The sequence below is a fragment of the Marinobacter sp. 3-2 genome (assembly GCF_003751355.1).
GTDB classification, from domain to species: Bacteria; Pseudomonadota; Gammaproteobacteria; order Pseudomonadales; family Oleiphilaceae; genus Marinobacter; species Marinobacter adhaerens.
Map to the genome: position 1 here is coordinate 1 of NZ_RJUQ01000016.1, position 56,595 is coordinate 56,595.

The window sequence follows — 56,595 nt, forward strand, 5'->3', positions numbered from 1 at the left end:
GGCCTGAGTGACATATCAACCAAGGAATCCGATGAAGTGGGGAGTTGTTACCTCCCCATGATACCCAGAGATCAACCAGATATTCCGGATACCCGGTTTTCCGGGAACAAGCCGGGCACCCGCGTAAGCAACAGCAAAACGGCGTAGGTAAGAGCGGCTCCAACCGCCCCCAGGAAGATGCTGGGCCACAGGCCTGGCCCAACATGCAGCACCGGAATTCCGAATAGCAGTATCGCCACTAATCCGATAACGCCAATGGCGCCCTGGAATAACAGAGCGGCATTGGAGGACATACCCGAGTTTCGTCGTTTACCCAACGCCATTTACTGGTCGAACAAGGGCTTCACTGGAAACAGCGCATCGTATTTTGGCGCCTGCTTCTGGGCTTTGGCCTGGAACGATTTCATCATGTCCGTCGGGCGGAACATGCCGGCCTGCCAGGTGGCCATATACTTGAGGCTGTCTTCCACACTGTGGTCGCGACTGTAATTGAGCATTTCCTTGCAGCCAGTGACGGCCAGAGGAGAGTTCGCCGCAATCTGGCCGGCAATGGCCATAACGCCCGCCAGCATGGATTCCTGGTCGGCGTAAACGGCGTTCACGAAGCCCAGATTCTGCGCTTCAGTGGCGGAGAATTTTCGGCCGGTGTAGGCCAGTTCACGAACCACGCCCTCGGGCATCAGTTTGGGCAGGCGCTGGAGCGTGCCGACGTCGGCGGTCATGCCCAGCTCGGTTTCCTTGATGGTGAAGTAGGCATCTTCCGTGCAATAACGGCTATCGGCGGCACACACCAGATCCAGAGCGCCACCGATACAGCCACCGTGGATGGCTGCCAGCACGGGAAGCCGGATTTTTTCCAGAGAGGTGAGAGTATCCTGCAACTGCAGCACAACCCTGCGAAGGTTTTCCGCCATGCGCCCGGGGTCACCGTTCATGGGCACGGCTTTGGGATCGCTGAATACACCCAGATCCATGCCCGCAGAGAAGTGTTTGCCGGTGGAGGAAATGACGATAACGCGGGCATCGGTGTTGGCCTCAATATCCTGCATGCACCGGGGCAACTCGAGCCAGAACGCCTTGTTCATGGTGTTCAGGGCCTCCGGACGACTGAACTGAACGTGGGCGATGTGGTCTTTAACCTCAATCGAAAAACTCTCGTAACTGGACAACTCAGACAAGACAGCACTCCTTATATAAATGTCGCTAACCGGCTCATTAGCGGTCGCCCCGGCTAATGTATCGTCAATTCTGCTACCTTCGTATTATGGCGAACAGAGACACGACACGTTAACCCGAAAAGGCCTGGTATGGAATTCACCTTCCTCGGCACGTCAGCCGGAACGCCGACAAAATCGCGCAACGTAACCGGTCTGGCGCTGAGCCACGGCGGACCAAAACACTGGTACCTGATTGACTGCGGTGAAGGCACCCAGCACCAGTTGCTGAGAACCCATCATTCCGTGATGCAGCTGCAGGCAATATTTATCACCCACATCCATGGCGACCATACGTTCGGGCTGCCGGGACTGCTGACCAGCGCCTCCATGCTCGGCCGCACTGCTCCTTTGTACCTGGTTGCGCCAAGACCGGTAAAAACCTTCATAGAGGCCGCCATCGGTAATAGTGACTCCAGCCTGAGTTTTGAATTGAGATTTGTCGATTCCGAAGCAGAGAACTTCCACTGGGAAGACGACTCCCTGTCGGTAACTGCAGTCCCCCTGTCCCATCGTGTCTCCTGTAGGGCCTTTGTGTTCACGGAAAAGAATCTGGAACGCCAGCTGGTCCGGGACAGGCTCGAAGCGGATGGTATTGAGGCCGGTCCCGCCTGGGGCCGCCTGCAACAGGGCGACGACGTGGTACTGGAAGATGGGCGCCTCGCCCGTTGTGATGATTACACCCGAATTGCCAGAAAACCTCGCAAGGTTATCGTAGCCGGCGACAACGACCAGCCCGACCTGCTTCTGGCAGCGTGCACGGGTGTTCAGGTGGTCATCCACGAAGCGACCTACACCCAGGAGGTCTCTGACCGGGTCGGACCCTGGCCGCAACACAGCTCCGCTGCCCAGGTAGCCCGCTTCGCCGAGGCCGCAGGCGTTCCCAATCTCGTCCTTACCCACTTCAGTTCCCGTTACCAGTTCAATCCGGATGCTTATCCGCACATTGGTGAGATCGAATCCGAAGCCAAAGGTATTTATCGGGGAAACCTTTATCTGGCAAAGGATTTTGCCTGTTATGAGCTCAACAGGGATCTGATGCTGAAGCCCATCGAGCGTCTATAATACAGGCGTGGATTAAACGAGCCGCCCAGGCTTATATGTGTCGCTTTTATAGATTCACTTTGCGTTTGCTAAAGTTCAAATTAAACTGAACCTACAATAAATTGAACAACGATTCATTTTTCACTGCTCAGGAAGGCGGTCAATGACCCGGCTCAACGCAAAACACTCCAGGCTCAGCAAGGATGCGGTTGTCGTCGCGCCCGGCCTCATTCCCTGTGGCTGTGTCATTGACAGCGTGACTCTGGGTAAAGAAGGGCTGCGCCTCACCCTGAAGCACTTTTCGTCGCCCGCGGTACTCGACCAGCTGTCATCGTCTGCCGCTGCACAGACCGATCTTCATGTTTTCCTCGATAATGACCGTGAAAAACAGCATATCCATTACCGAGGCACGGTTCAGGTTGGCCGCAGTAGCGGCATTTCGCTGGACATAGCGGGGAACACCGAGGAACTCAGCAACGACATTGAGCGTTTGTTACAGCACACTGGAACGAATCGGCCCGAAGCCGCGACTCCGGATCCTTCACTGAAACAGCTCTACCACCAGCATTGCCGTCGGCTTCTGGAACAGTTGCTTCCGGAATTTATGGAAGGCACCTTCGAGGGCATTGAAGCCGACCTGGAAGAGGCTGCAGAGCTGCGTGAGATTACCCGGCTCAAGGACATGCGCTTCATTTTCCAGAGTCGCCAGCAACGAATGCTCCAGGATTTCCAGGCCCAGTTCCAGGCCAATCAGGCAACCCTTGAGCCCGCCGCCGAGTCCCGGGCCGGCAACAAGGAGTTGCACCTGCTGCAACAGCACGAGTTCGAGGACTGGCTGGACCTGCAGGCCATCGCCACCCGCGTAAACAAAGCAAATACCGGGGCCAACTTCCTGCTCAACCAGTTCCTCAACCAGATTTTCCGACAGGACGTCAACGATGACAACAATCCTCTGACGCCTCGGGCCCTGTGCGTCTGCCTGCAGTATATGGTCGATCATCTGGGCATTGCGCGGGAGCACCGCCTGACCATCTATCGCGCCTGGGAAAATGCTCTGGTCCGGGTCTGGCCCGCGGCCATCCGGTCCCTGATCAATGACTGCCGACGAGCTGGTCTTGAGGCCATAGATATCACCGAGCTGCCCGCAAACTGGTCACTCCGCGACCGGGAGCACGCAACGGACGACTCGGGTTCAGCGACGGCAGCCACAGAAGACTCATCCGAAGAAACTCCGGAAACCAATCACGCCAGGCACGAGGCGTCCGGGTCGCCTTCGGTCGGTCGCTCCCTGTTTCAATTGATGGCACTGGAGTCAAACCCCTCGTCTGGAGTTGCAGACTGGGAGGAGCCCAATCCAAGGCTTTCGGAAAACCTCCGCTCCCGGCGCCGTGAGCTGCTGGACCGGTTGCACGGCGACGAGCCCGATATGGCCGGACTGCTTCGGGAACTGGCCAACTCGGACTCCGACCTGGCCAGCTCCCTGGATCACACGGCCGTTGAGAAGGCCAACCTGGTGGACCGACTGTTCGAGCCTCTGAAAACCCACGATGAACTCTCGGGCTCGCTTCGCCACCAACTGCAAAAGCTTCGACTACCCGTATTCGAGACGCTGGTTGAAACATCGGATTTTCTGAATGCCGGCGACCACCCGGCCCGGGATATCATCAATAACCTGATGCACATCTGTCTTGCAGAGAGAGCCTCAAGCAAGAAGCTGGAAGCAACGGTTGCCGATATCGTTGAGGAGCTGACAGAGATCGAGGTATCGGATCCGGACCTGATGGGAAGCCTGGGCGAACGCCTGAAACAGCTTGTCGAGCGTCAGGACCAATCGTTTCTCCGCAACTCGGAACGGCTGGCAAAAACCCTGGAGGGCAAGGAGCGCCTGCGCCTTACCCGCAAGGAGGCAAGGCAGAGGCTGAACTCGCTCTTGAGCAACAGACAGGTTCCGAAGATTCTGATCCGCATTCTTCAGGCGGGCTGGGAGCAGTTGATCGTCCTGACCATGCTGAGAGAAGGTCCGGAAAGCCGGCATTGTGAGGAACTGCTTGATGTGGTTGCACAGCTCCAGGCCTGGCTTTCGCCTGCCGACACCTCCGAAGAGCTGGCATTTGAACGGGAGCTGGAGAGCAGCGTCATGCTGCAGTTCATCGAGCGGGAACTGAAAACCGCCGGGGAAGTCTCGCGCGTAAGGCCGGTTATTGACGAGTTATCCGGAATTCTCGAGGGCAACGGGGAAGCAGAAACCACGTGGGTTGATGAGTACGGTGACGCCGATGAAGCGCCGGCCCCGCTGCCACCGGAGCTTGAAGACAGTCGTTGGGCCTCAAGGGCAAAGGAGATTTCCGTAGGCGACTGGGTTGAGGTTCGTCTGGATACCGGCGAGACCCGCCGGTTGCGGCTGGTGTGGGGCAGCGAGGATTCACTCAGGTTTGTTTTTCTTTCGCCCAAAGGCATGAGCGAGGTCAGTTACGGATTTCCCGAGTTTGTGCAGAAACTCGCTGAAGGCGAAGCCTGGCTGGTTGAGAGCGGAGACGTCCCATTCCTCGACCAAAGCCTGTTCAGCATCGTTGAAGATGTTTACCGGAAGCTCAATTTTCAGGCAACCCACGATGCCCTGACGGGGTGTATGCACCGCCATGACTTCGAGAAACAGGTTTCTCAGCTGATCAGCATCCTGCCGTCATCTGCTGAAGACCATGCCGCCGCCCTTATGGTTCTGGATATAGACGAGTTCAGTGTCATCAACGCCTCCTATGGCGCGGACGCCGGCGACGCCCTGTTGAGGCATGTCGCCGACACACTCCGTAAGCAGAGCGAATCCCGATTCTCGGAGTCCCACGTTGGCCGGATCAGCGGCAATGAGTTTGCGGTGCTCATCAATAACATCAGTACAGAAGACTGCCTGGATTTTGCAGAGTCCCTGCGGCGCAACTTCGAGCAACATGTGTTCCGGCATGGGCAGGCGGAATATCGGGCAACCGTCAGCATCAGTATCCGGCCGGTAACCGGGGCGGGACAGTCACCTGGCGACCTTCTCAATCTTGCGAGCCTCTCGCTTAAAGCAGCCAAGAAGCTGGGCGGGAACCGGATTGAACTGGCCAGGGAAAACCGGGACCAGTCCCGGCTCGGCACCCCCCAATGGGTCACCGAAATAGACCGGACCATCCGTGATGGCAGCCTCTACCTTCGGGCCCAGCCCATCGTTGCCCTCGAACCGGAAGACGGCGAAGGCACGATGTATGAACTCTTGCTCGGCCTGAAAGACAGTGCTGGCAAGGAGATCTCGCCCCAGGGCTATATCGAGGCAGCCGAACAGTTCAAACGCAGCACACGGGTTGATTTGTGGGTCATTTCCGAGGTGCTGACGTGGATGCGCGATAATCCCGCGGCGCTCGCCAGGATTGCCACTCTGAACGTTAACCTGTCAGGCTCGTCGTTGAGCGATGACAGCTTCATGCTCGGCCTGGAATCCAATCTCAGGGCGAATCCGGAGCTGGCCCATAAGCTCTGCTTTGAAGTAACCGAGACCTCTGCCGTCGCCAACCTCCATTTTGCCTCGGATTTCATGCGCGAGATGAAGCGGCTGAACTGCCGGTTCGCACTGGATGATTTCGGCACCGGCCTGTCTTCCTATGCGTACCTCCAGAAACTGCCAGTGGACTTCGTGAAAATTGACGGCATATTTGTAAAGGACATGGCGACCAACCTCACGAACTACGCCATGGTGAGGTCGATCAACGAGCTCTGTCATTTTCTGGATCTTCAGACCATCGCTGAATATGTGGAAGACATGGAAATCATGGACACCCTGAAAGAGATCCAGGTGGACTACGCCCAGGGCTTCGCCATTGCCAAGCCGCGCAGGCTGGACAGCCTTGGAACCGTGAATTCCACTCCCCCGGTTTATGCCTACAAGAAATAGCTTTGCTTTTCCCCGTGGCAGGAGTACAGTGGGCCTCGTTGGAAAGATTTAGCAAAGCATTTCATCAATAAGACCGCTCAGCTGTAATAAGTAGCACGTCCTGTTTTTGATCACGCCAGTTTTTTGTTTCCGCATACCGCCGATCAGCCATCAACAAGATGACGTGACGGCACATTAAATGATTGAAATCAGGAAGAATACTATGTCTACAGTTACCGGCAACGTTAAGTTTTTCAACGAAGCAAAAGGTTTTGGCTTTATCACTCGCGAAAGCGGCCCGGACGTTTTTGTTCACTACAGCGCTATTCAGGGCGGCGGTTTCAAGACTCTGGCTGAAGGCCAGCAGGTCGAGTTCACCGTTACCCAGGGCCAGAAAGGTCCTCAGGCGGAAAACGTTGTCGCTCTGTAAATAACAGACGACACGTTCAGAAAAAGGCAGCTTCGGCTGCCTTTTTTCGTTGTTGCTCCCTGCCGAAACTACAGAATACCTTCCACCGGGATCGTCTCGGTATTTTTTATCTCCCGCAACGCAAAGTTCGAATTCACCTGGGCAATGCCCTGCAGGGTAAAGATTTTTTCGTTCAGGAACCTGTCGTAACTGGCCATATCCGGCACGATTACCCTGAGCACGAAATCGGCATTACCGGTCACCGCAAAGCACTGAAGCACCTCCGGATAACTGCTCACCTGCTGCTCAATCTCCGCCGTGCTGTCGATGTTGTGCCGCTGCAGTGACAGATTGACGAGCACGCACAGCCCCTGACCAATGCGTTCCGGATCCACTCTTGCGCTGTATCCCTGAATCACACCGCTTTCCTCAAGTGTGCGCACCCGGCGCCAGCAAGCAGCCGGTGACAAACCCACCTGTTCGGCCAGTAACTGGTTACTGATGCGCCCATCCTGCTGCAGCACCGATAGGATTTTCCGATCCAGCTTGTCCAGCTCCACCTGTTTCATTTGGTAACACCTGATTTTTATCAAAGGTTCTTTCTCTTTATTGTCTTTTATCAAATATTCTTTCGCAAATCCTGAAAACCTCCTTCCAATAAGCAAGCACCTTTTGCGGACTTCCCTCTAGAATTTTGGTCATAAAATCGACAAAAAGGAGGGCGCCATGTCCGCCGATACCCCACAACTCGACGATTACAAACTCGAAGACCGCTACCTGCGGGAATCCGGTCGGGTGTTCCTGACCGGCACACAGGCCCTGGTCCGAATTCCGTTGATGCAGGCTGCCCTGGATCGCAAGCAAGGCCTGAATACCGCCGGCCTGGTCAGTGGCTACCGTGGTTCCCCCCTCGGTGCGGTCGACCAGGCACTCTGGCAGGCGAAAGACCTGCTGGACGAGAACCGGATCGATTTTGTTCCCGCCATCAACGAGGATCTTGCCGCGACGATCATGCTGGGTACCCAGCAGGTAGAAACCGATGAAGACCGTCAGGTAGAGGGCGTATTCGGCCTCTGGTATGGCAAGGGCCCGGGCGTGGACCGAGCCGGCGACGCCCTGAAACATGGCACCACTTACGGATCCTCCCCCCATGGCGGTGTGCTGGTGGTAGCGGGCGACGACCATGGCTGCGTGTCATCGTCCATGCCTCACCAGTCCGATGTGGCATTCATGAGCTTCTTCATGCCCACCATCAACCCGGCCAACATCGCGGAATACCTGGAATTCGGTCTCTGGGGTTATGCCCTCTCCCGCTACAGTGGCTGCTGGGTCGGCTTCAAGGCCATATCGGAAACCGTGGAAAGTGCGGCTTCTGTGGAAATTCCGCCAGCACCGGATTTTGTCACTCCGGACGATTTCACCGCGCCGGAAAGCGGCCTTCATTACCGCTGGCCGGATCTGCCCGGCCCCCAGCTGGAAACCCGCATCGAACACAAGCTCGCGGCCGTTCAGGCCTTTGCCCGGGCCAACCGCATTGACCGGTGCCTGTTCGACAATAAGGAAGCCCGCTTTGGTATTGTCACCACCGGCAAGGGCCACCTTGACCTGCTGGAAGCCCTCGATCTGCTCGGTATTGACGAAGACAAGGCCCGGGACATGGGTCTGGATATCTACAAGGTGGGCATGGTCTGGCCCCTGGAGCGCCGCGGCATCCTGGACTTCGTGCACGGCAAGGAAGAAGTCCTCGTGATCGAGGAAAAGCGCGGCATTATCGAGAGCCAGATCAAGGAGTACATGTCCGAGCCGGACCGTCCCGGCGAGGTTCTGATTACCGGCAAACAGGATGAGCTGGGCCGCCCGCTGATCCCGTACGTTGGCGAATTGAGCCCCAAACTGGTTGCCGGCTTCCTCGCAGCCCGTCTTGGTCGCTTCTTCGAGGTGGACTTCAGCGAGCGCATGGCTGAAATCAGTGCCATGACCAACGCCCAGGATCCGGGCGGCGTTAAGCGTATGCCCTATTTCTGCTCGGGCTGCCCACACAACACCTCCACCAAGGTCCCGGAGGGGAGCAAGGCCCTGGCCGGCATTGGCTGTCACTTCATGGCGTCCTGGATGGGCCGGAACACCGAATCCCTCATCCAGATGGGTGGCGAAGGCGTCAACTGGATTGGCAAGAGCCGATACACCGGCAACCCCCACGTGTTCCAGAACCTGGGTGAAGGCACGTATTTCCACTCCGGTTCCATGGCTATCCGTCAGGCGGTAGCTGCCGGCATCAATATTACCTATAAGATTCTGTTCAATGACGCCGTCGCCATGACCGGCGGTCAGCCCGTCGACGGGCAGATCACCGTCGACAGGATTGCCCAGCAAATGGCCGCAGAAGGGGTCAATCGGGTTGTTGTTCTCAGCGACGAGCCCGAGAAATACGATGGCCATCATGACCTGTTTCCCAAGGACGTCACCTTCCACGATCGGTCCGAGCTCGACCAGGTGCAGCGGGAATTGCGTGATATCCCCGGCTGTACCGTACTGATCTACGACCAGACCTGTGCCGCCGAGAAACGCCGCCGTCGCAAGCGCAAGCAGTTCCCGGATCCGGCCAAGCGGGCCTTTATCAACCATCACGTGTGTGAAGGCTGTGGCGACTGCTCGGTGCAGTCCAACTGCCTCTCGGTGGTTCCCCGCAAGACGGAGCTGGGACGCAAGCGGAAGATCGACCAGTCATCCTGCAACAAGGACTTTTCCTGCGTTAACGGTTTCTGCCCAAGCTTCGTGACCATCGAAGGCGGCCAGCTGCGCAAATCCCGCGGCGTTGACACCGGCTCCGTACTCACCCGCAAGCTGGCTGATATTCCAGCTCCCAAATTGCCGGAAATGACCGGCTCCTATGATCTGCTGGTGGGCGGCGTTGGCGGTACGGGCGTGGTGACGGTTGGCCAGCTGATCACCATGGCGGCCCACCTGGAGTCGCGCGGCGCCTCGGTACTGGATTTCATGGGCTTCGCCCAGAAAGGCGGCACGGTGCTGAGCTACGTTCGTATGGCACCGTCCCCGGACAAGCTCCATCAGGTTCGGATCAGCAATGGCCAGGCCGATGCGGTCATCGCCTGCGATCTGGTCGTAGCGTCTTCCCAGAAGGCCCTGAGCGTTCTCCGGCCAAACCACACCCGGATCGTTGCCAACGAAGCGGAACTGCCTACTGCCGACTACGTGCTCTTCCGCGACGCCGATATGAAGGCCGACAAGCGCCTTGGGCTACTGAAGAACGCCGTGGGCGAGGATCACTTTGATCAGCTGGACGCCAATGGCATCGCCGAAAAGCTGATGGGCGATACCGTATTCTCCAACGTGATGATGCTCGGTTTTGCCTGGCAGAAAGGCCTGCTGCCCCTGTCCGAAGCGGCTTTGATGAAGGCGATTGAGCTGAACGGCGTCGCCATCGACCGGAACAAGGAAGCCTTCGGCTGGGGACGGCTGGCGGCCGTGGATCCGAGCGCAGTCACGGATCTGCTGGATGACAGTAATGCTCAGGTTGTTGAGGTCAAACCCGAACCAACCCTGGACGACCTCATCAACACCCGTCACAAGCACCTGGTCAACTACCAGAACCAGCGTTGGGCAGACCAATACCGGGACGCAGTTGCAGGGGTCCGGAAGGCTGAGGAGTCCCTCGGTGAAACCAACCTGCTGCTGACTCGTGCAGTAGCCCAGCAGCTATACCGGTTCATGGCCTACAAGGACGAATACGAAGTCGCGCGACTGTTTGCCGAAACCGACTTCATGAAAGAGGTGAATGAAACCTTCGAGGGTGACTTCAAAGTCCACTTCCATCTGGCCCCTCCCCTGCTTAGCGGCGAGACCGATGCCCAGGGTCGCCCGAAAAAACGCCGGTTCGGCCCCTGGATGTTCCGTGCCTTCCGGTTGCTGGCGAAACTTCGCGGCCTGCGCGGAACCGCAATCGATCCGTTCCGCTATTCTGCCGACCGCAAGCTGGATCGGGCCATGCTGAAGGATTATCAGAGCCTGGTAGACCGGATCGGTCGTGAGCTCAACGCCGGCAACTACGAAAGCTTCCTGCAGCTTGCCGAGCTGCCTGCCGATGTCCGCGGGTACGGCCCTGTGCGGGAGCAAGCGGCGGAGAGCATTCGCGAAAAGCAGACTCAGCTGATCAAGGCGCTGGATACCGGTCGCCCGACGTTGATTCGCACCCAACAGGCTAACGAGGAGGCCAATCATGTTTGAAGCACTCCAGCCCCTTCCCCAGGATCCGATCCTGCAGTTGATGCAGACCTTCCGTGAAGACGATCGACCGGACAAAGTGGATCTGGGCATCGGTGTCTATAAGGATGACGCCGGCAATACGCCTATCATGGCCGCCGTGCACGAAGCCGAGCGTCGCCTTCTTGAGGGCGAAACCACCAAGAGCTACGTGGGCCCTGCCGGTTCCACCGGCTTCAACAGCGCCATGGCGGAGCTGATCCTGGGCAGCAACAGCCCACTGGTCCGCGATGGTCGCGTATCGGTCATCCAGACACCGGGCGGCTGCGGCGCCCTGCGTATGGCGGCTGAGTTTCTGCGTCTGTGCAAGGCCGATACAAAAGTCTGGGTCAGCACGCCCACCTGGGCCAACCACTTGCCGCTGCTCGGTGGCGCCGGCCTGACTATTCGCGAATATCCGTACCTCAATCCAGAGACCCTGCAGGTAGACTTCGGCGCCATGCTGGAAACCCTGGAACGGGCGGATGCGGGCGACGTGGTGTTGCTACACGGGTGCTGCCACAACCCTTCGGGCGCGGACCTGAGCCTGGCCCAGTGGCAGGAAGTGACCAGCCTGATCCAGCGCAAAGGCCTGCTGCCCTTCGTGGACATGGCCTATCAGGGCCTTGGCGAAGGCCTGGACGCGGATGCAGCTGGCCTGAGGCACCTGGCCAGTGCGGTACCTGAAATGCTGATCGCAGCCTCGTGCTCCAAGAACTTTGGCCTCTACCGGGAGCGCACCGGCGCCCTCGCCCTGGTTTCGGAAACCGCAACCGTGAATGCCGCCGCCACCAGCCAGCTGCTGAGCGTCATCCGGTCGCATTACTCAATGCCACCGGCCCACGGCGCCTCAATAGTGGAGACCATCCTTGGCGATGACGACCTGCGAGCCCAGTGGCAACAGGAGCTAAACGGTATGTGTGAGCGCATCCTGCATCTGCGTCACGCTTTTGCCGGCGCGCTTTCACCGGTCGGCGACTTCGAATTCATCGCCCGTCAGCGAGGCATGTTCTCGTTCCTCGGAATCAGTCCAGAGCAGGTGGGCCGGTTACGGAAGGAACACGGCATCTACATGCTGGAAAGCAGCCGCGTAAACGTTGCCGGTTTGAACGACCACGTCTTGCCACAAGTCGCTTCCGCCCTGCGCGAGGTGCTCGGCAAGTAAATACTTTTTCGACAACAACCAATCAATCCGACAAAAACAATTAGCCGGAGAGAAGAATGAGTGAGAGTACCCAACCACACCAGCAGGCCAATAACCTCTGGTCCTCACGGATGGCCTTTATCCTGGCTGCGGCTGGTTCAGCCGTTGGCCTCGGGAACATCTGGAAGTTTCCGTACATTACTGGCGAGAACGGCGGCGGCGCCTTCGTTCTGATCTACCTGGCCTGTATCTTCCTGATCGGCGTGCCGGTACTGATTGCCGAAACCATGATTGGTCGGCGCGGCGGTCAGAGCCCTGTGGCCACCATGCGCACCCTGACCAAAAGTGAAGGCACAGCCAGGGGCTGGAGAGCCATCGGCTGGAACGGGGTAATTGCATCCTTCCTGGTGCTTTCTTTCTACGCCGTGATTGGCGGCTGGGCCCTGGTCTATATCGGCAAGGCCGCAACCGGGCTGTTTACCGGAGCAGATGCCGAAGCCATCGGCGGCCAGTTCGGCGGGCTCCTTGCCAACCCCTGGGAACTGCTCATGTGGCACTCGGTGTTCATGGTAATTGTGGTGTTCATCGTTGGCAGGGGCATTCGCTCGGGGCTTGAGAAAGCTGTGAATATGCTGATGCCTCTGTTGTTCGTGCTGTTGGTTGCCATGGTGATCTATGCCATGAACAGCGGCAGCTTTGGCCGGGCCGTGAGTTTCATGTTCTCGCCGGATTTCAGCAAACTGACAACGGCGGGGGTTCTGACTGCCCTGGGGCACGCCGCCTTTACGCTCAGTATCGGTATTGGTGTTCTGATGGCCTATGGCTCCTACCTGCCAAAAACCGTAAACATTGCGCGGACCGCCATGACCATTGCCGTCGTGGACACCAGCGTTGCGCTTCTCGCGGGGCTGGCCATCTTTCCCCTGGTATTTGCCAATGGCCTTGAGCCAGGGGCAGGGCCCGGCCTGATCTTTGTGACCCTGCCATTGGCCTTTGGCCAGATGAGTGGTGGTGCGCTGTTCGGCACCATTTTCTTCGCTTTGCTACTGGTAGCAGCCATCACCTCGGCCATTTCCATGCTGGAACCGGTGGTCGAATGGCTGGAAGAACACAAAGGCGTGAGTCGAGCGAAAAGCGCCATTGGTGGCGGGCTCGCCATCTGGTTTATCGGTATCGGTACCGTGTTGTCCTTCAACGTCTGGGAAAGTGTGCACCCGCTTGGCTTTATTCCGTTCTTCGAGGGCAAGACGGTCTTCGACCTGCTCGACTTCCTCGTCTCCAACCTGATGATGCCTCTCGGCGGACTCGCCATTGCGCTGTTTGCCGGATGGGCGATGAAACGTGAGAGTCTGCCGGCCGATATTGGTCTGCAAGGAAGCAGCTATAAGGCATTCATGTTCGTACTCCGGTATCTGACGCCTGCCGGTATCGCCGTGGTTTTCCTGTACAACCTGTTGTAAGGGCATCCCGGCTTCTCCAACCGCAAAAGCCCGGTGAACTTCACCGGGCTTTTTTTGACATACCCAACAGGGCACTGCCAATCTGAATTCAGGACAACAGACCCAAGTCTGTATCGCATGCGGAAAAGGAGAACTCTTATGTACAGCAAGATCCTCGTTCCGGTCGACCTCGCCCATACCGATAAAATGGTGAAGGCGCTCAATACCTCCATTGATATTGCCAAGCATTACAACGCCACCCTGTGCTACGTCACCGTCACCAACAGCACCCCGGGAGCGGCCGCGCACAACCCGAAAGAACTCGCAGAGAAACTGAGGGTGTTTGCGGAGGAGCAGGGAAAATCCCACGGGATCAATACCGAAAGCATGGTGATTGAATCTGCTGATACCGCCGTGGAGCTTGAAGACAAGTTGCTTGAGGCGATCAAAACAACCGGGACAGATCTGGTAGTGATGGCTTCACATCCGCCGGGGATTGGCGACCGGCTACACATTCTCCATTCGAACGGCGCCAATATCGTTAAACACAGCGATATTTCGGTTTTCGTCGTTCGGTAAAGATAACAGGGCATCCGAGACACTATTCCGGATGCCCGGTTGCGTCATGCTTTGGAAATTCAATTCCCGTTACCCTGGCAATGAAAAAGGGAAAGTAATCCTCCGTGGCAAAGAAGTTCCCCGCTTCCACGTGGGTTGGCAATACAAAGCCTTCGAACTCCCGAAACTCTGACAGGTAGCCGCCAAAGGGCTGCAAGCGATGGACTTTTTCCGCATTCGCATCGGTCCACCGGTCAAAACTCACCTGGAGCGGCCGGCCGTCGCCGGCAACGACAACATCCACTGCCTGTTCCATGCCCTCATGACGAACAACCACCCTGGCCGTGTTTATATCGACCAGCTTCCAGGAAACGCCGGGCCCCGGCAGCAGGGCGGCCGGCGTCCAGAAAACCGCCTCTGCCACATAACGGCCGAATGCCGAACGGGCATGATCCGCATCACCACCAGCCCGGGCAACAGGGAATAGGCCCATCAGCCAGAACCGCGTCCACTGGTCAGTGTCCGAGCCGGAAATCCCGAGCAGGCCTCTGTGGGCGCTCATTTTCCAGATAAACCCTTCCGGCATGGCCAGCACCTGGGTGGCCTGCATGTGCACGTAGTCGGGCGACTCCCGATTGCCCATACCGAATTTTCCGTTCATAGAGATACGGGCCACGGTATAGAGTGGGGTACCAGGCTGAATGGTGTAACGGAAATACCGCTGGGCTGGCTCCGGCAAACCCTCAAGAAGAGCAAGATCAAAGCGCTCCGGGGCAGCCGGCTGCAGCGTTGCCAATCCGGTAATGACAGCCCGGTCTGCGGTGTGGTCAGACTGACGCCAAAACCAGAGGGCGACGGTGACTGCAACCACCAGAATCAACAGGATCAGGAAAAAGATTTTCATGTAAGCTATGCTCCGTAGCAGTCATTGTCCCTGCCCTGCCCGAATCCGGCCTTGTTCCAGATCAACGAACGTGGCTGCCCGACTCACTGTCAGCCTGAAAGGTTTTATGAAAGTACCAAAAAGATTACAACCACTTGTCGATGACGGCATGGTGGACGAAGTGCTCTACCAGCTCATGAGCGGCAAGGAAGCCCAGGTTTATGTTGTGCGCTGCGGAGACCGGACGCGCTGTGCCAAGGTCTTCAAGGAAGCGACAAAGCGGAGTTTCAAGCAGGCGGTGGAATACCAGGAAGGGCGAAAGGTCCGGAACAGCCGTCGAGCCCGGGCAATGAGCAAGAAGACAAAGTACGGCCAGAAGGAACAGGAAGATGCCTGGCTCAATGCCGAGGTGGATGCCCTCTACCGGCTTGCCGCCGCCGGTGTCCGGGTTCCCGAACCTCTGGGCTTCGTGGACGGTGTACTGCTGATGGAGCTGGTGGCGGATGAAGATGGCAAGGCCGCGCCCAGGCTGGATGATGTCACCCTGTCCCCGGAACAGGCCCGCGACTTCCATGGCCAGGTCATCCGAGAGGTTGTCCGTATGTTGAGCGCCGGTCTGATCCATGGGGATCTGTCGGAATTCAACGTGCTGGTCGATGCCCGCGGTCCTGTCATTATTGATCTTCCCCAGGCCGTCAATGCGTCCGGCAATAACAACGCGGGACGCATGTTGGAGCGCGACGTCGACAATATGCGCCGCTATTTCGGACGCTTCGCGCCGGAACTGCTGAACACCGATTATGGCAAGGAGATCTGGGCGCTCTACGAGTCCGGCGACCTGCACCCGGACAGCAAGCTCACGGGCTGCTTCCAACATGATGACACCGCTGCCAACGTCGACGAACTGATGGAAATCATCGATGCGGCAAAAGAGGAAGAGTGGGAACGACAGGAACGGATGAGGGACGCTGAGGAGGACTGACGCCTTAGCCGGTGCTGGTCAGCCGGCAAACGTGGTTCTCTCTTCGCTGATCATTGCTGACATCAACTGCTGTTCCTTCGGCCCGGGTAGAACACCCGTTAGCGTGGCTTCGATAACCGGCTCACCATGCTGATTCGAGAGCACCGCTTCGGCCCGGGCCCGATTCCTTGCATCCACTTCGGTGATGGTGAATACACAGGTGACGGTATCGCCGAAATACACTGGCCGGCGGAAGCGAAAATTCATCCCGGACGCCAGCCAGCCAATCTGCCCACCCACTTCCGTGATCATCCCGCCAACCAGCAAGCCATGGCAGATCTTTCCCTGCAGGTTCTTGGCCTGGGCAAACTCATCGCTGTAGTGAACCGGATTCTGATCGCGGCTGATTTCGCCAAAGGACAGAGTCTCATCCTCGGTGAACGTACGCACCAGGGTAAACGAATCGCCGGCTTTCAGGCCTGCAATGGCTCTCTTTCGAATATCAGACATGGTATCGGTCCCCGATCGCTCAGCCTTACAGGTACCGACCGCCAGACCCTATGGCGACCACAATCAGGCCGAGAATCAGATTGATACCGACCAGACGGCGAATCTTTCCCACCTGAACACCACCAGCTTGCGGATCCTTGTCTGCAACCGCCTGCTTGAGCCGTCGGAAAGGCGCAAAATACACGTGAAAATAGAGCAGCATCATCACCAGCCCGAGCGTCTGCATGGCATGAATGTGCCAGCCAGCACCCGCCATACCGCCAAACACACTGAAAATCATCCAGTAGCCGGTAACCAGGAGCAGCACAACCGCGAGCCAGACCCAGCGGAAGAACCGTTCAAGCGTCTTCGACCAAAGATGGCCACGCTGGGAGGCCTCTACCACTTCAACCACGGCCGGACGCATCGCCATGTAGGCGAAGAACATACCGCCAACCCAGATAACCGCGGACAGAACATGCAGTGCAATTGCCAGACTCATAAACCTACCCCTTGCTTTGGCCTTCAGATGGTTTCCAGTTCTACCCGGTTACGGCCGCCCGTTTTACCGCGGTAAAGCGCTTCATCAGCCCTGCTGACCGCGGCACTCAGGTCTTCGCCAGTTCGCAGCTCACTTACCCCGATGCTGATCGTAACATCGATATCACCACCGATAACTGCGCGCCAGTCCCTTGCCAAAAACGCCTTTCGTATCCGCTCCGCGCTTGCTTGCGCTTTATCAGCATTCGTATCCGGAAGAATGACCAGAAACTCCTCACCACCCCATCGACCTATCAGATCCTGAGCCCTTAATTCTTCCCGGATCACATCGGCAACACAGCCGAGTACCCTGTCACCGGCTTCATGTCCGAAGGCGTCATTGATCGACTTGAAATGATCGACATCCAGCAGGAGGAAACCGACCGGGTGTCCGCTGCGCCGGAACCTCGATACCTCTTTTTCAGCCAGGTAGGTCATATGACGGCGATTGAAAAGCCCGGTTAATGAGTCCGTTGTTGCCATTTCGCGAAGCTTGCGCTGTGCCGAAACAACCATGCTGAGGTAATAGGAAGCCAGGTAACTGAACATTGCAAAGACCACGCTCAGATTGAACAGATGGACTATGTTCAGGGCTGTCTGCGGGATTGGCTGCAACGGTTCGATGTACCACATCAAGGCATCGAGCGCGACGTAGTATCCCCAGAGAGTGAGTAGCGCATAAACCGCCCATCTTCGGGACGCGGAAACGCAGATCGCCGGTATGAACATCAGAAGGTAATAATGGAAACCGCTCTCCCAGCCGATAAGAACGGTACCGAGGCCGGCGTGCCCGAGCACTTCCGCCCAGATCAGTACGACCGCAATCTTGTTCTTATGGTATTTGAGTGCGTAGTAGGCGCCGGCATACATGGCCACGCTAACCACATTGATCCATGCCAGAACCGGCGAACCCAATGCATGAAAAAGAAAGAAAAAGATGACATCTACAGTCCCGGCGATCTGGGCACATCGCATGGCCAAACGCCAGAACTGGGGCCTGCGTTCCCGCTCAGGCTCATAATTCATTGGAGCACTTGCACTTTTCATCGACAGCAGAATTCCTTTTTTAGGTAACAAGAGTACTCGTTAAAACAGAATCCTGCCTCACTCCAATGCAAACAAATGAAAATGTTTTCAGGATCACCACGGCAGCTCGTCGCCGTTGCTGTGCCAGAACGATCCCGTATTCACCAGGGTCAGGCCATCAATCCGCTCTGCCAGGCCTTTTGCCGATTCTTCCGGAGTAATCAACCCACCAAAATTCACCATTCGGGTCTGAACATAACCCGGGTGCAGCTGGGCCACCGCGATACCCCTCGGTTTCAGATCCATCGCGAGGGACTTGCCAAAGGCATTCAACGCCGCCTTTGAAGCACGGTACCCATAGCGGCCGCCAGAGTCGTTGTCGGCGATAGAGCCCATGCGGCTGGTGATGTTGGCAATTTTTCCTCCGGAGGGGATTTTTTCAAACAGGGCTTCAGCAATTTTCAGTGGAGCGTAGGCGTTGATTTCCATCTGCGTACGAATGGAATCAAAATCGATACCGCCCAGTTTCTCGTCCTGCAGCAGACCGGCATTGTTGATCAGCAGATCAATGGACTGGCCCTCAAGACCGGCCAAGAGCCTTGTCACACCCTCATTGGTCGTCACGTCGACACTGTCGATGATCCTCGCCGCAACCTCTTCCAGCTCCGGCGAGGCCTCCCGGCACACGCCGATCACCGAGCAGCCGCGGCCTGCATAGAGCCGGGCGAGCTCCAGACCAATGCCCCGGTTTGCCCCGGTGATTACAACAGTGGAATTATCGGACATATCAGCCTCCTCAACGATCAATACGGTTCATGCAGCTTCACATCCCCTGCACTGTAGAACAACCAGCAATACGGGCCCTGACTGCGTGCAGATCCAATTTTTCTGTAAGATACAGGTTAATTCAATCAATGGTCGCCGGGAGCAGCATGTCAGCAGCACTTGTTTTCGCAGTCTTCGCAGTGACCCTGATCGCGGCAACCGTATTCTACCTCTTCTTCTACCGCGCCTGGCGGAGGGAACGGGAACTGAGAGCCCCCTTTCCAACATCCTGGCGCGAGCATCTTGCTGCGAACGTGCCGCTTTACCGACGGCTTCCTGAAGCCCTCAAGCAAACCTTGGAGCAACGGGTCCAGCTTTTTCTCTCCGAGAAGGAATTCTATGGCTGTGACGGCTTTGAGGTGGACGACGCGGTGAGAGTGACCATTGCCGGCCACGCTTGTTTGCTGATTCTTGCCCGCCCCTATTCAGATTTTGACGAGGTAAGCAGCATTCTGGTCTATCCCGATGCCTATCACGTCAGAGACATTGAAAGCGATGGCATGATTGTCAGCGAAAGTAATGAAATACGGGCCGGCGAGGCCTCAAGCAGGGGCCAGGTGGTGCTGGCCTGGCGAGAATGTCAGGAGGCCGCCCGGAACCCGCACAGCAGCCATAACGTAATGCTCCATGAGTTTGCACACCAGCTGGACTACCTGGACGGCACCGCAGACGGGGCACCGCCGCTGAGTGGAGAGCAGGCCCGGCACTGGCAAAGTTCCATGACGACGGCCTACGAAGACCTCAGGCATTCCCTCCGGCACCACCATAGATCCTGGCTTGATCCGTACGGCGCTACCGAACCGGCAGAATTTTTCGCAGTGCTGACCGAGGCATTTTTCCAGCAGCCGCGCCATCTCAAGCGAGAACAGCCCGAGGTCTACAAGGCCCTGCAAGGGTATTACCGGCTCGATCCAACGGCTTTCTGGGAGGATGCATGACAGTTGTGGCAAATCAATGCGTGGTCCACTATGTAGGAAAGCGGATCAGTTGGTGGAGGTTTACATGCCAGCCATAGGATGGATATTCATAGTTGTTGCCCTTGCCTTGATCGTGGGCAGCCTGATGATACTGCGTGACAATGCCCACAGCATGAAAATCTCCGATGAAAAGATGAAGAAAATCCAGGCCCGGAAGGCGGAGATCGAAGCCGAGGAGAGCGCCGAAGACAGAGAGTGGTAGGTTTGGGGGCAGCCGCAAAGACTGCCCCGGGCAGGTTCGATCAGTGTCCGCTGTGGTCCATACTTTTGCCCGAGTGATCCATGCTCTCGCTTTTCATCATCTCGCCATCCAGCGACTCGACATTCAGCTCAACCTGCATTTCGTCGGCACCCTCAAAAGTCAGGGTCAATGGAATGCTCTCACCCTCGCGCAACGGACTTTTCAGTTTCTCCAGCATCAGGTGAAAGCTGTGGGGCTTCAACTCCACGGTGGTACCTGCCGGTATGGCGAGCCCGCCCTTGACCGGTGCCATTCGCATTACACCATCGTGCATGCTGGTCTCATGGATCGATACGTTACCTGCCCTCGGGGTTGCGGCCCCAACCAGGGTGATATCACTGCTGCCGCTGTTGGAGATACTCATGTAACCCACGCCCATGGGCGTGCCAGGCGGTGTAGGCCGACTCCAGGGATGATCGACCGTGACCGGGCCATGGCTGTAATCATGGGCAAATGCTGTCGGGGCAACCAGGGCCAGTGCCAGCACAAACACGCTCAGGCAATACTTCATGTCCAGTGTTCCTTGTCGATGGTTCAATACCAAAGGATAGAAAGGGTAGGTCCCGGATCCAAGCTTTTCAGTGCGACGAATGGTCGCAGACCGGGTCAATGCCCGATGGCGAGAGCCGGGTTCGCTTTCAGTCTGTCCAGGGTCTCCGGACGACTGAAGTAATAACCCTGAAAACGTCGACAGCCCATCTCGACCAGGGCGCTGGCCTGGGCCTCCTCTTCAACACCCTCGGCAACCAGCTCCATATTATGGCTCCGGGCAATGGCAATAATACTCCGGATCATGTTCGCGGCTTTTTCGTCTTCCAGAATGGTGTCAACGAAGCTCTTGTCGATTTTCAACTCGTCAAGCGGCAGCTTACGCAAAAGACTGAGCGAGGAGTAACCCGTTCCGAAATCGTCCATCGAGATCCGTATCCCTTTCTCTCGCAATCGTTCGATCGTTTTCAGCACTCTCTCAAAGTCACTCATGAACAGGCTCTCGGTGATCTCAAGAACCAGCTCTCCAGGCGACACACGGTGCATTGCCAGAACCTCAAGCACTGTTTCAACAAAGTCTGGCTGGCGAAACTGGATAACAGAGATGTTGATAGACAGGTCCACGGAACCACCGACCTCGTTACGAAACAGGCTGTATTCCCGGATACTGGTTTCAAGCACAAAGCGCCCGAGTGGAACCATCAGCCCGCTTTTTTCAGCGACCTCGACAAATTCCGCGGGCGAAATAAAGCCGAGTTCCTCATCCTGCCAGCGAACAAGCGCTTCCAGCCCGACCGCTTTTCCGGTCTGATCTACCTGAGGCTGGTAGACCATGTACAGTGAGCCCGATGCCAGGCCATACCTGAGACGCTGCTCGACCGACAGCCTGCGAAGATAGGCCATTTCCATCTCGCTGCGGTAAATGCAGACGTCGTTCCGGCTCTGTTTGGCCTCGTACAGCGCAAGATGGGCACTTCGAATCAGCTTGCTGAGGGAATCTCCGTCATTCGGAAAACAGGCCACACCAATACTCGCCGTTACCTGCAACCTCAGTCGGCCCACCTCGAAGGTGCGGGACAGGTTGCCGGCCAGCGACACACAGGCTTTTTCAACATCGTCGAGATTGGTGTTCGGGGTCACAATGGCGTACTCGTCGCCACCAAGCCGGGCAAGATCGTCCCGGCTTTCAACCAGTTCGGCGAGCCGACGACCGAATTCCAGAAGGGTTTCATCGCCGGTCTCCAGCCCAAACCGGTCATTGATGCCTTTAAAGTTATCAATGTTGATCACAATGAGGCAGAACGGTTTTCTATCCGGAACCAGGTTATCGAGGCGGTCCAGCAGCCCATTGCGATTCAACAGCCCGGTCAAATCATCGTGCCGTGAGAGGTAAGAAAGCTCCAGACGCCGCTTCTTCTCGGCGTTGTCGATAATCCGGAACCCCTCGTAGAAAACAATCCCGAAAACCAGGAAAGTCAGCAGATACTGCAACAGGGATTGGAGAAATTCCCGGTAAAGCGGAGCGAACCGGGTTTCCGAGATGGACCACAACTGGTAACGGGCGTTGAAGACAGCAGCCGTCAGATAATCCTCACCCTGGCGTCGGGTTCGGATAACCACCGAATCACTGCCCTGCATGACCTCCTCTACGCTCTTGCCGAGCTCCTTTTCAAACGCTGCCCGATTTATCTCCCTCTGGTCCATCGGCACCCGGATTTGCGAATACTGTTGCGGGCCAATGCCGTCAGCCGACATGAACTGAACATAGCCATCGGTTTCCCGGAACAACATTACGGTGTCAGAGTCGCCGTCATGCAGTGTCTTGCCGAAAACCGAACCACGGCCATCAAGCCGCATGCCGGCTGTCATGACGGCAACGACTTCCCCACTCGGGGACCGTATCGCTTTCCGGATCGGTATAACCCACGCGCCCAGGGCGTCTACGAAATAGGTCCGGCCCACGACCATTGCATCGGAAGACAGTGCTCCCAGGAAACTGTCACGGGTCTCGGGATCGGTTCTCAGATTTGGAAGAGTCGACAGATCGAGGTTGGTGCTGACACGAACCAGCGTGCCGTCCGGCCTGGCCAATCCAAAGCCCACGAGCATGGGGTTGGCGGCGAGGATGCTGTCGAGCAAGGGGATCTGTCGACTGCCTGACAGGAGGTTGTCCTGATTGAGCAACTCGCGGCCAATTACATCGAGAACCAGCTCCTGGGTTCGCAGGATACTGTCTACAGACTGAGCAACCAGCTCGACACGGGCGGTCTGGTAAAGCTTCTCGTCCGAAATAAGGCCCTGCCAACGAAAGAACAGAACGGCACTGAGGAGCAACACACCACCGAGGAGGATAAGAGCGAAGAGTGTCCAAAGATTGCGTTTGAGAATTGCCAAAAGCAGTTCCAGAAATTCGGGAGGTTGAACGACGGCTTTGCGTCAGTATACGGGAGAGCCTGAAAAGCGCATTACTATTTACCGCTAATTTGTAGGCTGTTAATTCCCATGGAACTAAATGCGTCGATTCGTGACAACAGAGTAATTCCGCGTCCATCACCGATCAGGGTATCGGGTGTACTATTCTGAAAAGCTGAACGGCAGTCGATCTTACAGGAGTGTGTTTATGAACGTGATGTCTGTACTGAACCAGGTAATGAAGCAGGCTCAGGGTGGCCAGTCCCAGGGTAGTGGCATGGACGTCAACAAAATGATGAACAGCCTTGGCAGTCAACTCAAGGGCAGCCAGGGATCCGGTTCGGGCATCGACGTAAAGAGCCTGCTGGGCGGCGGAGCCCTCGGCATGATGCTGGGTTCCAAGCGCGGCCGAAAGATGGGCGGCAAAGCCCTCAAATACGGTGCCCTGGCAGGCGTGGGTGTCCTGGCCTGGAAAGCCTATCAGAACTATCAGACCAACAGTCAGAGCCCGGCGCAACCGGCATTGGCACAGCAGGGCCAGCCACTGGAGCAACTGCAGGGCCAGGCGCAGGAACAACGGGGACTTGAAATACTCCAGGCCATGATCATGGCAGCCCGCGCTGACGGCCACATAGACGCCAACGAACGCGCGCTGCTTACCCAGGAGATTGAAAAACTGGGGCCAGATGACGAACTTCACGCCTGGATTCAGCAGCAGTTCGACGCCCCTCTGGACGCCACTGCCCTGGCACGCAATGCCGACTCACCCCAGGCCAGCCGGGAAATCTACATCGTCAGTGCGGTCATGATCGACGAACAGAACCCCATGGAGCGGGCCTGGCTGGATCAACTCGCCAGCGCCCTCCAGCTCGACCCGGGTCTTGCCAGGGAACTGGAACAACAGATCCGGAGCGCAACAGCGGGGTAGTCGTCAGGCTTTCTTGACGAACTCCGATTTCAGTTTCATGGCACCAATACCGTCGATCTTGCAGTCGATATCATGATCGCCGTCTACCAGGCGGATATTCTTCACCTTGGTGCCAACTTTAACCACGGAACTGGAGCCCTTAACCTTCAGATCCTTGATGACCGTAACCGTATCACCATCCTGAAGCTCATTGCCGTTGGCGTCGCGAATCATCTTCGCGGCGTCAACCGCCGCAGCCTCCGCCTCAGACCACTCATGCCCGCATTCGGGACAAACCAGTTGAACGCCGTCCTCATAGGTGTACTCGGAACTGCACTGCGGGCATGGCGGAAGCTGCGACATTATCATTTCCTGTTAATTGAATGGGCGCAGGATTATACCATCAACGCCCGGGCGAGACCCTCGCCAGCACCGTCGGATCTTCCGAAAGAGGCAGGGCGATAATCGCGCCCTCGTTCGACGAAGGGAAAATCCCGGTCAGGCCCGTAATGTTCACCTGATGCGACACCATGATCACCGGTGCCCCGTCCTCCAACTCATTCACCAGAGCAATTGTTTGCCGCGTCTGCGCCGGACCATCGCCACGGTTGCGAAAGAAAGAATTCAGCGACGGCCACTCCGTTACCTTCCCCATGTCCATCCCGGTTGCGGTATCCATGCAACGGCACCACTGACTGCTGAACACCCGCGCCTCCGTAATACCATGGTCCGCCAGAAACGGCTTCCACGCCCGAGCCTGCTCACGACCGACGTCGTTCAGATTCCGCTGGGTGCTGCAATCGTTGATATCAAAGTTGCCCGGATCACCGGTTCCAGGCGCCAATGCGTGACGCAGCATCAAAACCGCCCGTCCCTCTCGCAGGGCATCCCAGGCTTCTTCGTTGTTATCGGCAGCAACGGCCGGTAACGAAACCAGAAGGGCTAACAGGCCTGAAAACAGAATTCGGCAAATCATCTCCAACACCTCTCTTGAAGGTTGCTGCGACCGCGGATAAACCACGGATGTCTGAGAGAGGCATTGGGGCCGTCGTTCCAAAAATGTAGAGGGCCAGGGATGGCCCGAAACAAGCGCACATGGATGTGCTCGTAGCGGTTTTTGGAACGACGGCCTCAATGCCTCAACCACTGAAGTCGAACCACACTCCTAAATACGCGGATACCAACTATCAGGCTCATATCAACAAAAGGTAAACTCCCAACAGAACCAAGCCGAAAGAAGGAACCATCATGCCAATCTGGGTCGACGCCGACGCCTGCCCCGTTCCAATCCGGGAGATCCTCTGCCGCGCCGCCACCCGCTGGCAAATCGACACCACCTTCATCGCCAACCACGCCATCACCCTGCCACCGAGCCCTTACATCAAGCGCCGACAGGTCCCCCAGGGCTTTGATGTGGCCGACAACGAAATCATGGACCAGATGCACGAAGGCGATCTCGTGATCACGCAGGACATTCCCCTGGCCGCCGAAGCCATTGAAAAAGGCGCCGACGTATTCAATCCCCGCGGCCAGGCCTTCACCAAAGAGAATATTCGCCAGCGCCTGGCCATGCGCAACTTTATGGAAGAAATGCGCAATGCCGGCCAGGTCACCGGAGGCCCCGCCCCTTTCAGCCAGACCGACCGCAAGGAATTTGCCGACAAGCTTGACCGCTGGCTGCAAAGAAACAAACGCAGTTGATAATGATTCTATTTTAAAACCCGGGCAGATCCGCTACCCTTCCCGCCTTATTATTTTCAGGCTCAACGCGGGCCTGCCTGATTCAAGGGAGAGAAGCGGAGTATGTCCTCACACAGCCACCAAACCACCAGCAGCTTTGCTGCCCTGGCCCGCCTGCTGAGATACGCCCGGGGATATCGCCGACAGATCATCGCTGCCACCACCTGCTCGATCATCAACAAACTCTTTGATATTGCCCCGGAAATCCTGATCGGTGTCGCCATTGATGTGGTCGTCAACCAGGAAGAGAGCTTTGTGGCTGGCCTCGGTTTTGAAACCGCCCAGGAACAGATCACCATTCTGGCCGTACTCACCTTTTTTATCTGGGCCGGCGAATCCCTGTTCGAATACCTGTTCCAGATCCTGTGGCGCAACCTAGCCCAGCGTTTGCAGTCGGACCTCCGACAGGATGCCTACGAACATGCCCAGCGCCTCGACATGAGTTTCTTCGAGGCTCGCAGCTCCGGCCAGCTGGTGGCCACCATGAACGACGACGTCAACCAGCTCGAGCGCTTCCTCGACGGCGGCGCCAACGCCATGATTCAGGTGCTGGTGACCGTGGTTGCCGTCGGCGCCGTATTCTTCGTGCTCTCGCCGCTCATTGCCCTGCTCGCATTCACCCCCATTCCCCTGATTATCTGGGGCGCCTTCTACTTCCAGCGCAAAGCGGGGCCGCTCTACGCCGACGTTCGTGAAAAAGTTGGTGACCTATCTAGCCGGCTGGCCAACAATCTGGGCGGCATCGCCACCATCAAGAGCTTTACTGCTGAACAGCGAGAGGCAAAGCGTCTGAAAGAAAGCAGCGAAGCCTACGTGGAGGCCAACCGCCGGGCCATCCGCATCAGCTCTGCGTTTATTCCGGTGATCCGGATGGCCATTCTGGCCGGCTTCCTGGCCACCTTCACGGTGGGGGGCATGATGGCCCTTGAAGGAAACCTGAACGTGGGTGCCTATGGCGTTCTGGTCTTTCTTACCCAGCGCTTGCTGTGGCCCCTGACCGGGCTTGCCGAAGTGATTGATTTGTTCGAACGGGCCATGGCCAGCACCCGTCGGATTCTGGACCTTCTGGCCGAGCCCGTGCACGTGCGTGACGAGGGTGGCAAGGCACTGGCAGAGCCGGTGAAAGGCGATGTTGAGCTGGACAAAGTAAGCTTTCACTATCCCTCCAGCGGCGCAGGAATCCGGGATATCAGCCTGACCGTGCCAGCTGGCAATACCCTTGCGCTGGTCGGCGCAACCGGTTCCGGCAAATCCACTCTCATCAAGTTGTTGCTGCGGTTCTACGATCCGAGCAACGGCCAAATCCGAATCGATGGACAACCCATTCGGGATCTCAGCCTGCAATCCCTGCGCGGCGCAATTGGGCTGGTGAGTCAGGATGTTTATCTGTTCGAGGGCACCATTCGGGAAAACCTTGCCTATGGAAATCCGGCGGCCTCCGATACCGAGATCATTGATGCAGCGAAAACCGCGGAAGCCTGGTCGTTTATTGAAGCGTTGCCCGAGGGCCTGAACACACCGGTGGGTGAACGGGGCGTTCGTCTGTCCGGGGGACAGCGCCAGCGACTGTCCCTCGCCCGTGCACTGCTGAAAAATCCGCCGATACTGGTGCTTGATGAAGCCACCAGCGCGGTGGACAACGAAACAGAAGCCGCCATCCAGCGGTCACTGAAGCGTATCGGCCATAACCGGACCGTGATCATGATTGCCCATCGGCTCTCCACCATCGTTGATGCCGACTCCATCGCGGTCATCGAAGGCGGCAAAGTGCTGGAACAGGGAACTCACCGGGAGCTGTTGGACCAGGACGGCGCTTACGCCAACCAATGGCGGGTGCAGACCGGGCAAATACAGGCAGCCATTTAACGCAATATATATTGATAGTGATTCGCATTTAAATTATTCTGCAGGCCCTCAGCATTTCGGGAGCCTGCATGCCTGTTTTCTTCGACGTTTCCAATCTTGATGTCCGCATTGGCGACACCACCATACTTCAGAACCTGAACCTCGGTTTCGTTGAGGGTGAGGTAACAGCCCTGCTCGGGCATAACGGCTCCGGCAAGTCCACCCTGCTCAAGGTGCTTGCCCGCCAGCTTGCACCCTCAACCGGCAATGTCCGGCTTCTGAGCAAATCCTTCCGGAGCACGGGTGCACGGGAATTTGCCCGCAATGTGGGCTACCTGCCCCAGCATCCGCCGGGAACCGACGGTTTGACGGTTCGCGAGCTGGTTGCCCTGGGGCGCTACCCCTGGCGCGGACCGCTGGGACGCTATAACGAGGAAGACCACCGGCTGATCACCCGGGCCATTGAGGACACCGGACTCGGCCAGTTCCAGCATCGCTCTGTGGACACGCTCTCCGGTGGTGAACGCCAGCGCGCGTGGATTGCCATGCTGCTGGCCCAGCAAACACGATGCCTGCTGCTGGATGAGCCCATATCCGCCCTCGATGTGAAACATCAGGTGGAAACCCTGCGTCTGGTGCATCGTCTCGCCGAGCAGCGGGATCTTACGGTTGTCGTGGTGCTGCACGACGTGGATCTGGCGGCCCGGTTCTGCGACCGTTTGGTCGCTCTAAAGTCCGGGCAACTGGTTGCCGATGGCAGCCCCCGGGACATCATGGATTCCGGCATCCTGGAATCCATATATGGCGTGCCCATGGGCGTGATGGAGCGCGCGCCCGGACAGTGGGTCTCCTATGTTCATTAGGTCTGAACGCTGCTGGCGATACGGCGCGGCGCTGCTGCTGAGTCTGCTGCCGGTCTTTGCCGGCGCTGCAAGCTGGCACCACGAACAGGGCACCCTGACCCTGAACAAGACTCCGGAACGCGTGATCGCTCTCAACTGGGCCGCCACCGAGGCGCTTTTGTTACTCGGTGTTACGCCCATCGGCGTTGCCGATCGGGATGGCTATAACGTCTGGGTCAGGGAACCGGAACTGCCAGAGGGAGTCGCCAACATCGGCACCCGCGTCGCGCCAAGTCTGGAAGCCATTGCCGAGCTCAAACCGGATTTGATCGTCACCAGCTCCGAGATGGCGCCCGCATCCAACCTGTTAGAGCGTATTGCGCCCACCTATGTTGTCAGCGTTTACAAGCAGGGCTCCCGACCGTTCGAAAAGGCCAGCGGTATGCTTACAACTCTCGGTGAGATGCTGAACCGGGAGGAACGCGCAAAGGCAGTTCTTAACGACATTGACCAGACACTTCAGACCCAACGCCGTCGTCTTGAAAATGCCGGCCTCACCGAACGACCGGTAGCACTCGTAAACTTTCTGGACGACCGCCACGTTCGCGTATACGCACCCAACGGCCTTTTCCAGAGCGCCCTGGACGCCCTTGGCCTTGAGAACGCCTGGCCGCATACCGGGAATTACTGGGGGTTCTCGGTCGTCGGGCTTGAAGCAATTGCGCCCTATCAGGACAGCCGGATTGTGGTGATTTCTCCGACCCTGCCCGGGTTGTCTGATACCCTGGCCGACAGCCCTTTCTGGACTTATCTGCCACCGGTTCAACGCAATCAGGTGTACCAGATTGATCCGGTCTGGCCGTTTGGCGGGGTATTCCCGGTCAAGCGACTGGCGACACTACTCGCCGAAGGCCTGCTGGCAGGAGGATCAGACAATGTACGCTGAAACCGCCAACAACCCGGTCGCAGAACCTTCCTTGCCAGCAAGGCTACCAGCGGCGGCAGCACTGATCTGGTGTGGCGCATTTCTCGCGAGCGCGGCACCCTGGCTTGGTCAGCTCAACCCGAGCGCTCTCATCGCCGCCTTCTGGACGTTTGAGGGCAGCGATTACGCTTCGGTACTGGCACATTACAGCTGGGCCCCCCGGGTCGCCATTGCGGTGCTCATTGGCTTTGGTCTTGGTCTCGCCGGCGCGGTTACCCAACAGATCCTTGGTAACCCTCTCGCCTCCCCCACAACCCTGGGCGTGGAGGCAGGCGGCCAGTTCGGTATAACGGTGGCGACCATGTTCTTTCCCGGCCTGCTCGCCTTCAGTCCAGACCTTGTGGCGGTTTCCGGCGGGCTACTGGCCATCGGGCTGGTCATCGCGCTCACCTGGCGCCTGGGCTTTTCACCGGTCACCGTGATACTGGCCGGGCTTGTTGTCACCTTTTTCCTGGGCGCCGTAAACATGGCGTTCCTGTTACTCAAAGGCGAATGGCTGGGAAACCTGTTTATCTGGGGCGCGGGTTCGCTGGTCCAGAATAACTGGCAACCGTTTATGGAACTCTGGCCCCGGGTGCTGGTGCTGGGCGTATTCATGGTCCTGTTGATGCGCCCGCTGCAGGTCATGCAACTGGGGCAAACCTCTGCCCGGTCCCTCGGTGCCAAGGTCGGTCTGATTCGGGTGCTGGCGCTATTTCTGGTGGTCCTGATGAGTGCTACCGTCGTCAGCCGGGTCGGTGTCGTGGCCTTTATCGGTCTTGCGGCACCGGTGCTGGCAAGGCTGCTGGGCGCTCGCACCCTCTCTGAACGGCTGATCTGGAGCAGTCTCCTGGGCGCGGGTCTGCTGTTGCTGGCAGATACCCTCGCCCATTGGGCATCCACCTGGGGCGATGGATCGCTGGTGCCAACCGGCACGACCACCGCCCTGATCGGCGGGCCGATTATTCTGCTGGCCCTGCAGGGTTTGAAGAACACTCATCATATGCCAGGGCAGGATGACAGCCCCGCCGGTTTCCTGCCAAAGAGGCGCTCTATTTTCCTCACTGCTGGGGTCATAGCGGCCCTTCTGCTGGCCACCATCGTAATCTCCATGGGATGGTCTCCGGGACTGGACGAATGGAGCTGGACTCCGACCGCCCAGTGGCACGAGGCGTGGGTCTGGCGCGGCCCCAGATTACTGGCCGCCATTCTTGCCGGCGTGGCCCTCGGCCTTGCGGGCACACTGATCCAGCGTATGACCGGCAATCCCATGGCCAGCCCGGAAATGCTCGGCATCAGCGGCGGCGCGGCGGTGGTCATGGTCTTGATCGTTCTGTTCGGTGCCGATATTGGCCGCGCAGGACAGCTGGGCGCAGCTACCCTGGGCGCTGCGGCTGCCCTGGGTTTGCTGATCATGCTTGCCCGCAAGCACCGGTTTGCCGGCAACCAGCTCCTGCTTGGCGGGCTCGCCTTATACGTGTTCATGGACGCGGGCCTTCGCCTGGTCATGGCTTCCGGTGGCACGGTCGCCTCGCAGCTTCTCAACTGGATGTACGGTTCCACCTGGCTGGTTTCAGAAGTCGAGGCCCTGGGGCTTTTGGCACTCATTGTGCTGATTTCGGCCGGCCTCCTGGTGATTATCCGGCCCCTGAGCATTCTTCCCCTGGGCGAAACATCGGCCAGCTCACTGGGCTTGCCGGTAACGAAAGTCCGCCTGGCATTGCTTCTGTTAGCAGCGTTGCTGACCGCTTCGGCGACGGTCGTGATCGGCCCACTGAGTTTTGTGGGGCTTATTGCACCCCACCTGGCCCGTGTTCTGGGCCAGCAGACGGTTGGGCGGCAGCTCGTTGTTGCTGCCCTTGCCGGCGGTCTTCTGCTCGGCATGGCAGACTACCTGTCCAGGATTGTGGTTTACCCCAATCAGTTGCCAGCGGGACTCCTGGCGGCCCTGGTGGGCGGACTGTATTTCCTCTGGGGTTTGAGTCGTCATGGCAGGGCGTGAGTGTAACCCGGGAGTCGGTCCCCGGGGTCGGGAATACCGCCGTCTGCTGAGTCAGTCAGGGCTGGATGGTGAAACAGTTCTTGGCGAGGCTCTCCAAACGCAAGCTGGTGCGCGAAGCGGCCTCTTTTCTCTGGCCCAGTGCCTGGAGCAACCGTCGCTACTGCTCCGCCAGGTTGGCATCGAATACCCTGAGAACGCCGGGCCCCGGGCCGTGCGCGCGTTTGTTTCTGTGCTTCAGCAGGATCTGGCGCTCAGCGTGATTGCACCTCTGACTCTAAGGCTATTTCGCAACGGCCACGCGCCTTTACCGGATGCCAAACGAATATTCCTGGCTCCGGCCGACCAATCGAAACAACCGGTATCCCGTTGGTTTCAGCTGCCGGGCGGCGAGGGTGTTGATGAAGAAACGTTTGTCAGATCAGCAGGAGCTCTGACAGCTGAGTGGTACCCTGTCTTCCGGCGCCAGCTGGGAGTCAGCCCGGGCGCCTACTGGAGCAGTACAGGTCTTGGACTGGGGGCGCCGTTTTCAGCCGTGTGGAACCGGGTCGAACCGCAAGCGCTTTGCCAATTGGCGCAAGGCTGGCTGGAGCAATTTCAAAACGATGCAAACCAGTTTATTGACTGGATTCCTGCGGTGTTCGGTGAACAGGCAACGGCAATCCCCCAGCGAAAGGGGTGTTGCCTGAAATACCTGCTGCCGGGGGGCGGTTACTGCGGGACATGTGGCGTACATCGCAAGGAACGATTTGCCGCTCTCATGCCCCAAGAGCGGACGACAACACCAGGCCAATGGCAGCCAGGCCAATAAGCGCACCGGCCCCTGCTGCCAGCTTCAATCCTTCGATCATTTCCTGTTCGGGTGCCATTCCTTTTTCTCCCGTTTGAGGTGAACCCAGTGGCCTTTACTCTATTGCGAATCATTATTATTTGCAATAGAGTAAAGGCCACTGATCTGTAATCCAAAGGAAGCCCTATACTCTTGATAATGGGACACGCTTCGGCGAAGCCCGCTTCAACTGCTACTCTCAATGTTCACACGGCACCGGTAGGAACGGAGGCTCCAATGGGTATACTCAAACACCTTGTACTGACAGGCAGTTTAATGCTGGTTGCCGTTACCAGCATGGCAAACCCGACCTTTTCCTCCGACAAAACCGATTTCCGGCTCGAGACCATTGCACAAGGCCTCGAGCATCCCTGGAGCCTGGCGTTCCTGCCGGATGGCTCCATGCTGGTGACGGAGCGGGAAGGACGGCTGCGAATGATCCGTAACGATGCGCTGTTGAGTACCCCTATCAGCGGGCTACCAGAGCTCGTCGTATCTGGCCAGGGTGGGCTGCTGGACGTGATTCTGCACCCGGAATTTGAACAGAATCAGATTCTGTTCCTGAGCTATGCCCATCGAAACCGGGACGGCATGACCACCCGCGTGGCACGCGCCCGACTGGACAGAGAGCGCCTTACCGGCGTTGACGTCATCTTTGAAGCGCTACCCCGCTCGAACACCAGCAGGCACTTTGCAGGTCGGATGGAATTTGATCGGGAAGGCAATCTTTACATCTCCGTTGGAGACCGCGGCGAGATGGACCGGGCCCAGGACAATGGTGATGATGCCGGTGGCGTTCACCGAATTACGACTGACGGCGGTCCCGCGCCCGGCAATCCTTTCCTCGACACCAGCGGCGTTAACGATACCTTCTATACAACCGGTAACCGCAATATCCAGGGCATGACGATCCACCCGGAAACGGGCGAAATATGGAGCCACGAACATGGTCCCCGAGGTGGCGACGAAATCAACATCATCCGGGCAGGAACCGATTACGGATGGCCGACAATTACCTTCGGCATCGACTATTCTGGCCTGCCCATCACTGACGAGACCGAAAAGGAAGGCATGGCCCAGCCACTTCATTACTGGGATCCGTCCATTGCGCCATCTGGCATGGCGTTTTATACCGGTGACCTGTTCCCGGAATGGCAGGGGGATCTGTTCGTGGGAGCACTCAAAATGCGCAAGCTGGTTCGCCTGCGCATTCAGGATGGCAAAGTGACAGAAGAGGAAGATCTGCTGACCGATCTCGGCGAGCGTATTCGTGACGTACGCATGGGCCCTGACGGCGCCCTGTGGTTACTGACAGATTCACCAAGGGGCAAGGTCTATCGGATGGTACCGCTTCAGTGAGGATCGTTGGTTCGTTCAGTCTTTTCGAACTGTGGCAGCTCGTCGGTAATCTCGAACCAGTCGGATTTTGAGCCCACAAACACATGTTGGGCCGGCCCCTTGCCCAGGGGTTCGTTGATACAGCCAACCCGCAGACGCAGTATGCCGGGGATGGCGTCAACACGGCTGTAAAGCTGGCTGCCGCAACGGCTGCAGAAGCCCCGGTACTTGCCGGGACGCGATTCGAACTCGGTAATCCTGTCTTCGCCGGTTACAAACCGGAACCTCACCTTCTGCACCGGCGCGCTGGCCGAGAACGCGCTACCGTGGGCGCGCCGGCACTGGCTGCAGTGGCACAGGGCAACCGGGCCGATAGGGCCATCGTATTCAAAACAGATATCGCCACACAGGCAACGACCGGTGTACATGGTGCGGGCCTCACTGGTTCGGCTCAGAGGTTGATTCAGGGGCGATGATACCCGGCGGCCACTTGAAGAACCAGTCTGCCGGCACCACTTTAAGAACACACCACTCGCTAAGGAGGACATTATGTCATTCAGCGCACTTCCGAAGATCGGCATGGGAACGTTCCGGCTCAAGGGCAACGACGCCCGTGATGCCGTCAAGAGCGCTCTGTCCCTGGGCTACCGCCATATCGATACTGCCCAGATGTATGGAAACGAAGCGGAAGTTGGTGATGGCATTACCTCCAGTGGTATTCCGCGCCGGGAAATTTTCCTGACCACCAAAATCTGGCACGACCAGCTGCACGCGAGTGACCTGATCAACAGCCTCCATGACAGCCTCGCACGGCTCAAAACCGACCATGTGGATCTGGCGCTGATCCACTGGCCATCACCCGGTGACGAAGTGCCCATGAAGGAGTATCTGGGTGCCTTGAGGGATGCCCAGCGCGAGGGTCTGGCAGAGCACATCGGCATTTCGAACTTTACCTGTGCCCAGATGGATGAGGCGAAAGCCATACTGGGCGACACGCCCATCTTCACCAACCAGGTAGAAGTGCATCCGTTCCTGGCCAACCGCAAGGTGGTGGACCATGCCCAGAAGCTCGGCATTACCGTGACCGGCTATATGCCGCTGGCAGTCGGTAAGGTGATGGAGGACGAAACACTGCAGCGCATTGCCGCTGAGAGAAACCTGACGCCGGCCCAGGTGGCTATTGCCTGGGTGGCATCGAGAGGCGTTGTGCCGATCCCCTCCTCAACACGGCCCGGCCACCAGAAGGCTAACCTGGAGGCGCTGGAGGTTGAGTTGAGCGAGGAGGAAATCCGCGCGATTGACGAACTGGACCGTAACGAACGCATCGCTAATCCGGACTTTGCGCCGTCCTGGGACTGAGCCAGAACCCGGCTCCAACCAGCAAGAGCGTAGCCACCGGGGTGACAAGCAACCACCAGGTCTGAAGCACCCATAAGAGGGCGGCACTGAACAGACTCCACAACACCAGCAGCGGCAGGTAGACCCAGCGCCAGGTCCTGGTCACGAGTGCCAGAGCGAGCGCGCCAGCCGCTGCGGTGGTGCCGGGTGCTACGCCAAACAATCCGACGGCCTCCCACTGGCCGGAATCAGCCATTGCCAACCAGGGCAAGACACAGACAGCAAGCAGCCAGAGTACGGCAAGTCTTCCGATCGCTAGCCTGCTGTCATGAACCCCGCCTGAAAACACGGCAGCCGCAAGCAACGCGCCCTGGGCCACGAAGGCCCACCCAAACCACGCCGCCGGCCAGTTAATGGGGCCGAAATAGCCCACCAGAAACCCGTAACCGCTGACAATCCAGGCAAGCGACATTAGGCCGACGGCCAAACGCCGTGCCGCCCTGCTCTGTCTGGAGATCAGCACCGGTATAAAAATGGCCATCACCACCGCCAGCAACTGCCAGGGCCATAGATCCTGGTTGATCCGGACAAACAGCCGCAGAAACACCTGCGGCCCGAACATCACAAAATCCTGTAGCGAGTAGCTCAGCCAGTCAGCCCCACTCACAGCGATCTCACGTAACCCGCCATCCGCTGGCGCTGGCTGGCATCAGGCAATGTACCGTACATAGCCCCCATGTTTTCCTTCATGTGCTCGACCTTACTGGTCGCCGGAATGGCACAGGTCACCGCCGGGTGGGAAATAATGTACTTGAGGAAAAACTCCGCCCAGTTGCCAACACCGGCCTCCCCGGCCCAATCGGGCAGTGGCTCCGACTGGAACCGCCGAAACAGCGAACCACCCTGGAATGGACGATTGACAATCACCCCGATTCCGAGCTCCTGGGCCAATGGCAGCAACCGGTCCTCGACCTCCCGGTCCAGAACGTTGTAGGTCAGTTGCACAAAATCCAGAGGCTCCCGCTCCATAATCTGCGCGAATTCCCGATGCCGACGACCATGGGATGTGGTGATGCCGATATACCGAACCTCACCGTTCGCCTTCATCTGCTTGAGCGTTTCAAGATGCCCCTGCCACCCCAACAGATTGTGCACCTGCAACAAATCGAACCGGTCAACACCCCAACGCCTGCTCGAACGCGCCGCCTCCGCCCGGGTTGCTGATTCATCGCCGGTCCAGATCTTGGTAGCTGCAAAAATCCGGTCGTGGCCGTCCAGAGCGTTCAGCGCCTCACCCATTACATCTGCAGCGCTGCCATACATCGGCGAGCCATCGACCACCGTGCCGCCGAGCTCGAAAAAGGTTTTCAAAACCTCAGTGCGCTGGGTGATTAATTGTTCGTCACCACCAACGTTGAAGGTGATCCAGGTGCCCATACCGATTGCAGGGATGGATTCGTCTGTGCCGGGAATCCGGCGCATGATGGGAGATAATGCAGTGCTTCCCGATGTGTTTGCTAACAGCATCGGGGCTTTGAGAGCAATTCCGGCAAGGCCGGAACTGATCAGGAACTTCCTTCGAGTAATCTGATTCGCCATAGCGCCCCCACTGACAGAAATTTCAGTGCGAATAGCATGATGCTCAAACAGCGCGGGTGGGTCATCCCTTCTCCAGACCGTGAAGGGCCACGGATGGCCCGACCGAGCCTACATGGAAGTATTTACGGCGTGTCTGGAGAAGGGATGACCCACCCGGGCGGCAGCTACATGGCTGACAGTCTTACCAACAACTCAGTTCCCGTAGTGGGCATCAAGATATTTCAGAATACGGGCAGATTCGAACAGGCCTTCCCCGGTGTTGGGGTCTTCAAGATAGGGCACCTGAACCCGCTTGTGCACCTGGAAAAACGCATCCCGCTTGCCACCGGGAATCGGCGTATAAGGCCCCGGCTTGATGCGCTGCTTCGCTGGCCCGATCTCTGTCCAGTGCTCCTTCCCGAGGTTGTGCAAGGTATACGGAATTTCCAGCTCACACAGCCGCTCACGCACTAAACGTGAAAACGGGCTGCCCTCGAAACTCCAGAGGTGCAACGGCTGCTCAGGCCGCTTGCCCTGGCTGACCCTCAGCCCCCGCATGGCGCTGGTTACCGAGGCTACAGAGCCCAGGACCGGCTGCCAGACCCGACCACGATAGTAGGACGGTACCGACCGGCCGGCATATTGCCGGAACAGATACTCGATGATCTCCTCGGACTCGTACATGACCGTGCCCGTGTTCTGGTCCGCCAGCAAAGGAAACTGTTGCCGGCCTCCCAGCGCTTCCGCCTGGGCCCGGAAAACCGACCCGCCCTTCGGGCAGGGCCGGATTTCTACATCCAGGTTAAGGGCAGTCAGGGCTTCACGAACGCGACGGCAGTACGGACAGCCCTCCATGTCATAGAGCACGATCGGCTTTTCCGGCTGGGGAACATTTTTTACCACCAGGCAACCACGCCAGGCGGTGAGCGACGATGTGGCGACCGAGCCCAGCACGTGGACGTTATGAGAAAGCATATTCGACATAAACAAACCTTTTTTTGGAGACCACGCCATTATCACGCAATCTGACGATTTTCCATTGGCTCCCGGGTACCCATGATGTGATCAAACCAGGGTTTGGTCACGCACCAGTTGGCATTGGGGTTGGGTCCCATATGATGATCATAGTGCCAGGGCAGGTTCTTTCTCGCCCATTCCGGGTCCAGATGTGAGCGCTTATGTACCCGGTAGTAATTCCAGGCGCTGTAGTAGAGAGTACCCACAAAAAATGGTGCGAATGGCAGCAGCGGGGTGACTGCTGCAGCCCCCGCAACGAGGGCAGCCACCTCCTTGGTTTGGGCATTCCAGGTCAGGGGCGGTCTGCGATAGTCGTCATCCAGGAAGCCATTCCGGCGTACGTTTCGGTGATGATCGTGCCAGTGAAACGACCAGAAACTTGCCCGGTTCCGGCCCAGCTCATGAAGAACGTGTTTATGGAATACCCATTCCACGCCATTGGCGGTCAAAAGACCCAGTGGAATACCAATCATGGTGTCCTCCTTTTGTTGTTTTCGGAACACTTGGTTACACATTCATCAGGAAACGCCTTTTCGGCCGCGAATTCCATGACTCAAACGCCGGAAAAAGCACCCATAAATCCGATAGCAAAGTCATTGACAACCCGAAGGTTAATTTTTATCCACCTAACTCCATGATTCGCAAGGGCACTTACATCGCGTCACAAAAGTTCAATACAAACAACGACACTACTGCCATTTTTTAACGTCATGTAGAGCTTTTCTGCATAGTACAAACCGGCAGGATGGGCTATTGTTGGACTATAGGAACTCACTGGATAGCGATCATGGTAGCCCCGGGTATGCGGCGTTCTGAAAGTAGAGAAAAAACAGGTTCTGGATTCAGACGGTCTCTTTTGGCATCCCTCACGGCCCTTGCCGTGATTACCACCCCGTCCGTTGTGGTCGCCGAAGACGATAATTCCGGTTTCTCGGGAAATCGCCTCTGGACGAACCAGCTTCAGGATTACGCGCTCAAGTCCCTCCAAAATGAAGATGCCATGAGCATGGCCGCCATTCCGCTGAATGGGCCCGGCATCAATCAGTACATCAATGCCGATGCGCTGATGAGCCCCGGTTCCATCATGAAGCTGGTGACAACCTTTGCGGCGCTGGAGGTTCTCGGGCCCAACCACCATTGGGATACCGATTTCCTGACCGACGGTGTCATGGTCGGCGACACTCTCAAGGGTAATCTCTACGTCCGCTTCGGAGGCGATCCCAAGCTCACTATTGAACGCCTCTGGACCACACTGGGTGAGCTTCGCAGCATGGGAATTACCAGAATCGAGGGAGACCTGATCCTTGATGGTTCCTACTTTCAGGTAGACGGTGGTTTTCCTGCGTTTGAAGACAACGGCGACAACCCCCACGCGCCGTTTCTGGTGGAACCGTCCGCCTATCTGACCAACCTGAACCTGATGCATTTCCAGGTGCGTGCCGATGAGCGTGGCACCCAGGCCTGGAGCACGCCCTCCCTGGGCGAAGTTGTCATAGACAACCGTGTGGTTGCCACTGCAGAAGGCCCGTGCCCATCACGAAGAAACTTTGAATGGGAGCCCATCATTCATGAAGACCACCGGGTGACCGTTCGGGTAACCGGTGAACTTCCCCAGGGCTGCCGAACCACTACCTACCTTTCATTGTTGTCCCATGAGCAGTACAGCGCCTCGTTGATTCGCTCCTTGCTGGCAGACCTTGGCGTCGTGGTGTCTGGTGGAGACCTGAATGGCGTAACGCCAGAGGATGCCCGACTGGTGATGAAAACCACCTCGCCGGACCTGGTTACCATGGTGAGGGACATCAACAAGTGGAGCAGCAATGTGATGGCGCGCCAACTGCTCCTTACCATTGGTGCGGAAAACCGCCAGGAAGATGAAAGCGATGACCGGGTTGCCGGCATACGAGTGATCTACGACTGGCTTGAAAACAAGGGCATCAATACCGCCGGCATGGTGATCGACAACGGCGCTGGACTCACCCGACACGGGCGGATCACCGCGCGCCAGGGCGCTCAAATACTGGAACACGCCTGGAACAGCGCCTACTCGGCAGACCTCATGGCCTCAATGCCTATCATCGCGATGGATGGAACCATGGCACGCCGCCTGCGCAACACCGGCATGGATGGCGAGGGTCGCATCAAGACCGGTTACCTGGAAAATGTGAGATCGATCGCCGGATTCACCCGCGATTCCAATAACACCACCTGGGCTGTGGTCGGGATGGTCAATAACGATCCTGCCTGGAATGGCCAGGCCGTGCTGGACCGCATTCTCTATTCGCTGCATTTCAGGCCGCCGACCGGGACCGCTATTTCACATGCGGCTTCCGGCACTTCTGAGACTAGCATTCAATAAAAAGCCCCGGCCGTGGCCGGGGCTTTTTTAAAGATTTAACAGTGTGCCTTACTGAGGTTGCCCAACGAAATCATCGAACAAGATCAGCCCTAGCGCTTGCAAAGCCGGATCTGCATTAGCTGGATCCGCATCCCGTGCAACTACCGTGTAGACTCCACCTGCATCAAGCTCAACACCTTCGGCGGTGATTGCCGGTGTGCCCGTTCCTGTCGGTGCAATGTAGACGTTATACGTGCCCTCGGCTATCGGAAGATAGTCAGTTACCGCTTTGAAGGGAACGTCGGACAACGCCGGGGCTGAGTTACCGATACCGTTCTGAGTGCCCGGAACCAGATAGATGTCGACATTGCCGGCCGCAGTTGAAGCATGAACGATTCTCAGGGAGGCTTGGGTAGCAATGCTGCGCACCGTATCCTCTGCGACAAGCGCCTCGATGTTCGCCAACTGACCGACCGCAAGAACGCTATAACCCTGGCCGTTGGCAAGGGGCAATGTCTCATCAATGACAACCTGTCCGCCACCTAGGCCGGTTCCAGCAGCCGCTACCCGAACCCGGGTATCCCCGGCCGGCAAAGCAGCATAACCATCAAGGAAGGCAAACGGAGAAACACTGCCGAACGGGATATCGGACAATGCCGCCGGACCTGTTTCACCAACAAAAACATCTACGTTAGGTGCATCAGAAGAGGCATGCACAACGCGTACTCCTGCGTCCTGACCTGCGTCGAAAATCTCCGCAACTTCACTGCCATTCAGTACGACCAGACTGATTGGGCTTGCATCGCCGTTTGCACCCGTGTTGTCAACGGCGCCGACCAGAAGATCAGACCCGGCTGGCAAGCCAATTTGGCCACTGTCGTAAACAACGGTACTGGAACCCGCAGGGGTAACCCGAATCTGGTAATCGTCTGAAGCGGGAAGCTCCAGTGGACCTACACTTTCCTTGAAGGAGAAGCTAAAGGTAGCTTCGGCAGGAAGCGGATCACCGGACGCTGTCACATATACATCCACTGGACCGCCTGCAGCTGTCTGAGCATCAGGCGACAAATGCGCAACCCTCAGGCGCGCACTGTTGGCATCATCACGAGCACCATCATCCGTCAAGATCAGCGGCTCAATGGTCTCGTCACCAACTTTGCCAACTGCGATCACGTCATAGTTGGTATCCGCACGCAGCGATACGCCGTCAGCGGAAATTACAGTCGCGGTAGCACCGCCGGGCAGCAATCCATCAACCGCGATATCGGCAAGACCGGCACCCGGAGTGAGGACGGCAGCCTGCTTATAATCAGCACCTGGAACGACAACATCACCGTTCACCCGTACATTCACCGCAGGTGCATCAGAGGACGCATGCAGGACCCGAACACTGGTTGTTGCTGGATCATCATCGTCATCAAGCCAACACCCGGATAGCACAACGCTACCCGCCAAAACCATCGGTAAAGCATATTTTGTCTTCATTTTTCAAACTCCCCACTTTTGAGGTTGTTTACCAGGATTTGAGTGGTTCGAACCTGCACAATTTCCGTCCATGAATCATGCGTCAATGCATTTACGGGGAGTCAGAAAGAACGGATTTGCATCTTTTGACATTTAAGCTTACAGATGTACGCAATCAATCAAACCTGCGCATGGTGAACTCAGTCATCTTCCCGGCAAGGGGCGCGATGAAGGTCACGAGAGGAAAAGCAACGGCCCAGGCAACGAGAAAAGCCGGCCCCCACCGGTAATGGAATTCGCCGTCGATACCCGTGTTGATGAAGGTGATCACCCCGGACATCAGCAGCGACATAATTCCGGACATGTAAAAGCCAAAGATCAGCTGGCGTAGACGTGAAAGTCTCATTTTGCTCATGACTTCTCCTGAACAATGCTCCAGGGTTCCCCGGAGCAGCATCTGAAAGGCGTGATATGTCGTACACTGATATCACTCAAAAATGAAATGATAGTGAGCTTGCAATCTTTTTTCGATAAGCCTTTTTACCAAGACAGGTGCGCCATGGATACTGCCAAAGACTGGACACCCGGCTTTTTCAAACCGTTTGTTCTCATTCTGGTACTGGTACTTGGACTGGTTGGCTGCAGCTCGACCAAGATGGCTTATCGATACGCGGACTGGGGCATCGTGTGGTGGGTAGAAGACTACGTGACACTGACGGCCGACCAGAAACAGCAGCTCAACAGCGACATTGATCAATTGCGGCAATGGCATTGCAGTGCCGAATTGCCCCGCTACCAGGCCTGGCTGGATGAACTCGAGTCTGATGTTTCCAGCAACCCACCCGACAAGGCCACCGTCGACTACCATCAACAACAGCTTTTCAGTTTCTTCCCGAGTCTTCTGGAAAAGGCAACGCCTGTCGCGGTAAACCTTCTCTCAAGCCTGAGCGATGAACAGGTGCAGGAGTTGGCGAACAACATGGCGCAAAGTCAGCGGGAAATGGAAGACGAATTCCTGGCCGACTCCCCGGAGGCGACAGCCGAAGCACGCGCAGAGAGAACCGCGGAGCGGGTTGAGCGATGGCTGGGGGACCTGAACAGCGAGCAGCGCGACATCGTGCGGCAATGGTCCGCCAATCGGGGCGAGCAGACTGAGATCTGGCTGCAGGGTCGAAGGAACTGGCAACTGGCCTTGCTGGAACTGCTGGGAAACAGAAACGCGCCGACGTTCGAGGCGGAGCTGGAATACCTGATTCTGAATTCCGAAGAGGTGCGTGGTGAGGCCTATAAAGCCATGATGGCAGAAAGTCGGGCTGCCATGTCCTCCCTGATGCACGACCTGATTATGGCAGGTGACAGGGAAACACTGGCCCAGCTCCAGGATCGGACGGTGGAGCTGAACGATGACTTCGAGGCACTGACCTGTTCGCCGGCCTGATAAGCTCGGACGTAGTGAAGGCGGGGTCGGATAAAGCGGTCATCCGACCCCAACGATTACTCAGACTGTCAGGTAGCCACCGTCGGCATTGATGCAGGCGCCCGTGGTGTAGCTGGAAGCATCGGAAACCAGATATAGCACCGTACCCGCCATCTCGCCCGGATCGGCCACCCGCTTCATGGGGATATGGGCCATGGCCTGCTTCTTGATGGCTTCGTTGGTGGTCAGGGCGCTGGCAAACTTGGTATCGGTCAGCCCTGGCAGCAGCGCGTTCACGCGGATTTTCTGCTGACCCAGCTCCATGGCAAAGGACTTGGTCATGGAGATTACGGCGGCCTTGGTGACGGAGTAAATGCCCTGATAGTGCCCCGGATTGACGCCGTTCACGGAAGCCACGTTCACAATGGAGCCGCCACCGGCTTTTTTCATCATCTGGGCGCCGCGGGCGCACATGAAGAAATAACCACGGATGTTCACATCCACGGTCTTGTTGAAGGCGCCCAGATCTGTGTCCTCGACCGGCCCGAAGTAAGGGTTGGCAGCGGCGTTGTTCACCAGAATATCCAGCTTGCCGTGGGTCTGGTCAATGTGCGCCCAGATGCTTTCGATCTGATCCATATCGCCAATGTGACAAGCATAGGCTTCGGCGCTACCGCCGGCATCCCGGATGCTGCTGGCAACCGCTTCGCAACCATCAATCTTGCGGCTGCTGACGATTACGTGGGCGCCATACTCGGCCAGGGTCCGGGCAATGCTCTCGCCGATGCCGCGGCTGGCACCGGTAATCAGGGCAACCTTGCCAGTCAGATCAAACAGGTTCTTGCTGCTCATTCGTTCACCTCGATTCACTATCGGAATGTCACCAGGGCGGGATCATCCGCTTCCAGGTGGCTGTAGTTATTAAAAACGGCCAGGCTTCGCCGGGGGCCGGAATACAGGACCCGCGACACGCTGGTGTTGGCGATCACCTCGTTCAGACCGAGTGCCCGGGCGTCATCAAGACCGAGCAGGTGCTGGGCGATCACGGAAATCGGTCCGCCGGAGGTCGCCACCAGCACATCGCCGCCATCGGCGTAGTCAATCATTTCCTCGAAGGCCGCCAGAACGCGGGCCTTGAAGTCCGGCCAGCTTTCCTCGTACTCGTCGTCAAACTCGCCCGAGGCCCAGCGATGCACCGCGTGCACAAAGGCCTCCTGGAACGCTTTGGCCGGTTTGGGAAACGCCTTGAGGTCCCGCGCCATCACCGCGCGGTCACTCCACTCCGGGCGGTACCGGGCCACCACAGTGGTGTGATCAAACTCGTTGAAGCCGGGAACCACCTGCATATCGGGCAGTTTGGATCCGTACCCGGTGGCGATGGCTTCAACGGTTTCCCGGTGGCGTTCCAGATCGCCTCCGAAAACCGCTGCCGGTTCCACTTTGCCCGCCAGCCAGCGGCCAAGCACCCTACCCTGCTCCCAGCCCGTGGGAGACAATTGATCGTAGTTTTCTTTCCCGAAACTGGCCTGGCCGTGACGAACCAGATAAATCGTCGCCATTACAGGGAGCTCTCCGCAATCAACCGCTGGCAGCGCTTTTCGAGATAATTAGCGGCATGGCCAAAGGCGGCGAAACGCTTGTCCTTGGTCTGGCCATGGTAGAAACGGTAATAGATCTGCTGGATGATCACTGCCAGCCGGAACAGGCCGTAGATCTCATAGAAGTCGAAGTTGTCGACCTTGAAACCGGACTGCTCCATGTAATATGCCACCACTTCCTTGCGGGTAAGCATGCCCGGGCGATGGGTCGGCTGGCGGCGCAGCATCTGGAAAGGGCCTTCGTCGTCCGCCTCAATCCAGTAGGCCAGGCTGTTTCCAAGATCCATCAGCGGATCACCGATGGTGGCCATCTCCCAGTCCAGTACGCCAATGACCTCGAACGGGTTGTCCGGGTTCAGCACCACGTTGTCGAAGCGGAAATCGTTGTGGATCACCACCTGGGCAATGTCTTCTGGCATCTTGTCATTGAGCCAGCTCATTACCTGCTCAAAGTCACCCACATCGTCGGTGCGGGCCTTGCGGAAACGGTCGCTCCAACCGCCAATCTGGCGCTGAACGTACCCCTCGCCCTTGCCCAGCTTGTCCAGGCCTGCTGCCTTGGCATCCACACGGTGAAGATCCACCAGTTTGTCGATCACGTTCAGGCAAAGCTTGCGGGTATCGGCTTCACTGAGCTCGAAATCCTTGGGAAAGTCTTGGCGCAGGATAATGCCCTTCAACCGTTCCATCACGTAGAAATCGCAACCCAGCACGTCGTGATCATCGCAAATGGCAATGATGTTGGGTACGTAGGGATAAACCGAATTGAGCGCCCGCATGACCTTCGCCTCACGCAGCATGTCGTGGGCAGACTTGGCAATCTTGCCAAACGGCGGCCGGCGCAAGACGTAGGACCGGTCGCCGTAATCCACCTGATAGGTCAGGTTTGAGGCGCCACCCGGGTATTGACGAATCTCTGGCTCGCCTTGCAGATCCGGGATCGCCTCTTTCATGAACCGGTCTACGGCGCCAGTGTCCAGTTCCTCGCCTTCCCGGATGTCCACGGCCTCGTCGATCTGGGTCATTCAGGACTCTCCTTTTGAATCTTCAGTTTAAAACAGTAAAAAACCGCGCACTCAGGCCTTGCTGCCACCCATCTTGCTCATCCAGCGCTTGCTTTCCTGATGCATCAGCCAGTCGAAGGCCTTGGGTGCGTGGCGCTTGAGCATCCACATCCGGCGCTCCTTGGCATGGGGCAATACCCAGAAGCTCTTGTTCTCCACCGACCGGAAAATATCCTCGGCCACATCCTCGGCGGTTACCGTGGAGCGCTTCATCAGCTTGTTCACATTCTGCTGAATGCCGGGGATATCTGAACGCATGCTGCTGGTCAGATTGGTCTGGAAAAATGCCGGGCATACACAGCTCACATGAATACCGGCATCCCGAAGCTCCTGGCTCAAGGTTTCAGACAGGGCAATCACCCCGGCCTTGGTCACATTGTAGCTATCCATTAACGGCGCCAGCATCAGCCCGGCCATGGAGGCCACATTCACAAATGCCCCGGAGCCCTGCTGCTTGAACTGCGGCGTGAACGCCTTACAGCCGCGAACCACACCCAGCACATTGATATCGAGAATCCACTCCCAATCCGCCATGGTGGTATCTTCAATGGAACCGGCAGAGGCAACGCCAGCGTTGTTCACCACCACGTCAACGCCACCCCATTTGTTCACGAGATCATCGCGGACCTTTTCGAAATCGGTCAGGCGTCGAACATCGCACTCGACGAAATAACCTTCGCCTCCGGCCGCATTAATCTCTTTCTCGACGCCAACACCCTGCTCCGGGTTAATGTCGCCGATGCAGACTTTGGCGCTTTCTTTGGCATAACGCAGTGCTATGGCGCGGCCAAGTCCGCTGGCGCCTCCGGTTATGAATACTCTCTGAGTCATCAATGCTTCCCCGCTGTTATCTTGCTAAAAACTGAAACCAACTCCGAAGTACGACGGATTTGGCGGAAGGGTGTTTCTGAAACTGTGCGGAGCCATGGATGGCGGAGCCCAAGCGTCACAGGGACGTGCCGCAAGGAGCGTGTTTCAGAAACACCCTTCCGCCGAATCCAGACTCCCGATTCAGATTCTCAATTTTTATATTTACGCAGCTCAAGACGGGCCACCATAGCCCGATGCACCTCATCCGGGCCATCCGCCAGGCGTAAAACACGGGCATAGGCAAACAGCTGTGTCAGCGGGAAATCGTCATCACTGACTCCGGCACCACCGTGAATCTGAATGGCCTGATCCACAATGGTTTGCAGCATGGATGGAATCACCGCCTTGATCATGGAGACCTCTTGAAGCGCCCCCATGATGCCCTTGGTATCCAGTGCCCAGGCGCATTTCAGCGTGAGCAGACGGGCCTGCTCAATGGCCATGCGGGCATTGGCAATGATATCCGGATTGCCGCCCAGCTTGGCGATCGGCCGCCCGAAGGCCTCACGAGTCGTTGCCCTCTTGATCAGAATCTCCAGCGTGCGCTCTGCCGCACCAATCGCCCGCATACAGTGGTGCACTCGGCCCGGCCCAAGACGGCCCTGGGCAATCTCGAATCCCCGACCCGGACCGGCAATGAATGCGCTCTTGGGCAAACGGACGTTGTCAAAAAGCACCTCGCCATGGCCATAGGGCTCATCATATTCACCGAATACCGGCAGCATACGCTCGATCTTGACGCCAGGCGTGTCCAGAGGCACCAGCACCATGGAATGACGGCGATGCTTGTGCGCATCCGGATCGGTAAGTCCCATGAAGATGGCAACCTTACAGTCGGGATGCCCGATACCGGTGCTCCACCACTTGCGACCGTTCAGAACCACTTCGTCGCCTTCAACAACGGCCGTTGCCTCCATATTGGTGGCATCGGAAGAGGCAACCGCCGGCTCAGTCATACAGAAGGCGGAGCGGATCTCGCCGCTCAGCAGACGCGGTAACCACTCGGCTTTTTGCTCTTCAGAGCCATAGTGGATCAATACTTCCATATTGCCGGTGTCTGGCGCGTTGCAGTTGAAAATCTCCGGGGCAATGAAGCTGCGGCCGGTTTCCTCGGCAATCAGGGCGTAGTCGGAGTTCAACAGGCCACAGCCGTATTTTTCGTCCGGGAAAAACATGTTCCAGAGGCCCTGGGCTTTGGCTTTTTCCTTTAGCTCCCGGATGATCGGCAGCACAACCCAGCGGTTATCCAGTGAGGCAAGCTCCTTGTGGTACTGCTCTTCGATGGGAAAAATCTCATCCTTCATGAACTGCTTCACGCGGTTGAGATAATCCTGGCCTTTCTCGGAAATATTGAAATCCATCGCCGTCTCCTCGCTAACGGTTGCACGGTGGCGTGCAAGGAATCATCACGTTGAGACCAGTCTAGGGATGACTTAACTATTACGCGACTGAATTATTCTTATCGTTTATTATTAACCAAACTTATTCAAATTCTCCAGAAACGGATCCCGCTCATGGCCCTCAACCGCCTGGACCTGAACCTGTTGCACGTGTTCGACACCATCTACCGGGAGGGAAGCCTGACCCGTGCGGCCAGGTCATTGCATCTGACACAGCCTGCGGTCAGTCATTCCCTGTCAAGGCTAAGGGACCATTTTGACGACCCCCTGTTTACCCGCCAGGGCAACCAGATGGTGCCAACACCACTGGCCCGGCGGTTCCTTGAGTCCATGCGGCCGGGCCTCACCCAGATCCAGGGCGCGGTAAACCAGTTTCATGCCTTTGATCCGGCCACCCAGCGTAAAACCTATTCGCTCGGGCTACGTGACATTCTGGAATCGACCTTCCTGCCCCGCCTGATGGCGCGCCTGGATGCCTATCCGGAACTGGAAATTGTCAGCCAGAGGATCGCGAGGCGCGACATGGAGACGCAACTGGCGGCCGGCAAACTGGATTTTGCCGTGGATGTGCTGTTGCCCGTCAGTAACCAGACGTCCCACGAACTGCTGAGGCGCGACCGCCTGGTTGTTCTGGCCCGGGAGGGGCACCCGCTGGCAACAGAGTCGCTGGATATGGAAGGGTACCTGTCCGCAAAACACGTGCTGGTATCCTCGCGTACCGAAGGACCCGGGATTGAGGACTTTGAACTATCGCGACTGGGGGTACAACGGAGTATCCGCTTGCGATGTCAGCATTACTATGCCGCCTGCAGAGTGGTGGAAGAGACCGATCTGCTGCTGACCATGCCGGAAGCCTACGCCAGAATTATCGCCGAGCGGGCCAACATCCGGATTATGGATCCGCCGGCGGACCTGCCGTCTATCGACGTGCACCTGTATTGGCACAAGGCTTACGAGCGGGAGCCGGCGCTGATCTGGTTCCGGGAGCAGTTGAAGGCAATCAGTTGAGCCTCAGTAGGCGCCAACCACCATCAGGAAACCGAAGAATCCGATAGCCGTGATCCCCAGGGACGCCATTACGATGCCGAGGCCCCACCAGACGGCGGCACCATCGGATATCTCCACATCGTGGCCCCTCAGGGTTCGGTAGAAAGCCCAGGGGCCCAGGACAAATGCACCAACCACCGCAAATACCAGTCCGACGCTGATACCGGCAAAGGTCCAGGTGGCCAGAACCATGGCCCGGTCTTTGACCTGGTCGGTAACACCGTGGTGCTCAAGAAATTTCTTGCAGAAAAACCAGATCAGGGCGAACAGGATGATGACAAAAACCAGTCCGCCGACAATGGTGATCATTCGGTATAGCAAGGTGTCGTTCCTGTCAGTTTAGAGGCCCGTCAGGCCGGAAACACGGGCTCCGGAAGGCACTCGAACCCCGGTTTGGCGAATAGATAGCCCTGGTAGAGATTGATCCCCTGGGAGCGCAACCAGAAGTATTCTTCCTTGGTTTCGACACCCTCAGCGATGATCTGACCGCCAAGCTGAGTCATCATGGTAATGATGCCTGCAACAACGGCCTGCTTGTTCGGCTGCCGATCAATATCACGGATCAATGCCATATCCAGCTTCAACAGATCGGGCGGGCTGGCCATCATGACATTGTACCGTGAGAAACCGGCCCCGAAATCATCAATGGCGGTGCTGAAACCCATCTCCTGATAAGCCTCGATAATCGACACGAGGTGGTCGACAGATGTGGAGGTCAGCTGTTCGTCCTCAGTAAGCTCGAAAATGATTTTCCGGGTATCGAAATTGTAGGTTTTGGCAGCCGCCAGGGTCGTGCGAATACAGTACTCGGCCCGGTACACCGCGTTGGGCATAAAATTAATGCTGAGCATCGGCTCCATGTTCAGCCTGGCGGCAAGCTTGACCGCCTTGACCCGACAAACCTGATCGAAGGCGTAGCGATTCTGCTCGGTTACCTTCGAGAGGACACTCATCGCCCCCTGACCCTCGGTGCCTCGCACCAGCGCCTCGTAGGCGTAAACAGATTTGTTGAGAACGTCAACAATGGGCTGGAACGCGAAGGTAAAGGAAAAATCCAACCCCTCTCCACAGGCACATTGCTCGCAATGAGACTCGTCAAACAGTACGGCGGGTTGGTTCACTTCAACTCCTGAATTCACTTCTGGCGGTTTTGCTATGTTTATATGGCGTATTTTTCACCCAATATAGCCGCGATCCCCTCCCCGGTAAAACCACTTTCTGGTTAAAGCGTGTCAAACGGTGGCATCCCCTGCCTACATGACTAAACTGGGGTTTGTCGTTTATACGTGTCTGTCCACAAAAGGAGTTTCCCTAATGGCCCAAACTACCCGCATCGCTGTAACCCCGGGCGACGGCATAGGTCCTGAAGTGGTGGCCGAGGCTGTGCGCTGCCTCGAGACCCTGCGCGCCAAACACGGCCTGGACCTTGAGTGGACTCGATTCCCCTGGCCCTCCCATGCCTGGCATGAGGAGCATGGAGAGTCCATGCCGGCGGATGCCCTGGCGCAGTTACAGAAGTACGATGCCATTCTGCTGGGCGCCCTTGGCGATCCTGGCCCTATGGACGATCCGAACCGATACCTGCTCCCGGACAGCATCTCACTGGCGCCATTGCTGGACATGCGCAAAGGGTTCGACCAGTGGGTCTGCGAACGTCCGGCCCGGCTTCTGCCCGGTGCCCGCCAGTACCTGGCCGATGAGCGCGCCAAGGACATCGACATGCTGGTGATTCGGGAAAACTCCGAGGGTGAGTACGTCAGCCAGGGTGGACGTCTGCGCAAGGGCACGCCGGATGAAGTGGCCACCCAGATGGAGGTGTTCACACGCAAGGCAACCGACCGGATCATCCGCTATGGGTTTGAACAGGCCCGAAACCGCGCCGCGGACCGGGTTTCGGAGGGCCGCACACGGACATTCCGGACCCTGGATGGCAGAACCTGTGAAAGCCAGGTGTGCCTGGTCACCAAGCGCAATGCCTTGCGCTACTGGGGCGACATGTACACCGAAGCGTTCGACGAGATAAGCAAGGAATACCCGGACGTCGCCACGCATCATGAGCTGGTGGACGCGGCCTGCATGAAGTTCGTGCAAAGCCCCTGGGCCTTTGACGTGGTCGTCGCGAGCAACCTCCAGGGGGACATTCTGACCGACCTAGCTGCGGTTCTGTCAGGTGGCATGGGCGTGGCACCCTCCTGCAACCTGAACCCGACGGATCCGGATATGCCGTCTATGTTCGAACCTACCCATGGCAGCGCGCCGGATATTGCCGGCCAGGGCCTGGCTGACCCCACCGCCATGCTTTTTACCGCCGCCCGCATGCTCGAGTGGCTGGGCCGCAAGGACCCTGCCATTGCCGCAGCTGGCAAGGAGCTGTTCGATGCAGTGGCTGCAGACCTTGCCGAAAACTCAGGCAGCCGACGAGGCACCCACGAGATCGGCTCTGCGATCTGCGAGCGGCTGTCCCGATAGATCAGGGTTACTGGTCGGCCATGACAAATTCGAGCCGGCCAGGCGCTACCCGCACATCTACCGGCATCATCCCGAACATACGCTGGGCGAAGTCGGTTTCGTCCAGTCGGTACACCGGCATGGTCTCCAGCATCTGGGCAACCAACCGCATGACCGTATCGGTTACAGGCTTCAAATCCCCTTTGAAGAACGGAGAGTCAATACTGCTTTCAAGAAGCTGCAACCGCCGTATGAAGATGGCTTTCTCAGTGCTGTCGTAGACCGGCGCCCCTTCGACCTTCAAGGCAATGTCCACGGGCAGCTTCGCCATCAGAGCATTCAGTGCCACCTGACCTCTCACATCGATCACCGCCACATCGCGACCATCTGGCCCAAGGGTAATGTCGGCGTCGTCGAGACTCAGGCTCAATGGCGAACCACTATTCAGCTGGTTGCGGTCGAAGTCGCGAACCACATCCTGAAGGTGCCGTTCCAGCTCGCCTTCGGAGATGGAATAGGGCGACAGACTGGCGCAACCGCTGGCGAGCACCAGCAGCAGGGCCAGAAGCGCACGGAGGGCGTAAATCGGCGTTCTATTCATTTTCGGCCCGGGCCTCGACATGAGGCGTAAGAGTGTCGTCAAAAACCACGTGTATCAAGATGGGTCTGCAGCAGACCTGGCAATCCTCGACATACTCCTGTTCCGGTACCGACGGGTCGACGCTGACATCCAGCGTCTCCCAGCAGTACGGGCACTGAATCAGTACCGAATCCAGGGCGGACATGGCATCACCTCAGAACTGTTGCTTGGCCATCCAGGGGATGACGCGATCGAACGCCTCTTCCAGCTTCTCGCAGGTCGTGGAGAAACTGATGCGAACGGCGTTGGTGCATCCCTCGCCAAAGGCGTCACCGGGCACCATGCAGACGCCGGTTTCCTTCAGCATTCGCAAGGCCAGATCAGAGCCATCGACATGAGGTGGAAGGTCAGGGAAAGCAAAGAAGGCACCGCCAGGCTTGTAACCGGTCATGTAGGGGGTCTGATCGACCAGCTCGACCACCTTGTCCCGGCGCTCACGGTAGATATCTACCATATCGCGAACGCACTGCTGGTCACCGGTCAGTGCTGCGACGCCGGCAAACTGGGACGGCGTGTTAGCCACGGAGGTGGTGAACATGTGGAAGCGACGCAGAGACTTGATGGCCGCCTGACTGGCAATCACCCAGCCAACCCGCAGACCCGCCATGCTGTAGGTTTTTGAAAAGCTGCTGATGCACATGATGTTGTCCAGATCCATCGAGCAGTTCAGCACGCTGGCGAAGTCTTCGTCATCAAAGATCAGGTGGTCGTAGACTTCATCGGCATACACCTGAATTCCCCGATAGGCACATTCCTCCAGGATGGTCTCCACGGTGCTACGCGGGTAAACCGCCCCGGTCGGGTTGTTGGGGTTGTTCAGGATCAGCGCATAAGTCCTGGGCCCCATGGCCTTGATGACCTCATCCGGATCCAGCTGGTGGTTATTCTCTGCCCGGGTCTGCACAAACTTTACTTCACCACCGTTCATGCGAATCAGGGGCGCATAAAGCAAAAACGACGGATCCGTCACGATAAACTGCCGCCCGGGCGCAGAGGTGGCTGAAATAGCGAGATACATGGCTTCTGTAGCGCCACTGGTGATCAGGATATTGTCCCGGGTCAGTTTCCGGTTGTAGCGCTTGCCGTAGTAGTCGCGCAGGGCAACCAGCAATTCAGGCAGGCCGGCATCCATGGTATAGCCGGTCTGCCCCGCGTTGAGCGCATCGATGTAGGCATCGATGACGTGCTTTGGGGTCGGCAGATCCGGCTGACCGATGGAAAGATGAATAACATCCTTCATGGTGGCCGCCATATTCACCATGCGACGGATACCCGGCACCGGGATCGCCTGCATGGCAGGGTTCCAACTGGCCTTGGTTTTCCGGTACTTCACTCTACGCGGTTTTTCCTGACCAGTTTCTTTGTTGGCGGCTTCTGCCATAAACACCTCCTGCAAACGGGGCAAATAAGATCTACCCCTGCAGGTTAGTCAGTATGGATGGCCTCTACAAGACAAAAAATCATATAGATGATGTACGTGAAAGTACCGCCATCAACGCTGTGAGCGGAAATTCCGGTGCCTCGCAAGTTGACCCGACAGAGCCTGCCGACCAGACTGTTATTACCCCTCGGGGCAACGACCAGTTCAACGAAGTCATTCATCAAAAAGGCGGAGGCTCAATGACTCAGCACAGCAAACCTGTTGTTACCGTTCTCACCGCGCCGGGAGAGCAGGAACCGCCGGGAATGGACGCAGTCAGGGCCCGCGCCGATGTGCGCTTTGCCTGTGACGAGCCAACCCTTCGCGACACCCTGCCGGGCACCGATATCATGATGGTGACGGACTTTCGCACGGAGGCCCTCGCGGCCGCCTGGCACACCGCAGACAAGCTCCAATGGATTCACGCCACAAGTGCCGGCGTCGATGCCCTGATGTTCCCGGATCTGATCAGGGGCGATGTAACCGTCACCAACGCCCGGGGCATTTTCGACCGTACCATTGCCGAATACGTGCTGTGCACCATCCTCATGTTCGCCAAGGATTTCCCGAATTCCATCCGGCTGCAAATGAAGCACCAGTGGAAACATCGGGACACAGAGCGGGCAGAGGGCAAGCAGGTTCTGGTTGTTGGCGCAGGTTCGATCGGCCGGCAGATCGGCCGCCTGGTCGGTGCCGCCGGTTTAAAAGCGCACGGCATCGCCCGCAAGCCCAGGAAGGAAGACCCCGATTTTGTGGCAGTACATGGCAATGACGACCTCTACGAGCAGCTCGGGCATGCGGACTTCGTAGTGATTGCGGCGCCACTAACACCCCAGACCGAAGGCCTGTTTGACGAAAAAGCCTTCAAGGCCATGAAAAACTCTGCCCGTCTGATCAACATTGGACGTGGCCCTATCGTCAAAACCGATGACCTGATCACGGCCCTCGAAAATGGCGAAATTGCCGGCGCAGGACTCGATGTCTTCGAAGAGGAACCGCTGGCAGAAGATCATCCGCTCTGGGACATGGAGAATGTCACCATGACCGCCCATATGGCCGGCGACTTCATCGGCTGGAAACGTGCACTGACGGATCAGTTCCTGGAGAACTTCGACCGCTGGCACAAGGGTGACGAGCTGTTCAATTTGGTCGACAAGGAATTGGGTTACGCTGGCAGCAAATAACCGTGCCCGGCACTCATCCAAAAACAAAACGGGAGCCAAAAGGCTCCCGTTTTATATTCGAACCATCAAAACCAATCAGCTACCAGACAAGGACTGATCCGATGGATCAATCTCCATCTGCTGGATCGCAATCACCGCCTGAGTGCGGTTCCGCACCCCAAGCTTCCGGAACACCGCCGTGATATGGGCCTTGATGGTGGCTTCCGACACATCCAGATCATAGGCGATCTGTTTGTTCAGAAGCCCCTCGGCCAGCATACCCAGCACCCGGAACTGTTGAGGCGTCAGCGATGCCAGCTTCTCGGAAAAGTCGGTGGCATCTGAATGCATTCGCTCGATCTTGTCGGCCACTCCCTGCGGCAACCAGACGTCGCCTTCCAGAACCGCCTGAATCGCCTCGGTAATGGTTGGCAGCGGCGCCGACTTCGGTATGAAACCGGAAGCACCGTAGTCAATCGAGCGACGCATTACCTGCAATTCCTCGGATCCTGACACAACCACCACCGGCAGCCCCGGGTACTGGCCTCGCATGAAGACGAGCCCCGAGAAGCCGTGGGCACCCGGCATATTGAGATCCAGCAGAACCAGATCCGCATCCGGGTGCGACTCTACCGCCGCCTGCAGTGCCTTGATGCTGTCGACTTCCACCGTCTCGGCATCGGGCACCGCCTGACTGACCGCCTGCTTCAATGCTGCGCGAAACAGCGGGTGATCATCAGCGACGATAATTGTTTGTGCCATTCAACAGATTCCTTACGGGTACATGGCCTGGTAACACACAGGCGTTACTGGTTCGCACGACCGCTGATCAGGTCATCGACTACACCCGGATCTGCCAGCGTAGAGGTATCACCCAACTGGTCGTGCTCGTTTGCGGCAATCTTACGCAAAATACGCCGCATAATCTTGCCAGAACGCGTTTTAGGCAGTCCAGGTGCCCACTGGATCACATCTGGAGAGGCGATGGGGCCAATCTCCTTGCGCACCCACTGGACAAGCTCTTTCTTCAGCTCGTCAGAAGGTTCCTGTCCATGTACCAGGGTTACATAGACATAGATGCCCTGACCCTTGATGTCATGCGGATAGCCAACAACGGCAGCTTCTGCGACCTTCTCGTGGGAAACCAGGGCGCTTTCGACTTCAGCGGTACCCAGACGGTGACCTGACACGTTCAGAACATCGTCGACACGACCTGTGATCCAGTAGTAGCCGTCTTCATCGCGACGGGCGCCGTCACCGGTAAAGTACATGCCCTTGTAAGTGCTGAAATAGGTCTGAGCGAAACGCTCGTGATCCCCATAGATCGTCCGCATCTGGCCAGGCCAGCTGTCCAGGATGACGAGGTTACCCTCGGTCTTGCCCTCAAGGATGTTGCCGTCATTGTCTACCAGTGCCGGCTGAACACCGAAGAACGGTACCGTTGCTGAGCCGGGTTTCAGATCAATCGCGCCCGGCAGCGGGGAAATCAGGATGCCACCGGTTTCAGTCTGCCACCAGGTATCCACGATGGGGCACTTGCTGTTGCCGATAACCCGGTGGTACCACTCCCAGGCTTCGGGGTTGATCGGCTCGCCCACGGAGCCCAGCAGCTTCAGGCTTTCACGGGTAGTGCCGTTCATGCAGGACTCGCCTTCCGCCATCAGGGCGCGAATTGCGGTCGGAGCGGTGTACAGGATGTTGACCTTGTGCTTGTCGACAACCTGCCCCATACGAGAGCTGTCCGGATAGTTGGGCACACCCTCGAACAGAACGGTGATGGCACCGTTAGCCAGCGGGCCGTACAGAATATAGCTGTGACCTGTGACCCAGCCGAAATCGGCAGTACACCAGTACACGTCGCCATCATGATAATCGAACACGTACTCGTGGGTCATGGAGGCATAGACCATGTAGCCACCGGTGGTATGCAGAACGCCCTTGGGCGCACCAGTGGAACCCGAGGTATACAGCATGAACAGCGGATCTTCGGCGTTCATCGGCTCTGGCTGGCAGTCGGCAGAGGCGGACTTCATCAGGTCTTCGTAACGCTCGTCGCGGGCGTCATTCCAGGGCACTTCAGAATTGCCGGTCCGGGTAACAACCACCACCTTCTCGACATTGGCGGCATCTTCATTCTTCAGGGCCGCATCCACGTTCTTCTTCAGCGGAATCTTGCGGCCGCCACGAACGCCTTCGTCAGCGGTGACTACGAAGCGGGATTTGCCGTTCACAATCCGGGCACCAAGCGCTTCCGGAGAAAATCCGCCGAACACCACGGAGTGAATCGCGCCGATACGTGCGCAGGCCAGCATGGCGACGGCTGTCTCAACAATCATCGGCATGTAAATGGTAACAACATCGCCCTTCTTCACGCCCAGGCCTTTAAGGACGTTGGCGAACTTGCTGGTTTCCTCGTGCAGTTCGCGGTAGGTCACGTTGCGTGAATCGGCGGGATCATCGCCCTCAAAAATGATGGCTGTCTGGTCGCCGCGCTTTTCCAGATGACGGTCCAGG

Annotated in this window: 55 protein-coding genes (1 of these 55 only partly in view); 24 read left to right on the top strand and 31 right to left on the bottom strand. The window is 57.5% G+C overall.

Translation table 11 applies throughout. From position 1 onward, the window contains the following. Positions 1-71: 71 nt before the first annotated feature. Together EDB94_RS15450 and EDB94_RS15455 are read right to left on the bottom strand one after the other, a co-directional pair. Entirely contained in the window at positions 72-293 is a 222-nt protein-coding gene (locus tag EDB94_RS15450; RefSeq protein WP_260312612.1) for a hypothetical protein, read from the bottom strand. Positions 294-323: 30 nt separating this feature from the next. Beyond that, positions 324-1,169, bottom strand: coding sequence for a crotonase/enoyl-CoA hydratase family protein (locus EDB94_RS15455; RefSeq protein ID WP_227507898.1), 846 nt, complete (start codon positions 1,167-1,169; stop codon positions 324-326). 138 nt (positions 1,170-1,307) lie between these two features. Between EDB94_RS15455 and EDB94_RS15460 the strand changes: the two genes are divergently transcribed. From EDB94_RS15460 to EDB94_RS15470, 3 genes are all read left to right on the top strand, one after another. Further along, positions 1,308-2,279 carry a ribonuclease Z gene (locus tag EDB94_RS15460; protein ID WP_053114684.1) on the top strand — a complete coding sequence of 324 codons (972 nt, stop codon included), beginning with the start codon at positions 1,308-1,310 and terminating at the stop codon, positions 2,277-2,279. Between the two features lie 142 nt (positions 2,280-2,421). Continuing rightward, positions 2,422-6,183: a DUF1631 family protein gene (locus EDB94_RS15465; protein WP_108018846.1), complete on the top strand. Its 3,762-nt coding sequence runs from the start codon at positions 2,422-2,424 to the stop codon at positions 6,181-6,183. Between the two features lie 202 nt (positions 6,184-6,385). Next, on the top strand, positions 6,386-6,592 hold the full coding sequence (locus tag EDB94_RS15470) for a cold-shock protein (protein ID WP_008176018.1): 207 nt from the start codon (positions 6,386-6,388) through the stop codon (positions 6,590-6,592). A 68-nt stretch (positions 6,593-6,660) separates the two neighbouring features. On the opposite strand, the gene EDB94_RS15475 is transcribed toward EDB94_RS15470, so the two are convergent. Next, positions 6,661-7,140, bottom strand: coding sequence for an Lrp/AsnC family transcriptional regulator (locus EDB94_RS15475; protein ID WP_014576349.1), 480 nt, complete (start codon positions 7,138-7,140; stop codon positions 6,661-6,663). A gap of 157 nt (positions 7,141-7,297) precedes the next feature. On the opposite strand from EDB94_RS15475, the gene EDB94_RS15480 reads away from it, so the two are divergent. The 4 genes from EDB94_RS15480 (at position 7,298) to EDB94_RS15495 (ending at position 13,993) form a co-directional block, all read left to right on the top strand. After that, a complete protein-coding gene (locus EDB94_RS15480) occupies positions 7,298-10,816 on the top strand; it encodes an indolepyruvate ferredoxin oxidoreductase family protein (RefSeq protein WP_108018845.1) in 3,519 nt (1,172 codons plus the stop codon). Beyond that, on the top strand, positions 10,809-11,996 hold the full coding sequence (locus EDB94_RS15485) for an amino acid aminotransferase (RefSeq protein WP_108018844.1): 1,188 nt from the start codon (positions 10,809-10,811) through the stop codon (positions 11,994-11,996). Before EDB94_RS15480 ends, EDB94_RS15485 begins: the two co-directional genes overlap by 8 nt. 56 nt (positions 11,997-12,052) lie before the next feature. After that, the gene (locus EDB94_RS15490) at positions 12,053-13,435 is read left to right on the top strand and encodes a sodium-dependent transporter (RefSeq protein WP_108018843.1); all 1,383 of its coding nucleotides are present in this window, start codon (positions 12,053-12,055) and stop codon (positions 13,433-13,435) included. A 138-nt stretch (positions 13,436-13,573) separates the two neighbouring features. Next, a complete protein-coding gene (locus tag EDB94_RS15495; protein ID WP_108018842.1) occupies positions 13,574-13,993 on the top strand; it encodes a universal stress protein in 420 nt (139 codons plus the stop codon). Positions 13,994-14,015: 22 nt separating this feature from the next. Here EDB94_RS15495 and EDB94_RS15500 read toward each other — a convergent pair whose 3' ends face one another. Next, positions 14,016-14,876 carry a DUF6544 family protein gene (locus EDB94_RS15500; RefSeq protein ID WP_108018841.1) on the bottom strand — a complete coding sequence of 287 codons (861 nt, stop codon included), beginning with the start codon at positions 14,874-14,876 and terminating at the stop codon, positions 14,016-14,018. A 106-nt stretch (positions 14,877-14,982) separates the two neighbouring features. Here EDB94_RS15500 and EDB94_RS15505 point away from each other — a divergent pair, with 106 nt between their 5' ends. Further along, a complete protein-coding gene (locus EDB94_RS15505) occupies positions 14,983-15,837 on the top strand; it encodes a PA4780 family RIO1-like protein kinase (RefSeq protein ID WP_108018840.1) in 855 nt (284 codons plus the stop codon). Positions 15,838-15,855: 18 nt separating this feature from the next. Here EDB94_RS15505 and EDB94_RS15510 read toward each other — a convergent pair whose 3' ends face one another. The 4 genes from EDB94_RS15510 to EDB94_RS15525 form a co-directional block, all read right to left on the bottom strand. Beyond that, on the bottom strand, positions 15,856-16,326 hold the full coding sequence (locus EDB94_RS15510; protein WP_108018839.1) for a MaoC family dehydratase: 471 nt from the start codon (positions 16,324-16,326) through the stop codon (positions 15,856-15,858). Between the two features lie 25 nt (positions 16,327-16,351). Next, positions 16,352-16,807, bottom strand: a complete 456-nt coding sequence (locus EDB94_RS15515; protein ID WP_092030220.1) for a CopD family protein — start codon at positions 16,805-16,807, stop codon at positions 16,352-16,354. A 23-nt stretch (positions 16,808-16,830) separates the two neighbouring features. Then, the gene (locus EDB94_RS15520) at positions 16,831-17,892 is read right to left on the bottom strand and encodes a diguanylate cyclase (RefSeq protein ID WP_041645020.1); all 1,062 of its coding nucleotides are present in this window, start codon (positions 17,890-17,892) and stop codon (positions 16,831-16,833) included. 93 nt (positions 17,893-17,985) lie between these two features. Next, complete coding sequence (locus EDB94_RS15525) at positions 17,986-18,657, bottom strand: SDR family oxidoreductase (RefSeq protein WP_108018838.1); 672 nt, start codon at positions 18,655-18,657, stop codon at positions 17,986-17,988. Between the two features lie 146 nt (positions 18,658-18,803). On the opposite strand from EDB94_RS15525, the gene EDB94_RS15530 reads away from it, so the two are divergent. Further along, the gene (locus tag EDB94_RS15530; protein WP_108018837.1) at positions 18,804-19,634 is read left to right on the top strand and encodes a zinc-dependent peptidase; all 831 of its coding nucleotides are present in this window, start codon (positions 18,804-18,806) and stop codon (positions 19,632-19,634) included. 64 nt (positions 19,635-19,698) lie between these two features. Next, positions 19,699-19,875 carry a DUF2897 family protein gene (locus EDB94_RS15535; RefSeq protein ID WP_075267673.1) on the top strand — a complete coding sequence of 59 codons (177 nt, stop codon included), beginning with the start codon at positions 19,699-19,701 and terminating at the stop codon, positions 19,873-19,875. Between the two features lie 40 nt (positions 19,876-19,915). On the opposite strand, the gene EDB94_RS15540 is transcribed toward EDB94_RS15535, so the two are convergent. Then, positions 19,916-20,425, bottom strand: a complete 510-nt coding sequence (locus tag EDB94_RS15540; protein ID WP_041645017.1) for a copper chaperone PCu(A)C — start codon at positions 20,423-20,425, stop codon at positions 19,916-19,918. A gap of 95 nt (positions 20,426-20,520) precedes the next feature. Continuing rightward, entirely contained in the window at positions 20,521-22,797 is a 2,277-nt protein-coding gene (locus EDB94_RS15545; protein WP_108018836.1) for a bifunctional diguanylate cyclase/phosphodiesterase, read from the bottom strand. Between the two features lie 226 nt (positions 22,798-23,023). Between EDB94_RS15545 and EDB94_RS15550 the strand changes: the two genes are divergently transcribed. After that, positions 23,024-23,743 carry a tellurite resistance TerB family protein gene (locus EDB94_RS15550; protein ID WP_014576333.1) on the top strand — a complete coding sequence of 240 codons (720 nt, stop codon included), beginning with the start codon at positions 23,024-23,026 and terminating at the stop codon, positions 23,741-23,743. A 3-nt stretch (positions 23,744-23,746) separates the two neighbouring features. On the opposite strand, the gene EDB94_RS15555 is transcribed toward EDB94_RS15550, so the two are convergent. Together EDB94_RS15555 and EDB94_RS15560 are read right to left on the bottom strand one after the other, a co-directional pair. Beyond that, positions 23,747-24,085: a zinc ribbon domain-containing protein YjdM gene (locus EDB94_RS15555; protein WP_108018835.1), complete on the bottom strand. Its 339-nt coding sequence runs from the start codon at positions 24,083-24,085 to the stop codon at positions 23,747-23,749. A 40-nt stretch (positions 24,086-24,125) separates the two neighbouring features. Further along, on the bottom strand, positions 24,126-24,698 hold the full coding sequence (locus EDB94_RS15560; protein ID WP_108018834.1) for a histidine phosphatase family protein: 573 nt from the start codon (positions 24,696-24,698) through the stop codon (positions 24,126-24,128). A gap of 272 nt (positions 24,699-24,970) precedes the next feature. Here EDB94_RS15560 and EDB94_RS15565 point away from each other — a divergent pair, with 272 nt between their 5' ends. The 7 genes from EDB94_RS15565 (at position 24,971) to EDB94_RS15595 (ending at position 33,300) form a co-directional block, all read left to right on the top strand. After that, positions 24,971-25,423, top strand: coding sequence for a YaiI/YqxD family protein (locus EDB94_RS15565; RefSeq protein WP_062785464.1), 453 nt, complete (start codon positions 24,971-24,973; stop codon positions 25,421-25,423). Positions 25,424-25,525: 102 nt separating this feature from the next. After that, positions 25,526-27,328 (top strand): ABC transporter ATP-binding protein, encoded by a 1,803-nt coding sequence (locus EDB94_RS15570; RefSeq protein ID WP_053114667.1) that lies wholly within the window; start codon positions 25,526-25,528, stop codon positions 27,326-27,328. 68 nt (positions 27,329-27,396) lie between these two features. Next, entirely contained in the window at positions 27,397-28,170 is a 774-nt protein-coding gene (locus EDB94_RS15575; protein WP_108018833.1) for an ABC transporter ATP-binding protein, read from the top strand. Continuing rightward, on the top strand, positions 28,160-29,095 hold the full coding sequence (locus EDB94_RS15580; RefSeq protein ID WP_062785468.1) for an ABC transporter substrate-binding protein: 936 nt from the start codon (positions 28,160-28,162) through the stop codon (positions 29,093-29,095). The genes EDB94_RS15575 and EDB94_RS15580 overlap by 11 nt, the downstream gene beginning before the upstream one ends. Beyond that, positions 29,085-31,115, top strand: a complete 2,031-nt coding sequence (gene fhuB, locus EDB94_RS15585; protein ID WP_108018832.1) for a Fe(3+)-hydroxamate ABC transporter permease FhuB — start codon at positions 29,085-29,087, stop codon at positions 31,113-31,115. The genes EDB94_RS15580 and fhuB overlap by 11 nt, the downstream gene beginning before the upstream one ends. Beyond that, positions 31,102-31,923 carry a (2Fe-2S)-binding protein gene (locus tag EDB94_RS15590; protein WP_108018831.1) on the top strand — a complete coding sequence of 274 codons (822 nt, stop codon included), beginning with the start codon at positions 31,102-31,104 and terminating at the stop codon, positions 31,921-31,923. Before fhuB ends, EDB94_RS15590 begins: the two co-directional genes overlap by 14 nt. 255 nt (positions 31,924-32,178) lie before the next feature. Further along, the gene (locus EDB94_RS15595; RefSeq protein ID WP_108018830.1) at positions 32,179-33,300 is read left to right on the top strand and encodes a PQQ-dependent sugar dehydrogenase; all 1,122 of its coding nucleotides are present in this window, start codon (positions 32,179-32,181) and stop codon (positions 33,298-33,300) included. Here EDB94_RS15595 and EDB94_RS15600 read toward each other — a convergent pair. Beyond that, positions 33,294-33,707: a GFA family protein gene (locus EDB94_RS15600; protein WP_104270198.1), complete on the bottom strand. Its 414-nt coding sequence runs from the start codon at positions 33,705-33,707 to the stop codon at positions 33,294-33,296. The genes EDB94_RS15595 and EDB94_RS15600 overlap by 7 nt on opposite strands. Positions 33,708-33,828: 121 nt before the next feature. Between EDB94_RS15600 and dkgB the strand changes: the two genes are divergently transcribed. Next, on the top strand, positions 33,829-34,638 hold the full coding sequence (gene dkgB / locus EDB94_RS15605; protein WP_108018829.1) for a 2,5-didehydrogluconate reductase DkgB: 810 nt from the start codon (positions 33,829-33,831) through the stop codon (positions 34,636-34,638). On the opposite strand, the gene EDB94_RS15610 is transcribed toward dkgB, so the two are convergent. The 4 genes from EDB94_RS15610 to EDB94_RS15625 form a co-directional block, all read right to left on the bottom strand. Continuing rightward, complete coding sequence (locus tag EDB94_RS15610; RefSeq protein ID WP_146162212.1) at positions 34,607-35,284, bottom strand: DUF6064 family protein; 678 nt, start codon at positions 35,282-35,284, stop codon at positions 34,607-34,609. The genes dkgB and EDB94_RS15610 overlap by 32 nt on opposite strands. Then, complete coding sequence (locus tag EDB94_RS15615; protein ID WP_108018827.1) at positions 35,281-36,216, bottom strand: aldo/keto reductase; 936 nt, start codon at positions 36,214-36,216, stop codon at positions 35,281-35,283. The genes EDB94_RS15610 and EDB94_RS15615 overlap by 4 nt, the downstream gene beginning before the upstream one ends. A 192-nt stretch (positions 36,217-36,408) precedes the next feature. Continuing rightward, on the bottom strand, positions 36,409-37,179 hold the full coding sequence (locus EDB94_RS15620) for a glutathione S-transferase N-terminal domain-containing protein (protein WP_053115543.1): 771 nt from the start codon (positions 37,177-37,179) through the stop codon (positions 36,409-36,411). A 32-nt stretch (positions 37,180-37,211) separates the two neighbouring features. Then, positions 37,212-37,685, bottom strand: a complete 474-nt coding sequence (locus EDB94_RS15625; protein WP_041645015.1) for a sterol desaturase family protein — start codon at positions 37,683-37,685, stop codon at positions 37,212-37,214. 329 nt (positions 37,686-38,014) lie between these two features. Between EDB94_RS15625 and dacB the strand changes: the two genes are divergently transcribed. Beyond that, positions 38,015-39,571, top strand: a complete 1,557-nt coding sequence (gene dacB, locus EDB94_RS15630) for a D-alanyl-D-alanine carboxypeptidase/D-alanyl-D-alanine-endopeptidase (RefSeq protein ID WP_175497332.1) — start codon at positions 38,015-38,017, stop codon at positions 39,569-39,571. A 48-nt stretch (positions 39,572-39,619) separates the two neighbouring features. Here dacB and EDB94_RS15635 read toward each other — a convergent pair whose 3' ends face one another. Together EDB94_RS15635 and EDB94_RS15640 are read right to left on the bottom strand one after the other, a co-directional pair. Then, positions 39,620-41,035 (bottom strand): DUF4397 domain-containing protein, encoded by a 1,416-nt coding sequence (locus EDB94_RS15635; RefSeq protein ID WP_108018826.1) that lies wholly within the window; start codon positions 41,033-41,035, stop codon positions 39,620-39,622. A 154-nt stretch (positions 41,036-41,189) separates the two neighbouring features. Continuing rightward, positions 41,190-41,429 (bottom strand): DUF2798 domain-containing protein, encoded by a 240-nt coding sequence (locus EDB94_RS15640; protein ID WP_041645013.1) that lies wholly within the window; start codon positions 41,427-41,429, stop codon positions 41,190-41,192. A 144-nt stretch (positions 41,430-41,573) separates the two neighbouring features. Here EDB94_RS15640 and EDB94_RS15645 point away from each other — a divergent pair, with 144 nt between their 5' ends. Then, complete coding sequence (locus tag EDB94_RS15645; protein WP_108018825.1) at positions 41,574-42,452, top strand: DUF6279 family lipoprotein; 879 nt, start codon at positions 41,574-41,576, stop codon at positions 42,450-42,452. A gap of 60 nt (positions 42,453-42,512) precedes the next feature. Here EDB94_RS15645 and EDB94_RS15650 read toward each other — a convergent pair whose 3' ends face one another. The 5 genes from EDB94_RS15650 to EDB94_RS15670 form a co-directional block, all read right to left on the bottom strand. Continuing rightward, entirely contained in the window at positions 42,513-43,283 is a 771-nt protein-coding gene (locus tag EDB94_RS15650) for an SDR family oxidoreductase (protein ID WP_014576314.1), read from the bottom strand. Between the two features lie 17 nt (positions 43,284-43,300). Further along, entirely contained in the window at positions 43,301-43,990 is a 690-nt protein-coding gene (locus tag EDB94_RS15655) for a histidine phosphatase family protein (RefSeq protein WP_108018824.1), read from the bottom strand. Beyond that, on the bottom strand, positions 43,990-45,054 hold the full coding sequence (locus tag EDB94_RS15660; RefSeq protein WP_108018823.1) for a phosphotransferase family protein: 1,065 nt from the start codon (positions 45,052-45,054) through the stop codon (positions 43,990-43,992). Before EDB94_RS15660 ends, EDB94_RS15655 begins: the two co-directional genes overlap by 1 nt. A 51-nt stretch (positions 45,055-45,105) precedes the next feature. After that, positions 45,106-45,924 carry an SDR family oxidoreductase gene (locus EDB94_RS15665; RefSeq protein WP_108018822.1) on the bottom strand — a complete coding sequence of 273 codons (819 nt, stop codon included), beginning with the start codon at positions 45,922-45,924 and terminating at the stop codon, positions 45,106-45,108. Between the two features lie 188 nt (positions 45,925-46,112). Next, positions 46,113-47,324, bottom strand: coding sequence for an acyl-CoA dehydrogenase family protein (locus tag EDB94_RS15670; protein ID WP_053114652.1), 1,212 nt, complete (start codon positions 47,322-47,324; stop codon positions 46,113-46,115). Between the two features lie 153 nt (positions 47,325-47,477). On the opposite strand from EDB94_RS15670, the gene EDB94_RS15675 reads away from it, so the two are divergent. Next, positions 47,478-48,371, top strand: a complete 894-nt coding sequence (locus EDB94_RS15675; protein ID WP_008176107.1) for a LysR family transcriptional regulator — start codon at positions 47,478-47,480, stop codon at positions 48,369-48,371. A 3-nt stretch (positions 48,372-48,374) separates the two neighbouring features. Here the strand turns inward: EDB94_RS15675 and EDB94_RS15680 are convergent, their stop codons facing one another. After that, positions 48,375-48,731: a hypothetical protein gene (locus tag EDB94_RS15680; protein WP_227499699.1), complete on the bottom strand. Its 357-nt coding sequence runs from the start codon at positions 48,729-48,731 to the stop codon at positions 48,375-48,377. A 29-nt stretch (positions 48,732-48,760) separates the two neighbouring features. Continuing rightward, positions 48,761-49,531, bottom strand: a complete 771-nt coding sequence (locus EDB94_RS15685; RefSeq protein ID WP_169702131.1) for an EAL domain-containing protein — start codon at positions 49,529-49,531, stop codon at positions 48,761-48,763. Between the two features lie 193 nt (positions 49,532-49,724). Here EDB94_RS15685 and EDB94_RS15690 point away from each other — a divergent pair, with 193 nt between their 5' ends. Continuing rightward, entirely contained in the window at positions 49,725-50,879 is a 1,155-nt protein-coding gene (locus tag EDB94_RS15690) for an isocitrate/isopropylmalate dehydrogenase family protein (protein WP_108018821.1), read from the top strand. 7 nt (positions 50,880-50,886) lie between these two features. On the opposite strand, the gene EDB94_RS15695 is transcribed toward EDB94_RS15690, so the two are convergent. The 3 genes from EDB94_RS15695 to EDB94_RS15705 are packed head-to-tail and all read right to left on the bottom strand — an operon-like array spanning position 50,887 to position 52,879. Then, positions 50,887-51,459, bottom strand: coding sequence for a DUF1439 domain-containing protein (locus tag EDB94_RS15695; protein ID WP_014576308.1), 573 nt, complete (start codon positions 51,457-51,459; stop codon positions 50,887-50,889). Further along, positions 51,452-51,643: a CPXCG motif-containing cysteine-rich protein gene (locus EDB94_RS15700; RefSeq protein ID WP_008176119.1), complete on the bottom strand. Its 192-nt coding sequence runs from the start codon at positions 51,641-51,643 to the stop codon at positions 51,452-51,454. Before EDB94_RS15700 ends, EDB94_RS15695 begins: the two co-directional genes overlap by 8 nt. A gap of 9 nt (positions 51,644-51,652) precedes the next feature. Then, the gene (locus tag EDB94_RS15705) at positions 51,653-52,879 is read right to left on the bottom strand and encodes a pyridoxal phosphate-dependent aminotransferase (protein WP_008176120.1); all 1,227 of its coding nucleotides are present in this window, start codon (positions 52,877-52,879) and stop codon (positions 51,653-51,655) included. A 239-nt stretch (positions 52,880-53,118) separates the two neighbouring features. On the opposite strand from EDB94_RS15705, the gene EDB94_RS15710 reads away from it, so the two are divergent. After that, positions 53,119-54,102 carry a D-2-hydroxyacid dehydrogenase gene (locus EDB94_RS15710; RefSeq protein WP_169702130.1) on the top strand — a complete coding sequence of 328 codons (984 nt, stop codon included), beginning with the start codon at positions 53,119-53,121 and terminating at the stop codon, positions 54,100-54,102. A 75-nt stretch (positions 54,103-54,177) separates the two neighbouring features. Here the strand turns inward: EDB94_RS15710 and EDB94_RS15715 are convergent, their stop codons facing one another. Next, a complete protein-coding gene (locus tag EDB94_RS15715; protein WP_008176124.1) occupies positions 54,178-54,843 on the bottom strand; it encodes a response regulator transcription factor in 666 nt (221 codons plus the stop codon). Between the two features lie 44 nt (positions 54,844-54,887). Beyond that, on the bottom strand, positions 54,888-56,595 hold the 3' portion of the coding sequence (gene acs, locus EDB94_RS15720) for an acetate--CoA ligase (protein ID WP_108018820.1). The gene runs 242 nt beyond the window's last position; 1,708 of the gene's 1,950 nt are visible here — the last part of the coding sequence; its start codon lies beyond the right edge, outside the window; its stop codon occupies positions 54,888-54,890.

Excerpts from the sequence above, each read along its gene's own strand:
- EDB94_RS15525 (WP_108018838.1), bottom strand. The coding sequence starts at position 18,657 with ATGTCCGATAATTCCACTGTTGTAATCACCGGGGCAAACCGGGGCATT.
- EDB94_RS15520 (WP_041645020.1), bottom strand. The coding sequence starts at position 17,892 with ATGAAAAGTGCAAGTGCTCCAATGAATTATGAGCCTGAGCGGGAACGC.
- EDB94_RS15710 (WP_169702130.1), top strand. The coding sequence starts at position 53,119 with ATGACTCAGCACAGCAAACCTGTTGTTACCGTTCTCACCGCGCCGGGA.
- EDB94_RS15620 (WP_053115543.1), bottom strand. The coding sequence starts at position 37,179 with ATGTCGAATATGCTTTCTCATAACGTCCACGTGCTGGGCTCGGTCGCC.
- EDB94_RS15660 (WP_108018823.1), bottom strand. The coding sequence starts at position 45,054 with ATGACCCAGATCGACGAGGCCGTGGACATCCGGGAAGGCGAGGAACTG.
- EDB94_RS15530 (WP_108018837.1), top strand. The coding sequence starts at position 18,804 with ATGTCAGCAGCACTTGTTTTCGCAGTCTTCGCAGTGACCCTGATCGCG.
- EDB94_RS15600 (WP_104270198.1), bottom strand. The coding sequence starts at position 33,707 with ATGTACACCGGTCGTTGCCTGTGTGGCGATATCTGTTTTGAATACGAT.
- EDB94_RS15675 (WP_008176107.1), top strand. The coding sequence starts at position 47,478 with ATGGCCCTCAACCGCCTGGACCTGAACCTGTTGCACGTGTTCGACACC.
- fhuB (WP_108018832.1), top strand. The coding sequence starts at position 29,085 with ATGTACGCTGAAACCGCCAACAACCCGGTCGCAGAACCTTCCTTGCCA.
- EDB94_RS15645 (WP_108018825.1), top strand. The coding sequence starts at position 41,574 with ATGGATACTGCCAAAGACTGGACACCCGGCTTTTTCAAACCGTTTGTT.
- EDB94_RS15625 (WP_041645015.1), bottom strand. The coding sequence starts at position 37,685 with ATGATTGGTATTCCACTGGGTCTTTTGACCGCCAATGGCGTGGAATGG.
- dacB (WP_175497332.1), top strand. The coding sequence starts at position 38,015 with ATGCGGCGTTCTGAAAGTAGAGAAAAAACAGGTTCTGGATTCAGACGG.
- EDB94_RS15510 (WP_108018839.1), bottom strand. The coding sequence starts at position 16,326 with ATGTCTGATATTCGAAAGAGAGCCATTGCAGGCCTGAAAGCCGGCGAT.
- EDB94_RS15700 (WP_008176119.1), bottom strand. The coding sequence starts at position 51,643 with ATGTCCGCCCTGGATTCGGTACTGATTCAGTGCCCGTACTGCTGGGAG.
- EDB94_RS15665 (WP_108018822.1), bottom strand. The coding sequence starts at position 45,924 with ATGACTCAGAGAGTATTCATAACCGGAGGCGCCAGCGGACTTGGCCGC.
- EDB94_RS15460 (WP_053114684.1), top strand. The coding sequence starts at position 1,308 with ATGGAATTCACCTTCCTCGGCACGTCAGCCGGAACGCCGACAAAATCG.
- EDB94_RS15705 (WP_008176120.1), bottom strand. The coding sequence starts at position 52,879 with ATGGCAGAAGCCGCCAACAAAGAAACTGGTCAGGAAAAACCGCGTAGA.
- EDB94_RS15615 (WP_108018827.1), bottom strand. The coding sequence starts at position 36,216 with ATGGCGAATCAGATTACTCGAAGGAAGTTCCTGATCAGTTCCGGCCTT.
- EDB94_RS15540 (WP_041645017.1), bottom strand. The coding sequence starts at position 20,425 with ATGAAGTATTGCCTGAGCGTGTTTGTGCTGGCACTGGCCCTGGTTGCC.
- EDB94_RS15715 (WP_008176124.1), bottom strand. The coding sequence starts at position 54,843 with ATGGCACAAACAATTATCGTCGCTGATGATCACCCGCTGTTTCGCGCA.
- EDB94_RS15575 (WP_108018833.1), top strand. The coding sequence starts at position 27,397 with ATGCCTGTTTTCTTCGACGTTTCCAATCTTGATGTCCGCATTGGCGAC.
- EDB94_RS15465 (WP_108018846.1), top strand. The coding sequence starts at position 2,422 with ATGACCCGGCTCAACGCAAAACACTCCAGGCTCAGCAAGGATGCGGTT.
- EDB94_RS15655 (WP_108018824.1), bottom strand. The coding sequence starts at position 43,990 with ATGGCGACGATTTATCTGGTTCGTCACGGCCAGGCCAGTTTCGGGAAA.
- EDB94_RS15535 (WP_075267673.1), top strand. The coding sequence starts at position 19,699 with ATGCCAGCCATAGGATGGATATTCATAGTTGTTGCCCTTGCCTTGATC.
- EDB94_RS15555 (WP_108018835.1), bottom strand. The coding sequence starts at position 24,085 with ATGTCGCAGCTTCCGCCATGCCCGCAGTGCAGTTCCGAGTACACCTAT.
- dkgB (WP_108018829.1), top strand. The coding sequence starts at position 33,829 with ATGTCATTCAGCGCACTTCCGAAGATCGGCATGGGAACGTTCCGGCTC.
- EDB94_RS15590 (WP_108018831.1), top strand. The coding sequence starts at position 31,102 with ATGGCAGGGCGTGAGTGTAACCCGGGAGTCGGTCCCCGGGGTCGGGAA.
- EDB94_RS15690 (WP_108018821.1), top strand. The coding sequence starts at position 49,725 with ATGGCCCAAACTACCCGCATCGCTGTAACCCCGGGCGACGGCATAGGT.
- EDB94_RS15670 (WP_053114652.1), bottom strand. The coding sequence starts at position 47,324 with ATGGATTTCAATATTTCCGAGAAAGGCCAGGATTATCTCAACCGCGTG.
- EDB94_RS15635 (WP_108018826.1), bottom strand. The coding sequence starts at position 41,035 with ATGAAGACAAAATATGCTTTACCGATGGTTTTGGCGGGTAGCGTTGTG.
- EDB94_RS15490 (WP_108018843.1), top strand. The coding sequence starts at position 12,053 with ATGAGTGAGAGTACCCAACCACACCAGCAGGCCAATAACCTCTGGTCC.
- EDB94_RS15595 (WP_108018830.1), top strand. The coding sequence starts at position 32,179 with ATGGGTATACTCAAACACCTTGTACTGACAGGCAGTTTAATGCTGGTT.
- EDB94_RS15565 (WP_062785464.1), top strand. The coding sequence starts at position 24,971 with ATGCCAATCTGGGTCGACGCCGACGCCTGCCCCGTTCCAATCCGGGAG.
- EDB94_RS15580 (WP_062785468.1), top strand. The coding sequence starts at position 28,160 with ATGTTCATTAGGTCTGAACGCTGCTGGCGATACGGCGCGGCGCTGCTG.
- EDB94_RS15640 (WP_041645013.1), bottom strand. The coding sequence starts at position 41,429 with ATGAGCAAAATGAGACTTTCACGTCTACGCCAGCTGATCTTTGGCTTT.
- EDB94_RS15480 (WP_108018845.1), top strand. The coding sequence starts at position 7,298 with ATGTCCGCCGATACCCCACAACTCGACGATTACAAACTCGAAGACCGC.
- EDB94_RS15470 (WP_008176018.1), top strand. The coding sequence starts at position 6,386 with ATGTCTACAGTTACCGGCAACGTTAAGTTTTTCAACGAAGCAAAAGGT.
- EDB94_RS15450 (WP_260312612.1), bottom strand. The coding sequence starts at position 293 with ATGTCCTCCAATGCCGCTCTGTTATTCCAGGGCGCCATTGGCGTTATC.
- EDB94_RS15505 (WP_108018840.1), top strand. The coding sequence starts at position 14,983 with ATGAAAGTACCAAAAAGATTACAACCACTTGTCGATGACGGCATGGTG.
- EDB94_RS15560 (WP_108018834.1), bottom strand. The coding sequence starts at position 24,698 with ATGATTTGCCGAATTCTGTTTTCAGGCCTGTTAGCCCTTCTGGTTTCG.
- EDB94_RS15550 (WP_014576333.1), top strand. The coding sequence starts at position 23,024 with ATGAACGTGATGTCTGTACTGAACCAGGTAATGAAGCAGGCTCAGGGT.
- EDB94_RS15570 (WP_053114667.1), top strand. The coding sequence starts at position 25,526 with ATGTCCTCACACAGCCACCAAACCACCAGCAGCTTTGCTGCCCTGGCC.
- EDB94_RS15515 (WP_092030220.1), bottom strand. The coding sequence starts at position 16,807 with ATGAGTCTGGCAATTGCACTGCATGTTCTGTCCGCGGTTATCTGGGTT.
- EDB94_RS15485 (WP_108018844.1), top strand. The coding sequence starts at position 10,809 with ATGTTTGAAGCACTCCAGCCCCTTCCCCAGGATCCGATCCTGCAGTTG.
- EDB94_RS15695 (WP_014576308.1), bottom strand. The coding sequence starts at position 51,459 with ATGAATAGAACGCCGATTTACGCCCTCCGTGCGCTTCTGGCCCTGCTG.
- EDB94_RS15500 (WP_108018841.1), bottom strand. The coding sequence starts at position 14,876 with ATGAAAATCTTTTTCCTGATCCTGTTGATTCTGGTGGTTGCAGTCACC.
- EDB94_RS15650 (WP_014576314.1), bottom strand. The coding sequence starts at position 43,283 with ATGAGCAGCAAGAACCTGTTTGATCTGACTGGCAAGGTTGCCCTGATT.
- EDB94_RS15475 (WP_014576349.1), bottom strand. The coding sequence starts at position 7,140 with ATGAAACAGGTGGAGCTGGACAAGCTGGATCGGAAAATCCTATCGGTG.
- EDB94_RS15495 (WP_108018842.1), top strand. The coding sequence starts at position 13,574 with ATGTACAGCAAGATCCTCGTTCCGGTCGACCTCGCCCATACCGATAAA.